General features: G+C 67.7%; 50 protein-coding genes and 1 pseudogene (1 of these 51 cut by a window edge). 23 read left to right on the top strand and 28 right to left on the bottom strand.

From position 1 onward, the window contains the following. The 3 genes in view from E3D03_RS10120 to E3D03_RS10110 are tightly spaced (at most 11 nt apart) and all read right to left on the bottom strand, a layout consistent with a single transcriptional unit that may run on beyond the window. A protein-coding gene (locus E3D03_RS10120; protein WP_263566857.1) for an FMN-binding glutamate synthase family protein crosses the window boundary here: on the bottom strand, positions 1-540 show its start. 786 nt of this gene lie to the left of the window's left edge; the window shows 540 of its 1,326 coding nt (coding positions 1-540); its start codon is at positions 538-540; its stop codon lies off the left edge, out of view. Positions 541-551: 11 nt separating this feature from the next. After that, the gene (locus E3D03_RS10115) at positions 552-1,235 is read right to left on the bottom strand and encodes a GXGXG domain-containing protein (RefSeq protein ID WP_263566856.1); all 684 of its coding nucleotides are present in this window, start codon (positions 1,233-1,235) and stop codon (positions 552-554) included. A gap of 1 nt (position 1,236) precedes the next feature. Next, positions 1,237-2,124: a class II glutamine amidotransferase gene (locus E3D03_RS10110; RefSeq protein WP_263566855.1), complete on the bottom strand. Its 888-nt coding sequence runs from the start codon at positions 2,122-2,124 to the stop codon at positions 1,237-1,239. A 415-nt stretch (positions 2,125-2,539) separates the two neighbouring features. On the opposite strand from E3D03_RS10110, the gene E3D03_RS10105 reads away from it, so the two are divergent. Both E3D03_RS10105 and preA read left to right on the top strand, forming a co-directional pair. Then, positions 2,540-3,877, top strand: coding sequence for an NAD(P)-dependent oxidoreductase (locus E3D03_RS10105; protein WP_263566854.1), 1,338 nt, complete (start codon positions 2,540-2,542; stop codon positions 3,875-3,877). Between the two features lie 3 nt (positions 3,878-3,880). After that, positions 3,881-5,179, top strand: a complete 1,299-nt coding sequence (preA, locus tag E3D03_RS10100; protein ID WP_263566853.1) for an NAD-dependent dihydropyrimidine dehydrogenase subunit PreA — start codon at positions 3,881-3,883, stop codon at positions 5,177-5,179. 99 nt (positions 5,180-5,278) lie between these two features. Here preA and E3D03_RS10095 read toward each other — a convergent pair whose 3' ends face one another. Both E3D03_RS10095 and E3D03_RS10090 read right to left on the bottom strand, forming a co-directional pair. Next, positions 5,279-5,890, bottom strand: a complete 612-nt coding sequence (locus E3D03_RS10095) for a TetR family transcriptional regulator C-terminal domain-containing protein (protein ID WP_263566852.1) — start codon at positions 5,888-5,890, stop codon at positions 5,279-5,281. Between the two features lie 15 nt (positions 5,891-5,905). Further along, on the bottom strand, positions 5,906-6,553 hold the full coding sequence (locus E3D03_RS10090) for a TetR family transcriptional regulator C-terminal domain-containing protein (protein WP_263566851.1): 648 nt from the start codon (positions 6,551-6,553) through the stop codon (positions 5,906-5,908). A 131-nt stretch (positions 6,554-6,684) separates the two neighbouring features. Here E3D03_RS10090 and E3D03_RS10085 point away from each other — a divergent pair, with 131 nt between their 5' ends. From E3D03_RS10085 to E3D03_RS10060, 6 genes are all read left to right on the top strand, one after another. Next, positions 6,685-7,935, top strand: coding sequence for a Zn-dependent hydrolase (locus E3D03_RS10085; protein ID WP_263566850.1), 1,251 nt, complete (start codon positions 6,685-6,687; stop codon positions 7,933-7,935). Positions 7,936-8,005: 70 nt separating this feature from the next. Beyond that, a complete protein-coding gene (gene hydA, locus E3D03_RS10080; protein ID WP_263566849.1) occupies positions 8,006-9,457 on the top strand; it encodes a dihydropyrimidinase in 1,452 nt (483 codons plus the stop codon). Between the two features lies 1 nt (position 9,458). Then, positions 9,459-10,244, top strand: coding sequence for an ABC transporter ATP-binding protein (locus E3D03_RS10075; protein ID WP_263566848.1), 786 nt, complete (start codon positions 9,459-9,461; stop codon positions 10,242-10,244). Positions 10,245-10,334: 90 nt separating this feature from the next. Further along, positions 10,335-11,198 carry an ABC transporter permease gene (locus E3D03_RS10070; RefSeq protein ID WP_263566847.1) on the top strand — a complete coding sequence of 288 codons (864 nt, stop codon included), beginning with the start codon at positions 10,335-10,337 and terminating at the stop codon, positions 11,196-11,198. Continuing rightward, positions 11,195-12,043: an ABC transporter permease gene (locus E3D03_RS10065; RefSeq protein ID WP_263566846.1), complete on the top strand. Its 849-nt coding sequence runs from the start codon at positions 11,195-11,197 to the stop codon at positions 12,041-12,043. The genes E3D03_RS10070 and E3D03_RS10065 overlap by 4 nt, the downstream gene beginning before the upstream one ends. A gap of 46 nt (positions 12,044-12,089) precedes the next feature. Next, positions 12,090-13,070, top strand: coding sequence for an ABC transporter substrate-binding protein (locus E3D03_RS10060; protein WP_263566845.1), 981 nt, complete (start codon positions 12,090-12,092; stop codon positions 13,068-13,070). A gap of 2 nt (positions 13,071-13,072) precedes the next feature. Here the strand turns inward: E3D03_RS10060 and speB are convergent, their stop codons facing one another. From speB to E3D03_RS10045, 3 genes are all read right to left on the bottom strand, one after another. Then, entirely contained in the window at positions 13,073-14,017 is a 945-nt protein-coding gene (speB, locus tag E3D03_RS10055) for an agmatinase (protein WP_263566844.1), read from the bottom strand. A gap of 72 nt (positions 14,018-14,089) precedes the next feature. After that, positions 14,090-15,418, bottom strand: coding sequence for an MFS transporter (locus E3D03_RS10050; protein WP_263566843.1), 1,329 nt, complete (start codon positions 15,416-15,418; stop codon positions 14,090-14,092). A gap of 132 nt (positions 15,419-15,550) precedes the next feature. Then, a complete protein-coding gene (locus E3D03_RS10045) occupies positions 15,551-16,780 on the bottom strand; it encodes an aminopeptidase P family protein (protein ID WP_062563830.1) in 1,230 nt (409 codons plus the stop codon). Positions 16,781-16,891: 111 nt separating this feature from the next. Between E3D03_RS10045 and E3D03_RS10040 the strand changes: the two genes are divergently transcribed. Then, positions 16,892-17,776 (top strand): LysR substrate-binding domain-containing protein, encoded by an 885-nt coding sequence (locus E3D03_RS10040; RefSeq protein ID WP_263566842.1) that lies wholly within the window; start codon positions 16,892-16,894, stop codon positions 17,774-17,776. On the opposite strand, the gene E3D03_RS10035 is transcribed toward E3D03_RS10040, so the two are convergent. The 5 genes from E3D03_RS10035 to E3D03_RS10015 form a co-directional block, all read right to left on the bottom strand. Continuing rightward, complete coding sequence (locus E3D03_RS10035) at positions 17,773-19,293, bottom strand: phospholipase D-like domain-containing protein (protein ID WP_263566841.1); 1,521 nt, start codon at positions 19,291-19,293, stop codon at positions 17,773-17,775. The genes E3D03_RS10040 and E3D03_RS10035 overlap by 4 nt on opposite strands. Positions 19,294-19,366: 73 nt before the next feature. Further along, complete coding sequence (gene lpdA / locus E3D03_RS10030) at positions 19,367-20,755, bottom strand: dihydrolipoyl dehydrogenase (protein ID WP_263566840.1); 1,389 nt, start codon at positions 20,753-20,755, stop codon at positions 19,367-19,369. 3 nt (positions 20,756-20,758) lie between these two features. After that, the gene (locus E3D03_RS10025) at positions 20,759-22,057 is read right to left on the bottom strand and encodes a dihydrolipoamide acetyltransferase family protein (RefSeq protein ID WP_263566839.1); all 1,299 of its coding nucleotides are present in this window, start codon (positions 22,055-22,057) and stop codon (positions 20,759-20,761) included. A gap of 1 nt (position 22,058) precedes the next feature. After that, a complete protein-coding gene (locus E3D03_RS10020) occupies positions 22,059-23,075 on the bottom strand; it encodes an alpha-ketoacid dehydrogenase subunit beta (RefSeq protein ID WP_263566838.1) in 1,017 nt (338 codons plus the stop codon). Position 23,076: 1 nt separating this feature from the next. Next, positions 23,077-24,321: a 3-methyl-2-oxobutanoate dehydrogenase (2-methylpropanoyl-transferring) subunit alpha gene (locus E3D03_RS10015; protein WP_263566837.1), complete on the bottom strand. Its 1,245-nt coding sequence runs from the start codon at positions 24,319-24,321 to the stop codon at positions 23,077-23,079. A gap of 162 nt (positions 24,322-24,483) precedes the next feature. Here E3D03_RS10015 and E3D03_RS10010 point away from each other — a divergent pair, with 162 nt between their 5' ends. From E3D03_RS10010 to E3D03_RS10000, 3 genes are all read left to right on the top strand, one after another. Further along, positions 24,484-24,966 (top strand): Lrp/AsnC family transcriptional regulator, encoded by a 483-nt coding sequence (locus E3D03_RS10010; protein ID WP_062563837.1) that lies wholly within the window; start codon positions 24,484-24,486, stop codon positions 24,964-24,966. 74 nt (positions 24,967-25,040) lie between these two features. Further along, positions 25,041-26,507: an APC family permease gene (locus E3D03_RS10005; RefSeq protein WP_062563838.1), complete on the top strand. Its 1,467-nt coding sequence runs from the start codon at positions 25,041-25,043 to the stop codon at positions 26,505-26,507. 40 nt (positions 26,508-26,547) lie between these two features. Beyond that, on the top strand, positions 26,548-27,870 hold the full coding sequence (locus tag E3D03_RS10000; protein ID WP_263566836.1) for a uracil-xanthine permease family protein: 1,323 nt from the start codon (positions 26,548-26,550) through the stop codon (positions 27,868-27,870). A 139-nt stretch (positions 27,871-28,009) separates the two neighbouring features. Here E3D03_RS10000 and E3D03_RS09995 read toward each other — a convergent pair whose 3' ends face one another. Genes E3D03_RS09995 through E3D03_RS09970 form a run of 6 tightly spaced genes read right to left on the bottom strand, consistent with a single transcriptional unit; the run spans position 28,010 to position 34,199 of the window. Next, positions 28,010-29,608 carry a GMC family oxidoreductase gene (locus E3D03_RS09995; protein ID WP_263566835.1) on the bottom strand — a complete coding sequence of 533 codons (1,599 nt, stop codon included), beginning with the start codon at positions 29,606-29,608 and terminating at the stop codon, positions 28,010-28,012. 37 nt (positions 29,609-29,645) lie between these two features. Next, the gene (locus tag E3D03_RS09990) at positions 29,646-30,638 is read right to left on the bottom strand and encodes a branched-chain amino acid ABC transporter permease (RefSeq protein ID WP_263566834.1); all 993 of its coding nucleotides are present in this window, start codon (positions 30,636-30,638) and stop codon (positions 29,646-29,648) included. Position 30,639: 1 nt separating this feature from the next. Next, positions 30,640-31,527, bottom strand: coding sequence for a branched-chain amino acid ABC transporter permease (locus E3D03_RS09985; protein WP_062563841.1), 888 nt, complete (start codon positions 31,525-31,527; stop codon positions 30,640-30,642). A 1-nt stretch (position 31,528) separates the two neighbouring features. Beyond that, the gene (locus tag E3D03_RS09980; protein ID WP_263566833.1) at positions 31,529-32,230 is read right to left on the bottom strand and encodes an ABC transporter ATP-binding protein; all 702 of its coding nucleotides are present in this window, start codon (positions 32,228-32,230) and stop codon (positions 31,529-31,531) included. Continuing rightward, entirely contained in the window at positions 32,227-33,000 is a 774-nt protein-coding gene (locus E3D03_RS09975) for an ABC transporter ATP-binding protein (protein WP_263566832.1), read from the bottom strand. Before E3D03_RS09975 ends, E3D03_RS09980 begins: the two co-directional genes overlap by 4 nt. After that, positions 33,000-34,199 carry an ABC transporter substrate-binding protein gene (locus tag E3D03_RS09970; protein WP_263566831.1) on the bottom strand — a complete coding sequence of 400 codons (1,200 nt, stop codon included), beginning with the start codon at positions 34,197-34,199 and terminating at the stop codon, positions 33,000-33,002. Before E3D03_RS09970 ends, E3D03_RS09975 begins: the two co-directional genes overlap by 1 nt. A 180-nt stretch (positions 34,200-34,379) precedes the next feature. On the opposite strand from E3D03_RS09970, the gene E3D03_RS09965 reads away from it, so the two are divergent. Then, positions 34,380-35,285, top strand: coding sequence for a LysR family transcriptional regulator (locus E3D03_RS09965; protein ID WP_263566830.1), 906 nt, complete (start codon positions 34,380-34,382; stop codon positions 35,283-35,285). A 22-nt stretch (positions 35,286-35,307) separates the two neighbouring features. On the opposite strand, the gene E3D03_RS09960 is transcribed toward E3D03_RS09965, so the two are convergent. Beyond that, positions 35,308-36,375, bottom strand: a complete 1,068-nt coding sequence (locus E3D03_RS09960) for an FUSC family protein (protein ID WP_263566829.1) — start codon at positions 36,373-36,375, stop codon at positions 35,308-35,310. Beyond that, positions 36,372-36,824, bottom strand: a complete 453-nt coding sequence (locus E3D03_RS09955; RefSeq protein ID WP_263566828.1) for a MarR family winged helix-turn-helix transcriptional regulator — start codon at positions 36,822-36,824, stop codon at positions 36,372-36,374. Before E3D03_RS09955 ends, E3D03_RS09960 begins: the two co-directional genes overlap by 4 nt. A gap of 369 nt (positions 36,825-37,193) precedes the next feature. Between E3D03_RS09955 and E3D03_RS09950 the strand changes: the two genes are divergently transcribed. After that, positions 37,194-37,316: a hypothetical protein gene (locus tag E3D03_RS09950; RefSeq protein ID WP_263566827.1), complete on the top strand. Its 123-nt coding sequence runs from the start codon at positions 37,194-37,196 to the stop codon at positions 37,314-37,316. Positions 37,317-37,350: 34 nt separating this feature from the next. Here E3D03_RS09950 and E3D03_RS09945 read toward each other — a convergent pair whose 3' ends face one another. From E3D03_RS09945 to E3D03_RS09915, 7 genes are read right to left on the bottom strand one after another with little or no spacing between them, the layout of a single operon-like run. Continuing rightward, positions 37,351-38,112 (bottom strand): SDR family NAD(P)-dependent oxidoreductase, encoded by a 762-nt coding sequence (locus E3D03_RS09945; RefSeq protein WP_263566826.1) that lies wholly within the window; start codon positions 38,110-38,112, stop codon positions 37,351-37,353. After that, a complete protein-coding gene (locus E3D03_RS09940) occupies positions 38,109-38,924 on the bottom strand; it encodes a PCC domain-containing protein (protein WP_263566825.1) in 816 nt (271 codons plus the stop codon). Before E3D03_RS09940 ends, E3D03_RS09945 begins: the two co-directional genes overlap by 4 nt. Continuing rightward, positions 38,921-40,504 (bottom strand): acyl-CoA synthetase, encoded by a 1,584-nt coding sequence (locus E3D03_RS09935; RefSeq protein ID WP_263566824.1) that lies wholly within the window; start codon positions 40,502-40,504, stop codon positions 38,921-38,923. Before E3D03_RS09935 ends, E3D03_RS09940 begins: the two co-directional genes overlap by 4 nt. Beyond that, positions 40,501-41,670 (bottom strand): acetyl-CoA acetyltransferase, encoded by a 1,170-nt coding sequence (locus E3D03_RS09930; RefSeq protein ID WP_263566823.1) that lies wholly within the window; start codon positions 41,668-41,670, stop codon positions 40,501-40,503. Before E3D03_RS09930 ends, E3D03_RS09935 begins: the two co-directional genes overlap by 4 nt. Next, positions 41,667-42,452, bottom strand: a complete 786-nt coding sequence (locus tag E3D03_RS09925) for an IclR family transcriptional regulator (protein ID WP_263566822.1) — start codon at positions 42,450-42,452, stop codon at positions 41,667-41,669. Before E3D03_RS09925 ends, E3D03_RS09930 begins: the two co-directional genes overlap by 4 nt. After that, a complete protein-coding gene (locus E3D03_RS09920; protein WP_263566821.1) occupies positions 42,452-43,468 on the bottom strand; it encodes a TRAP transporter substrate-binding protein in 1,017 nt (338 codons plus the stop codon). Before E3D03_RS09920 ends, E3D03_RS09925 begins: the two co-directional genes overlap by 1 nt. A 26-nt stretch (positions 43,469-43,494) precedes the next feature. Next, on the bottom strand, positions 43,495-45,372 hold the full coding sequence (locus E3D03_RS09915; RefSeq protein ID WP_263566820.1) for a TRAP transporter large permease subunit: 1,878 nt from the start codon (positions 45,370-45,372) through the stop codon (positions 43,495-43,497). Positions 45,373-45,683: 311 nt separating this feature from the next. Between E3D03_RS09915 and E3D03_RS09910 the strand changes: the two genes are divergently transcribed. The 9 genes and pseudogenes from E3D03_RS09910 to E3D03_RS09875 all read left to right on the top strand — a co-directional run bounded on the left by E3D03_RS09910 (position 45,684) and on the right by E3D03_RS09875 (position 55,998). Further along, positions 45,684-47,639 carry a type VI secretion system Vgr family protein gene (locus E3D03_RS09910; protein WP_263566819.1) on the top strand — a complete coding sequence of 652 codons (1,956 nt, stop codon included), beginning with the start codon at positions 45,684-45,686 and terminating at the stop codon, positions 47,637-47,639. Continuing rightward, positions 47,639-48,064, top strand: coding sequence for a DcrB-related protein (locus E3D03_RS09905; protein WP_062563857.1), 426 nt, complete (start codon positions 47,639-47,641; stop codon positions 48,062-48,064). Before E3D03_RS09910 ends, E3D03_RS09905 begins: the two co-directional genes overlap by 1 nt. 3 nt (positions 48,065-48,067) lie before the next feature. Further along, positions 48,068-52,627 (top strand): RHS repeat-associated core domain-containing protein, encoded by a 4,560-nt coding sequence (locus E3D03_RS09900; RefSeq protein WP_263566818.1) that lies wholly within the window; start codon positions 48,068-48,070, stop codon positions 52,625-52,627. Continuing rightward, the gene (locus tag E3D03_RS09895) at positions 52,627-53,163 is read left to right on the top strand and encodes a DUF4303 domain-containing protein (RefSeq protein ID WP_263566817.1); all 537 of its coding nucleotides are present in this window, start codon (positions 52,627-52,629) and stop codon (positions 53,161-53,163) included. Before E3D03_RS09900 ends, E3D03_RS09895 begins: the two co-directional genes overlap by 1 nt. Further along, positions 53,141-54,043, top strand: a complete 903-nt coding sequence (locus E3D03_RS09890) for a hypothetical protein (protein ID WP_263566816.1) — start codon at positions 53,141-53,143, stop codon at positions 54,041-54,043. Before E3D03_RS09895 ends, E3D03_RS09890 begins: the two co-directional genes overlap by 23 nt. 265 nt (positions 54,044-54,308) lie before the next feature. Further along, a pseudogene (locus E3D03_RS21395) lies at positions 54,309-54,599 on the top strand (hypothetical protein); the annotation flags it as partial. Positions 54,600-54,674: 75 nt separating this feature from the next. Beyond that, on the top strand, positions 54,675-54,968 hold the full coding sequence (locus tag E3D03_RS09885) for a hypothetical protein (RefSeq protein WP_263566815.1): 294 nt from the start codon (positions 54,675-54,677) through the stop codon (positions 54,966-54,968). 14 nt (positions 54,969-54,982) lie between these two features. After that, positions 54,983-55,447 (top strand): hypothetical protein, encoded by a 465-nt coding sequence (locus E3D03_RS09880; RefSeq protein WP_263566814.1) that lies wholly within the window; start codon positions 54,983-54,985, stop codon positions 55,445-55,447. A 20-nt stretch (positions 55,448-55,467) separates the two neighbouring features. After that, complete coding sequence (locus E3D03_RS09875) at positions 55,468-55,998, top strand: hypothetical protein (RefSeq protein ID WP_263566813.1); 531 nt, start codon at positions 55,468-55,470, stop codon at positions 55,996-55,998. The last annotated feature ends 172 nt before the right edge of the window (positions 55,999-56,170 follow it).

The following is a 56,170-nucleotide window of genomic DNA, read 5'->3' as shown; positions in this document are numbered from 1 at the left end:
GGTGATCTTCTGGCCCAGCAGCATGCCGCCGCCGCCCGGCTTCGCGCCCTGGCCGACCACGATCTCGATGGCATCGGCGCGGCGCAGGTCGTTCGGGTTCATGCCATAGCGCGAGGGCAGGTACTGATAGACCAGCTTTTCGGAATGGCCGCGTTCCTCGTTGGTCATGCCGCCGTCGCCGGTGGTGGTCGAGGTGCCGGCCAGGGTGGCGCCGCGGCCCAGGGCCTCTTTCGCCGGGCCCGACAGTGCGCCGAAGCTCATGCCGGCGATGGTCACCGGGATCTTCAGCTCGATCGGCTTCTTGGCAAAGCGCGTGCCCAGCGTCACCGAGGTGTCGCAGCGCTCGCGATAGCCTTCCAGCGGATAGCGGCTGATCGAGGCGCCCAGGAACAGCAGGTCGTCGAAGCTCGGCACCTTGCGCTTGGCGCCGCCGCCGCGGATGTCGTAGATCCCGGTGTCTGCGGCGCGGCGGATTTCCGAGTTGATGCTGGCCGAGTAGGTGTAGCTTTCGCGGGGCAGCGTTTGCGGGGTCTTGTCCATGATGTCCCTCATCAGTAGGCGCCAGCGTGATCGACGTGGAAGTTGTAGAGTTTGCGGGCCGAGCCGTAGCGCTTGAACTCGGACGGGTCCGCGTCGGCGCCGGCCCGTTCCAGCAGGTCCTTCAGGATCTCGACATGCTCGGGCCGCATCTCCTTCTCGATGCAGTCGGCGCCCAGCGACTTGACCTTGCCGCGCACGAACAGCCGCGCCTCATAGAGCGAGTCGCCAAGCGCGTCGCCGGCATCGCCCAGCACCACCAGGTTGCCGGACTGCGCCATGAAGGCCGACATGTGGCCGATGTTGCCATGCACCACGATGTCGATGCCCTTCATCGAGATGCCGCAGCGCGACGAGGCATTGCCCTTGATGACCAGCAACCCGCCCTGGCCGGTGGCGCCGGCATATTGGCTGGCGTCGCCGTCGATGATGACGGTCCCGGACATCATGTTCTCGGCCACGCCCGGCCCGGCCGAGCCGGTGACCTTGATCGTCGCCTGCTGGTTCATCCCGGCGCAGTAATAGCCGGTCGAGCCGTTCACGGTGACCTCGATCGGCGCATCCAGACCCACGGCGATGGCATGGCCACCCTTGGGGTTCTCGATCACCCATTCGGTCTGGTTGGTCTGTTCGGCCTGCGCTTGCAGGGCCTGGTTCAGTTCGCGCAGCGGCGTTTTGGCAAGGTCGATAGTCTGCATGTCAGCGTTCCCAGAAATAGACGGTGGCAGGCTCGGGCTCCCAGACGCGGGCGGTTTCGATGCCCGGCAGGTTGGCCAATGCGCGGTATTCGCTGCCAAAGGCGACGTAGTCGTCGGTTTCGGCCATGACGGCGGGCTTGCAGGCGATCGGGTCGCGCACGACGCCGAAGCCGTTCTTGGTGCCGACGACGAAGGTGAAGAACCCGTCCAGGTCGTCCAGCGTGCCTTCCAGCGCCTCGCCCAGGTTGGCGCCTTCGGCCAGCCGCGACGAGATATAGCAGGCGGCGACCTCGGTGTCGTTCTGGGTCTGCGGCTTGAAGCCCTTCTCGGTCAGGATGCGGCGCATCTGGTTGTGGTTCGAGAGCGAGCCGTTATGCACCAGGCACTGGTCGTCGCCGGTCGAGAACGGGTGCGCCCCCAGCGTGGTCACGGCGCTTTCGGTCGCCATGCGGGTGTGGCCGATGCCGTGGCTGCCGGCCATGTCGCGCAGGTGGAAACGCTCGGCCACGTCCTTGGGCAGGCCGACTTCCTTGTAGATCTCCATCGAATGGCCGGCGCCCATGACGCGGATGCCCTTCTCGGCCATGAAGGCGCGGGCCTGGGCCTCGGTGCCCTCGGGCAGGGTCAGCACGGCGTGGGTATCGACGACGCGCATCGTCACCGGCCCGTCCAGCGCCAGCGACAGCGCCGTGTCCAGCCCGTGGAAGGTTTCGTCGGGCGTGTCCGACTGCACGGTGATCTTCAGCTTGTTGCTGTCATCGCCATAGATCGCGATCCCGGCGCTGTCCGGGCCGCGGTCGGTCATGGTGATCAGCATATCGGTCAACAGGTCACCCAGCTTGGGGTGCAAGGCGTCGTTCTTGAGGAACAGGCCAACAATGCCGCACATGTTTTTCTTCTCCATCATGTTCAGGGAAGGCTCTGAGAAAATTTATTCACCGGAATTCGTTTTTCTTCAAGAGAAACTTTCTCTCAGGGAGAAATGCTTTCCTCCGGGGAATTACAGCCGAAAAAATCAGCAGAATCCAGTGTTTTTCCCAGGCACCCTGCCGCGACCGGCGACAGGTCCTGCCGTAGTCCGGCGGCGGGCCTTGCGATTTTCCGCCGTTCCGAAGCCAAGCACTGAGTCGCTGCATCGCAGCAGCGATTCATGTGCATATGCCGCATTCTGTCGCAGCCTGCGCAGGCGTCTGCCTCGGCGCGCGGTTTTCGCGCTCCGGCGGCGGCGGTTCTGGATTTTACCACTTGATAAAAAATCAGCCTGTGAGACGCTCGCAGACAATAACAAGCCAGGGAGGTCCATCGTGACCAACAGCCAGTTCACGCCGGGGGTGGTGCCCGGCCGGCTGTCGCATGACAGCTATTGCACCAATTTCAGCGACGTGGCGCCGCCGCTGGATGCGCATCAGGCCCGGGTGGAATCGGACCGCTGCTATTTCTGCCACGACGCGCCCTGCACCGAGGCCTGCCCGACCTCGATCGACATCCCGCTGTTCATCCGCCAGATCGCGACCGGCACGCCCGAGGCGGCGGCGCTGACCATCCTGTCGCAGAACATCCTGGGCGGCATGTGCGCCCGCGTCTGCCCGACCGAGAACCTGTGCGAAGGTTCCTGCGTGCGCCAGACGGCCGAGGGCAAGCCGGTCGAGATCGGCGCGCTGCAACGCCACGCCACCGACACAATCATGGCGCGGCAAAGCCATCCCTTCCTGCGCGCCGCCCCGACCGGCAGGACGGTCGCCGTGGTCGGCGCCGGCCCGGCGGGCCTGGCCTGCGCACACCGGCTGGCGATGCACGGCCATGACGTGGTGCTGCACGAGGCGCGGGCCAAGCCCGGCGGGCTGAACGAATACGGCATCGCCTCCTACAAGGCCGTGGACGGCTTCGCCGCGCGCGAGGTGGCCTGGCTGATGCAGATCGGCGGCATCCGCCTGATCGACGACTGGCAGCTGGGCCGCGACGGCGTGCTTGCGGATCTGGCCGGCGATTACGACGCGGTCTTCCTGGGCATGGGGCTGTCCGGCGTCAACGCCCTGCGTCTTGTGGGCGAGGACAAGCGCGGCATCGAGCCCGCGACCGGCTTCATCGCCGAACTGCGCCAGGCCCGCGACCTCGCGGCGCTACCCATCGGCCGCGACGTGGTGGTGATCGGCGGCGGCATGACCGCGGTCGATGCCGCGGTGCAGGCGCGGCTTTTGGGGGCGCTGAACGTCTCGATCGTCTATCGCCGCGCCCGGGCCGAGATGCCGGCCTCGGCCCATGAACAGGAGCACGCCCTGGCCAATGGCGTGCGCATCATCGAGAACGCCGCCCCGGTGGCGATCCATGGCAATGGCGCGGTGCGCGAGGTCGAATTCGCCTATACCCGCCGCGGCGCGCAGGGGCTCGAGCTGACCGACCAGACCTTCCGCCTGTCGGCCGACCAGGTCTTCAAGGCCATCGGCCAGACCCTCGGCCCGATGCCGGCCGAGATCGCGCTGGAATCCGGCAAGATCCGCACCGATGCCCTGGGCCGCACCTCGGCCGCCGGGGTCTGGGCCGGCGGCGACTGCGCGCTTGGCGGCGACGACCTGACCGTGACGGCGGTGGCCCAGGGCCGCGACGCCGCCGAGGACATCCACAATTTCCTGATGGGGGCCTGAGCCATGGCGAACCTCGCGACCGACTTCATCGGCATCAAGTCGCCGAACCCGTTCTGGCTGGCCTCGGCCCCGCCCACGGACAAGGAATACAACGTCCGCCGCGCCTATGAGGCCGGCTGGGGCGGCGTGGTCTGGAAGACGCTCGGCGCCGAAGGCCCGCCGATCGTCAACGTGAACGGCCCGCGCTACGGCGTCATCCACGGCCCCGACCGCCGCGTCATGGGGCTGAACAACATCGAACTGATCACCGACCGCCCGCTGGAGGTGAACCTGCGCGAGATCAAGTCGGTCAAGCGCGACTACCCCGACCGCGCGTTGGTCATCAGCCTGATGGTGCCTTGCGACGAGGAAAGCTGGAAGGATATCCTGCACCGGATCGAGGACACCGGCGCCGACGGGGTCGAGCTGAACTTCGGCTGCCCGCATGGCATGGCCGAACGCGGCATGGGCTCGGCCGTGGGCCAGGTGCCGGAATACATCGAGATGGTCACGCGCTGGGTCAAGACCCACTCCCGCATGCCCTGCATCGTCAAGCTGACCCCGAACATCACCGACGTCAGGAAACCCGCCGAGGCGGCGAAGCGCGGCGGCGCCGATGCGGTCAGCCTGATCAACACCATCAACTCGATCACCTCGGTCAACCTCGACGCCTTCTGCCCCGAGCCGATGATCGACGGCATGGGCACGCATGGCGGCTATTGCGGCCCGGCGGTCAAGCCCATCGCGCTGAACATGGTGGCGGAAATCGCCCGCAACCCGGCCACCCGGGGCCTGCCGATCTCGGGCATCGGCGGCGTCACCACCTGGCGCGACGCGGCCGAGTTCATGGCGCTTGGCGCCGGTTCGGTCCAGGTCTGCACCGCGGCCATGACCTATGGCTTCAAGGTGGTGCAGGAGATGATCTCGGGCCTGTCGGATTACATGGACCACAAGGGCTTCACCTCGGTCGCGGATCTGGTCGGCCGCGCGGTCCCCAAGGTCACCGACTGGCAGTATCTGAACCTGAACTACACCACCAAGGCGGTGATCGACCAGGGCGCCTGCATCAAATGCGGCCGCTGCTTCGCCGCCTGCGAGGACACCTCGCACCAGGCTATCGCCGTCGAGCCCGGCCGCACCTATGTCGTCAAGGACGAGGAATGCGTCGCCTGCAACCTCTGCATCGATGTCTGCCCGGTCGATTGCATCACCATGAAGGAGCTGCCGCAGGGCGCCATCGATCCGCGCACCGGCCGCCCGGTCGCGAGCTATGCCAACTGGACCACGCATCCCAACAACCCGATGAGCCGCGCCGCCGAATGATCGCCTTCTTTGCTCTGCAAATACCCCACGGGGGTCCGGGGGTGTGAAACCCCCGGTATCGAGCGGGTCCGGGGGTGTGAAACCCCCGGCTGCCGCGCGTCAGACCCGCAGCAACCGCGCGAACAGCAGGTCCAGGAATGCGCCGGCCTCGTCATAGGGATCGTGGCCGGGGCCGAGCACGGCGCGCACCTGCACCTCGAAATCGGCGTAATGCTGGGTCAGCGCCCAGATGGCGAAGATCAGGTGATGCGGATCGCCCGGCGCCAGCTTTCCCGCCTCGCTCCAGGCGCGGATGACGCCGGCCTTTTCGTCGACCAGCGCCTTCAGCCCGGGCAGCGCCTCGGCCAGGCGCGGCGCGCCCTGCAGCATCTCATTGGCGAACAGCCGGCTTTCGCGCGGCATCGCCCGGCTCATTTCCAGCTTGCGGCGGACATAGCGCAAGATCTCGGCCTGCGGCGCGCCGGCCGGGTCCAACTCGCGCAGCGGCGCCAGCCAGATATCCAGCAGGCCGGCCAGCAACTCGGCATGGATCGCCTCCTTCGAGGCGAAATAATACAGCAGGTTCGGCTTCGACAGCCCGGCCTCGGCGGCGATCTGGTCCAGCGTCGCGCCGCGAAAGCCCTGGGCGGAAAACACCTCCAGCGCGGCCTCCAGGATGGCCTTGCGGTTGCGGCGCTGGATGCGCGTCCGTGCCGGATTGCCGTCGTCCAATGTCGCCCTTTCCCGTCAGACCGCCACGCCGATGCCGCGCAGGATGACCCGTTTGACCGATTCCCGCGCCGCGCGCCAGTCCGCATCGCCCAGCGGGCCGCCGTTCAGCACCTCGATCTGGTGACCGAAATCGGCGTAATGCTGCGTCGCGGCCCAGAGCATGTAAAGCAGGTGCTGCGGATCGGTCGGCGCCATCTTGCCGGCGTCGATCCAGCCCTGGATCACCGCGGCCCGCCCGGCGGTCCAGTCGCGCAGCGTGGTCTCCAGATAGTCCTGGATTACCGGCGCGCCATGCATCACCTCGCTGGCCCAGACCTTCGAGCCGTTCGGATGCCGGCGCGAGATCTCCATCTTGGCGTCGATATAGGCAGCGATGCCCTCGGCGGGGCCGGGGGCGTCGTCCATGGCCCGCGCGGCCTCCAGCCAGATCTGGAAGATGCGCTCGACCACGCGGCGGTAAAGCTCTTCCTTGCTGGCGAAATAATAGTGCAGGTTGGCTTTCGGCAGGCCGGCAAGGCCCGCGATCAGCTGCATGGTGGCGCCGCCGAAGCCGGCTTCGGCAAAGACCGTCTCGGCCGCGTTCAGGATCGCCTCCTCGGTGGCGCGGCGGTTTGCCTCGCGTCGCCCGATTCTTGGGCCTTCTGCATCGGAACTGGCACTCATCCGGGCCTCTGCGGCTGAATTTTTATTGACCGAATGGTCAGAACGTGGCCTCCTGCAATCTGACCATACGGTCAGAAAAGGATTCGTCGCAAGAGGGCCGAAGCCCCGAAGCCGACAGGGAGATCAAGGACATGCCAGCACCCGGAGAGAATCTCCGCATCAATTCCGCGCGGCTGTGGGACAGCCTGATGCAGATGGCCAGGATCGGTCCCGGCGTGGCTGGGGGCAACAATCGCCAGACCCTGACCGACGCCGATGCCGAGGGCCGCGCCCTGTTCCAGCGCTGGTGCGAGGAGGCGGGCCTGAGCCTGGGCGTGGACCGCATGGGCACCATGTTCGCCACCCGGCCGGGCGAGGACCCGGACGCGCTGCCGGTCTATGTCGGCTCGCATCTGGATACCCAGCCGACCGGCGGGAAATACGACGGCGTGCTGGGCGTGCTGGCCGGGCTGGAGCTGGTCAGGACGATGAACGACCTCGGCATCCGCACCCGGCATCCGATCGTGGTGACGAACTGGACCAATGAGGAGGGCGCGCGCTTCGCGCCGGCCATGCTGGCCTCGGGCGTCTTCGCCGGGGTGCTGGACCTGGACTATGCCTATGCCCGCGAGGATCAGCAGGGTCTGCGCTTCGGCGACGAGTTGAAGCGCATCGGCTGGCTGGGCGAGGAAGAGGTCGGCGCCCGCAAGATGCATGCCTATTTCGAATATCACATCGAGCAGGGCCCGATCCTGGAGGCCGAGCAGAAGACCATCGGCGTGGTGACGCATTGCCAGGGGCTGTGGTGGCTGGAATTCACCCTGACCGGGCGCGAGGCGCATACCGGCTCGACGCCCATGGACATGCGGGTGAACGCCGGGTTGGCCATGGCGCGGATTTTCGAGATGGTTCAGGAGGTTGCAATGGCCGCCCAGCCCGGCGCCGTGGGCGGTGTCGGACAGGTGAAGTTCAGCCCGAATTCGCGCAACGTGCTGCCGGGGACGGCGGTGTTCACGGTCGACATCCGCAGCCCCGACCAGGCCAAGCTGGACGGGATGCGGGCCGAGATCGAGAGGCGCGCGCAGGAGATTTGTGGTGCGTTGTCAGTGGGTTGTTCGGTCGAGGCGGTCGGCCATTTCGACCCGGTGACCTTCGACCCGGTGCTGGTCGGCCGGGTGCGCGAGGCGGCCGAGCGGCTGGGATTGGATCATTGCGACATCATCTCGGGCGCGGGGCACGATGCCTGCTGGGCGGCGAAGGTGGCTCCGGCGACCATGGTCATGTGTCCCTGCGTGGGTGGGCTCTCGCATAACGAGGCCGAGGAGATCAGCCCGGAATGGGCCGCGGCCGGGGCCGACGTGCTGCTGCATGCGGTGCTGGAGACGGCCGAGGTGGTCGCGTGATGGCGCGGCCGGGCCGGGGGCGCTGCCCCCGGACCCCCGGGGTATTTTCGCAACAAAGAAGGGCTGAGGCATGAGCACGGTCATCAAGGGCGGCACCATCGTCACGGCGGATCTGAGCTATCCGGCCGATGTGCTGATCGAGGGCGGGCGGATCGCCGGGATCGGCGAAGGGCTGGCGGGCGATACGGTGCTGGATGCGACGGGCTGCTATGTCATGCCGGGCGGGATCGACCCGCATACGCATCTGGAGATGCCGTTCATGGGCACCTATTCCAGCGACGATTTCGAGAGCGGGACACGCGGAGCGCTGGCCGGTGGCACCACGATGGTGGTGGATTTCGCCCTGCCCGCCCCGGGCGAGGGGCTGCTGGATGCCTTGAAGAAATGGGACAACAAGGCCGGGCGCGCCTGCTGCGATTATTCCTTTCACATGGCGGTGACCTGGTGGGGCGAGCAGGTCTTTGACGAGATGCAGGCCGTGACCGAGCGCGGCATCAACACCTTCAAGCATTTCATGGCCTACAAGGGCAGCCTGATGGTGAATGACGAGGAGCTTTTCGCCAGTTTCCGGCGCTGCGCCGAGCTGGGGGCGATCCCGCTGGTCCATGCCGAGAACGGCGATATCGTCGCCAGCATGTCGGCCAGGCTGCTGGCCGAGGGCAATACCGGGCCCGAGGCGCATGCCTATTCCCGACCGAGCCAGGTCGAGGGCGAGGCGACGAACCGCGCCATCATGATCGCCGACATGGCCGGGGTGCCGCTTTATGTCGTGCATACCTCTTGCGAGGAAAGCCATGAGGCGATCCGGCGGGCGCGGAGCTTGGGCAAGCGGGTCTGGGGCGAGCCGCTGATCCAGCACCTGGTGCTGGACGAGAGCGAATATGCCAACCCGGATTGGGACCATGCGGCGCGGCGGGTGATGTCGCCGCCGTTCCGCGACAAGCGGCACCAGGACAGCCTGTGGGCCGGGCTGGCCTCGGGCAGCCTGAGCTGCGTGGCGACGGATCACTGCGCCTTTACCACCGCGCAGAAACGCTTTGGCATCGGCGATTTCACCAAGATCCCGAACGGCACCGGCGGTCTTGAGGAGCGGATGCCGATGCTGTGGACCATGGGCGTCAGGACCGGGCGGCTGACGCCGAACGAGTTCGTGGCGGTGACCTCGACCAATATCGCCAAGATCCTGAACATCTATCCCAGGAAGGGCGCGGTGCTGGTCGGCGCCGATGCCGATCTGGTGGTCTGGGATCCGGAGGCGAAAAAGACCATCACCGCCGGCGCGCAACAATCCGCCATTGATTACAATGTCTTCGAGGGGCGCGAGGTGGTGGGGCTGCCGCGCTTTACCCTGACCCGCGGCGTGGTCGCGGTGACCGAGGGCAAGGTCGATACGCATGAGGGCCATGGCCAGTTCGTGGCGCGCGAGCCCCGGGGCGCGGTCGGCCGGGCGCTGTCGACCTGGAAGGCGCTGAGCGAGCCCAGGCCGGTGTCGCGCGCCGGCATTCCGGCCAGCGGGGTGTGAGGTGGAGGCGGCACCGGCGGTCATCGAGGCCCGGCACCTGAACCTGACCTTTCCCACCGACGACGGCCCGGTCCATGCGCTGAAGGACGTGGACCTGACCGTGGCGCCCGGCGATTTCGTCAGCTTCATCGGCCCCTCGGGCTGCGGCAAGACCACGCTGCTGCGCTGCATCGCCGCGCTGGAGACGCCGACCGGCGGCAGTCTGACCGTACGCGGCATGACGGCGGACGCAGCGCGGCGGGCCAGAAGCTACGGCTATGTCTTTCAGGCGGCTGGACTTTATCCCTGGCGCACCATCGCCGGGAACATCCGCCTGCCGCTGGAGATCATGGGCTATCCCAAGGCCGAGCAGGCCGAGCGGGTCCAGGCGGTGCTGGACCTGGTCGAGCTGGGGCAGTTCGGCCGCAAGTTCCCCTGGCAGCTGTCGGGCGGCATGCAGCAGCGCGCCAGCATCGCCCGCGCGCTGGCCTTCGACGCCGAGATCCTGCTGATGGACGAGCCCTTCGGCGCGCTGGACGAGATCGTGCGCGACCGGCTGAACGAGGAGCTGTTGCGGTTGTGGCAGCGGACCGGCAAGACCATCGCCTTCGTCACCCATTCCATCCCCGAGGCGGTTTACCTGTCCACCCGGATCGTGGTCATGTCGCCGCGCCCGGGGCGCATCACCAAGGTGATCGAAAGCCCGCTGCCGCGGGTCCGGCCATTGGATATTCGCGACACGCCCGAGTTCATCCGCATCGCCCATGAGGTGCGCGAGGGTTTGCACGAAGGACACGGCCATGATTGAGGCTGCGGCCCGCGCCGGGGATGCACGGGGCGTACACCGCGCGTACACCGGGCGTACGCCGTTTGGCGCCGTTCGCGGAAGGATTGCGACATGAGCCGCGTCCTGCCGGTCCTGACCGTGCTGCTGGCGATCCTGGTGATCTGGTATGCTGCGGCGGTCATGCTGAACCGGGCCTGGGTGCTGGACCAGGCGGCGCGGGCGGGCAGCGAGGTCGGCTTCGGCCAAATGCTGCGCGAGACCATGGCGCAGGACCGGCCGGTGCTGCCGGCGCCGCATCAGGTCGCCAAGGGGCTGTGGGACGGCGTGGCCGGGCAGAAGATCACCTCGAAGCGCAGCTTGGTCTGGCATGCCGGGGTGACGCTGTCGGCGACGCTGGCCGGGTTCGCGCTGGGGACGGCGGCGGGGCTTTTGCTCGCCATCGGCATCGTGCACAGCCGGGCGATGGACATGAGCGTGATGCCCTGGGCCATCGCCTCGCAGACCATCCCGATCCTGGCGATCGCGCCGATGGTGATCGTGGTGCTGGCCTCGCTGGGGATCAAGGGCTTGCTGCCCAAGGCGCTGATCGCCGCCTATCTGAGCTTCTTCCCGGTGCTGGTCGGCATGGTCAAGGGCTTGCGGGCGCCGGACGGGATGCAGCTGGACCTGCTGCGGACCTATAGTGCCTCGCAGGGGCAGACCTTGCGGATGCTGCGGCTGCCGTCCTCGGTGCCCTATCTGTTCGCCTCGCTGAAGGTCGGGATCGCGGCGGCGCTGGTCGGGACCATCGTCGCGGAACTGCCGGCGGGGGCGACGGCGGGGCTGGGCGCGCGGCTGCTGTCGGGCAGCTATTACGGCCAGACCGTGCAGATCTGGGCGGCGCTGTTCGCCGCCGCCATCCTGGCCGCAGTGCTGGTCATGCTGATCGGCGCGGTCGAGCGGGTGACCCTGAAACGCATGGGGTTCGCGCCATGAGCTGGCAGGGCTGGGCCGCCATCGGCTTCTGGATCGCGGCCATGGCGCTGAACGTGCAGGTCGCGAACCGGCATGGTGCGGCGCGATGGGCGCGGGTCTTTGTGCCGACGCTGTTCGGCGTCACGCTGCTGGTGCTGTGGCAGGGGCTGGTGCGCGGGCTGGCGGTCAGCCCGGTGATCCTGCCGGCGCCGACCGACATCGCGGCGCGCCTTGCCGGCAGCCTGCCGCTGCTTTGGGGCGATTTCACCCAGACCATCCTGAAGGGGGCGCTGTCGGGCTATGTCATCGGCTGCGGCGCCGCCGTGCTGACCGCCATCGCGGTGGACCGCTTTCCCTTCCTGCAAAGGGGGCTGCTGCCGGTCGGCAATTTCGTCGCCGCCCTGCCCATCGTCGGCATTGCGCCGATCCTGGTGATGTGGTTCGGCTTCGACTGGCAGTCCAAGGCCGCCGTGGTCGTGGTCATGGTGTTCTTCCCGGTGCTGGTGAACATGGTCGCGGGGCTGGCGGCCACCGATCCGCTGCAACGCGACCTGATGCGGACCTATTCCGCGAGCTATCGCGACACGCTGCTGAAGCTGCGCCTGCCGGCGGCGATGCCGTTCCTGTTCAACGGGCTGAAGATCGCCACCACCCTGGCGCTGATCGGCGCCATCGTGGCCGAGTTCTTCGGCTCGCCCACGCGGGGCATGGGGTTTCGGATCGCGACCGCCGTGGGGCAGCTGGACCTGCCGCTGGTCTGGGCCGAGATCGCGGTGGCGGCGCTGGCCGGCAGCGGCTTCTTCGGCCTGATGACGCTGGCCGAAAAGGCGGTCACCTTCTGGCACCCCTCGCAGCGGGGGCGATGATTTCAACCGGCCCGGGACAAACCGGCAACCAACAGTGGAGACGGGAATGAACAGATTTCTGATCGGAGCCGCTCTGGCAGCCCTCGCGGTGGGGGCGGCGCAGGCGGAAGAGGTGAAGCTGCAGCTGAAATGGGTCACGCAAGCCCAGTTCGCCGGCTATTACGTCGCCAAGGACAAGGGTTTCTATGAGGAGGAAGGACTGGAGGTCGACGTCATGCCCGGCGGGCCCGACATCTCGCCCACCCAGGTCATGGCCGGGGGCGGTGCGGATGTGACGGTGGACTGGATGCCCTCGGCGCTGGCGGCGCGGGAAAAGGGGCTGGCGCTGGTCAATATCGCCCAGCCGTTCAAGAGCTCGGGGATGATGCTGACCTGCCTGAAGGAAAGCGGCATCAAGGGCCCCGAGGATTTCCGCGGCAAGACGCTGGGGGTCTGGTTCGGCGGCAACGAATATCCCTTCCTCAGCTGGATGGCGACGCTGAAGATCCCGACCGACGGCTCGCCCGAGGGGGTGACGGTGCTGAAGCAGGGCTTCAACGTCGATCCGCTGCTGCAAAAGCAGGCGGCCTGCATTTCGACCATGACCTATAACGAATATTGGCAGGTGATCGACGCCGGGCTGAAGCCCGAGGACCTGGTGACCTTCAAGTATGAGGATGAGGGTGTCGCCACGCTGGAGGACGGGCTGTATGTCATGGAGGACAAGCTGAAGGACCCGGCTTTCGTCGCCAAGATGGAGAAATTCGTCCGCGCCTCGATGAAGGGCTGGAAATATGCCGAGGCGCATCCCGACGAGGCGGCGCAGATCGTCATCGACAATGACGAGACCGGCGCGCAGACGCTGGAGGTGCAGGCCCGCATGATGGGCGAGATCGCCAAGCTGACGGCCGGCTCCAATGGCGCGCTGGATCCGGCGGATTACGACCGCACGGTCAAGGTGCTGCTGGGCGGCGGCTCGGACCCGGTGATCTCGAAGGCGCCCGAGGGGGCCTATGTGCTGGAGATCACCGACAAGGCCTTGCAGTAAGGCTAGCGGGTCTCGGCTAGCACGCAGAGCAGCTCGAACAGCATCGTCGCGCCGGTCAGCGCGGTGATGCCGCCGATGTCGAAGGGCGGCGAGACCTCGACCACGTCGGCGCCGGCGATATTGAGCCCAGAGAGGCCGCGCACCAGCGCCTGCGCCTCGCGCGTGGTCAACCCGCCGATCTCGGGCGTGCCGGTGCCGGGGGCCATGGCGGGGTCGATGCTGTCGATGTCGAAGGTGACGTAGCAGGGCGCATCGCCCATCAGCATGCGAATCTCGGCGCTGATCTGGTCGGCGCCACGGCGGGCGAATTCCTCGATATAGATGATGCGGATGCCCTGGTCCTGCGCCCATTGGTGTTCGTCCGCGGCATAGATCGAGCCGCGGATGCCGATCTGCACCATGCGGCGCGGGTCGAGGATGCCTTCCTCGATCGCGCGGCGGAAGGGGGTGCCGTGGGTATAGCGGTTGCCGCCGAAATAGCTGTCGTTGGTGTCGGAATGGGCGTCGAACTGCACCAGCCCCAGCGGGCCGCGCCCGGCCTTGTGGATGGCGCGCAGCACCGGCAGCGTGGTCAGGTGGTCGCCGCCGACCGAGAGCGGCCGCGCGCCGGCCGCGCAAATGGCGGCGATGCCGGATTCGATCTGCGCCAGCGCCGCCATCAGGTCGATGGGCTGCACGGCCAGGTCGCCCAGATCGGCCACCCGTAGCCGTTCATAGGGCGCGATCCCGGTGACGTGATGCACGCGGCGCATCAGGCTGGACTGGTTCCTGACCTCGCGCGGGCCGTGGCGGGCGCCGGGGCGGTTGGTGGTGCCGCCGTCCCAGGGAATGCCAAGGATCGCCACGTCGAGCCCGCTTGGGTCGCTGAGCGCGGGCAGGCGCATGAAGGTCGAATGTCCCGCGAAACGCGGGACAAGAGCGGCATCGACGGGTTCGTGGAAGGGCATCGGGGGCCTCGGCTGTGGCTGCGGGCCCAGCCTAGGACGCCTGCCCGCGTCGGGGCAAGCGTCCGTGCTGCGTCAGTCGCGCAGCGGCTTGCCGGCGGTTTCGCGCGCGGCCAGCATGGCGACCAGGGCCACGACGGCGGCTGCGACCAGATACCAGGCCGGGGCGGTCTTGCTGCCGGTGGCGCCGATCAGCCAGGTGGCGACGAAGGGCGCCGTGCCGCCGAACAGCGCATTGGCGGTGTTGAAGCTGAAGGCAAAGCCGGAATAGCGCACCCGGGTCGGAAAGATCTCGGTCAGGAAGCAGGGCAGCGTGCCGTCGTTCACGGTCAGCAGCGCCCCGAAAATCACCTGGATCAGCACGATCATCGCGAAGCTGGCGCCGTCCAGCATGCCGAACAGCGGCACGGTCAGGACGATGAACAGCACCGAGGCCGCGATCAGCGCCGTCTTGCGCCCGAAGCGATCCGACAGCAGGCCCATCAGGAAGATCAGGAAGATATAGGCAAAAAGCGCGATGCTGTTGGCCAGAAACGAGGCGCTTTCCTCCATGCCCATTTCGGTGATGAGATAGGTCGGCATGTAGCTGAGGATCAGATAGAAGCCGACGGCGTTCAGGCAGGTGACGGCAAAGGCGCGGATGATCGGCTTGCGATAGGTGGTGAACAACTCCTTGATCGGCGTCGCTTCGACATGGTGCTTTGCTTCCAGCTCGCGGAACTTCGGCGTGTCCTCGAGCTTCAGCCGGATATAGAGCCCGACCAGGCCCAGCGGAAAGGCCAGCAGGAACGGCAGCCGCCAGCCCCAGCCATGCAGTTGCGCGGTCTCGAGCTGCGAAAACAGCAGCGCCGACATCAGCGAGCCGGCCAGAAGACCGGCGGCCGTGCTGGCGGGGACCATGCTGGTGTAGAAGCCGCGTTTTGCGGGCGGCGCATATTCGGCCAGGAAGGACGTCGCCCCGGCATATTCGCCCGAGGCGGAAAAGCCCTGCACCATGCGGACCAGCAGCAGCAGCACCGGCGCCAGCATGCCGATCTGGTGATAGGACGGCAAAAGCGCGATGACGGTCGTTGCCCCGGACATGATGAGGATCGACCAGGACAACGCGGTCTTGCGGCCGATGCGGTCGCCGATGCTGCCCCAGACGATGCCGCCGATCGGGCGGATGACGAAGGAGATCGCAAAGACCGCGAAGGTCGCGAGCAGCGCGGCCTGCGGCGCGATCTCGGGAAAGAAGACCGCGGCGATCACGGTGGCGAAATAGCCATAGGAGGCATAGTCGAACCATTCGACGAAATTGCCGATGAAGCTGGCGGTCAGAACCTTGCGCAGGACGGCCGGGCTGGCCTGGGCGTCGGACACGCCGTTCGGGCCCGCAGCGGCGGGGATGGTCATAGCGGTCATGGTCTCCTCCCATGGGAACCGATGATGGTGACGATCATCGTCGACGGCGCGACCCTCCCGGTCGGCCGGACGGCTTTTGCGTGCTGGCAAAAGCGAAAACCGGCGGGGCTTCTGGCCCCGCCGGTTCCTGGATCAGGCGGCCTTGGCCTTGCCCCGGACGATCAGGTGTTCGGGGCCGTAGGGGAAGCCGGTGATGTTGCGGTTGCCGGTCTCCTCGATCACCAGGATGTCGTGTTCGCGATAGCCGCCGGCGCCGGGCAGGTGGTCGGGGATGGTGATCATCGGCTCCATCGAGACGACCATGCCGGGTTCCAGCACGGTGTCGCAATCCTCGCGCAGTTCCAGCCCGGCCTCGCGGCCGTAATAGTGGCAGAGCACGCCGAAGCTGTGGCCATAGCCGAAGCTGCGGTATTGCAGCAGGTTTTCGGCGGCATAGATCTCGTTCAGCTCGGCGGCGATGTCGGCGCATTTCGCGCCGGGCACGAGCAGCTCCTTGCCGCGGTCGTGGACCTTGCAGTTGATTTCCCACAGCCGCAGGTGTTCGTCGCTGGCATGTTCGGCAAAGAGCGTGCGCTCCAGCGCGACGTAATAGCCGGCGACCATCGGGAAGCAGTTCAGGGACAGGATGTCGCCGGCCTCGATCTTGCGCGAGGTGACCGGGTTGTGGGCGCCGTCGGTGTTGATGCCGGACTGGAACCAGGTCCAGGTGTCCAGAAGCTCGGCCTCGGGCCAGGTTTTGGCGATCTCGCGCACCATGGTGGCGGTGGAGTGCAGCGCGACCTCGTGTTCGGGCGTGCCGACGGCGGTGGCCTCGACGCAGGCGGCGCCGCCGATGTCGGCGATGCGGGTCATCTGGGTGATATGGGCGATTTCTTCGGGCGATTTCACCATGCGCAGCCGCATCGCCGGGGCGGCGATGTCGACGAATTCGACGCCGGGGAATTCCGATTTCAGCAGTGCCAGCAGGTCGAGCGTGACATGGTCGAATTCGATGCCGATGCGTTTCGCGGCGCCCACGATCTGGCGGATGGCGTGGAAATAGTTGTCCTTTTGCCAGTCGGTATAGGTCAGGTTGTTGCCGAAGGTGCGGCGCCAGGGCTGGCCGCCGTCGATGCCGGCGCTGATCGAGGTGGCGTGGTCGTGGTCGATCAGGAAGCCGTAGCGCCGGCCGAACTGGCAATACAGGAAATCGGCGTAGTAGTTGATGTTGTGGTAGCTGGTGAACAGCGCCGCATCGACGCCGGCCTGGGCCATATGGGCGCGGATGGCATCGTGGCGGCGCTGCATCTCGGCGGCCGAGAAGGTCGGCTGCGCCTTGCTGCCGTTGCCGACATAGTTCTGCAGCCGTTCGCGGGTGGTCATGGGGCTCTCCTGTCCTTGGGGATGGCAGCAGGATCGGGTTGCAGGCCGGTCTTGTCAAAGGACGGTTTCTCATGCTTTCTGTGAGGAAATCTCAAGCTGGAAGGGGCCGGGATGCCGCTGCCTCCGCTGAATGCGCTGCGGGCCTTCGAGGCTGCGGCGCGGTTGAAAAGCTTCAAGGCGGCGGCGGATGCGCTGTTCGTCACCCAGTCGGCCGTCAGCCACCAGATCCGGCACCTGGAGGATTTCCTGCGGGTGCCGCTGTTCGACCGCTCCGGCGCACGGCCGCGAATTCTGCCGGCAGGGCAGGAGCTTGCGCGGACGCTGAGCCTGTCCTTCGCCGAGATCGACGCCGCCTGCCGGCGCATCGCCCAAGCCCGCCAGGACCGGGTTCTGGTGATCGCGGCCATCCCCTCGGTCGCGATCTGCTGGCTGATCCCGCGGCTGGCGCGGTTCCGCGAAAGCCATCCCGAGGTGGCGCTGCGCGTGGTCTATGCCATGCACGGGCATGAGATCGACTTCAGCGCGACTCACCTGGCCTTCGTCTATGCCGACCGGCTGCCGCGCCTGCCGGGGGTCGAGGCGCTGGCCTTTCTGTCGGGGGCCTGCGTGCCGGTGTGCAGCCCGCAGCGGTTGCCGGCGACGGCGACGGTGGCCGAGATCAAGGCGGCGGGGCTGTTGCATGACACCGACCGCTCGGGCTGGGCGGAATGGTTGGCGCAGGCGGGATCGGGGCTGGACCCGCAGGATCCCGGGCCGCTGTTCGAGGATTTCAACCTGCTGCGCGCCGCCGCGCTGGCCGGGCAGGGGGTGGCGCTGTGCCCGCTGGCGATGATCCGCGACGACCTCGACTCGGGCCGGCTGGTGCAGCTGTCGGCCGAGGCGGTGCTGGACCAGTTCGACTATTATCTGCTTTGCACCGAGGCGCTGCCGCCGGCGCTGGCCGAGGATGCGGCGGCGTTCCGCGCCTGGGCCTTTGCCGAGCGCGACGCCGGCTAGTCCTGGCGCGGCCTGCCCGGCCGGGTCCTGGACCACAGCAACAGCCCGGCCGCCAGTGCCGCCCCGCCCAGCATGACATGGCGCGAGGTGATGCCCAGCCGGGCCTGGGCGCTGCGGCGATAGCGCGGGTCGAAGAAGCGGGTGTCGGCCAGCAGGCTGCCGAGCAGGGTTTCCTTGCGCGGGCGGATGGGGCGCAGACGGCGGCCGGTGGCGCGGTTCAGTTGCGCGATGGCGGCGATCACGCTGCCGGTGTCGTCGATGCGGCGCGCCACCTCGGCCGGGTCGCGGCCCAGGTGCTCGGCGATCAGCCCGTCGCGCAGCGCGCGGACGGCGCGGCGGTCGGCGGCGTCCTTGGCCAGCAACGCCACGTCGCATTCGGTGTCGAAGCCCATCGAGCGGCGGTCGATGTTGCCGGAGCCGACGCGCAACAGCCGGTCGTCCACGATCGAGACCTTGGCATGGACATAGATGTCCTCGCCCGCCGCATTCACCGGGTAGAGGATGCGGAAGCGGTCGTGCCGGTCCAGCGCCCGCAGCTGGCGGATCATGCGGCTGCGGGTGACGTGCATCGCCTCGTCCTCGACCATGCCCTGGGCGGCGCGGGGGTTGACGATGATCACCTCGGGGCCGTCCGGCTCGGCCAGGCGGCGGGCGATCGCGGCGGTGATGCTGTCGGCGGCGAAATACTGCGATTCCAGATAGATGCAATCGCGGGCCGCGGCGATGCTGTCCAGATAGAGATGCTCGATCTCGGCGATGCTGGGCTTGTCGGATTCCGGCGGCTGGGTGCGGGCGATGGCGATGGGCACGTCGTGGAAGCCGACCGGGATGCTGTCGGGCCACAGGTCGGCGCCGGGGCGGAAATCCTCGTCCATCTCGGCATCGTTGGCGCGGGCCCAGCGGGCGCGGCCGAGCCGGCTGAGCGCGGCGGCGGCGGGACCGGAGATCACCGTGGTGGCGTCGTGCCAGGGCTGGGCCACCGCGCCGTCGCGCAGCCGGCGGCAGGGGTCGCCGGGCGTATGGCCGCGGCTGTCCCAGCGCCCGTCGGTCACGTCGATGCCGCCGCAGAAGGCCAGCGAATCGTCGATGGCGACGATCTTCTGGTGGTGGCAGGCGCCGATCGGGTGGCGGCCGTCGAAGGCCAGGTGGATCTGTTCGGGCGACAGGAACTTGATTCGCGCCGCCGGCAACAGCCCGCCCGGCGCGATCAGCGCCCCGCCGCTCCATTTCAGCAGGTAGATGTCGAGCCCGGGGCGGCGGTCCACCAGCGCGTCGAGGAAGGGGCCGATCTGGTTCGGCATGCCGTCGGGCGCGTCGCCGTCGGCGTCGCTTTCGCCGGGCAGCATCTCGATCTCGAAGTCGAAGTCCCAGCCGATCAGGATCACCAGCCGCCGGGCCTTGAGCAACGATTCGCGCAGGGCGCGGAAATAATCGGCGCCGTCGACGATGACCGAAAAGCAGCGCGCCGTGGCGACCCGCCAGCAGTTGCGGCCGGGGGTGAATTGCAGGTCCTGCATCGTGCTGTCCTTCGCGTGATCGGTGATGCCGAACCGCCAAGGCGGGCGCCCGGTTCCGCGGGCGCGCCGGCCTTCAGATGTGCAGCGCGTGGCCCAAGGCGCGCAGGCAGGCCTCGTGCAGCGCCTCGCCCCGGGTCGGGTGGGCGTGGATGCTGCCGGCGATGTCTTCGAGCCGCGCGCCCATCTCCAGCGCCAGCGCGAAGCCGCCGGCCATTTCCGCGACGCCGGCGCCGACCGCCTGGATGCCCAGCACCTCATGCGTGTCGGGCCGCGCGGTGACGCGGATGAAGCCGGTCTCGTCATCCGCCGTCATCGCCCGGCCGTTGGCGGCGAAGGGGAACAGGCCGGTCAGCGGCTCATGGCCCTGGCTGCGCAGCTCGTCGGGGCCGAGGCCCACGCTGACGATTTCCGGGTCGGTGAAGCAGACCGCCGGGATCGCGCGCTTGTCCCAGGCGCGCGGCTGGCCCGCGACCAGCTCCGCGACCATCTCGCCCTGGGCCATGGCGCGATGCGCCAGCATCGGCTCGCCCGTCACGTCGCCGATGGCCAGAACGCCGGTCATCGAGGTGCGGCAGCGCTCGTCGATCTTCAGGAACGGGCCGGCCATGGCCAGGCGCAGCCCGTCGATGCCGGCGCCGGTGGCGCGGGGGCGGCGGCCGACCGTGACCAGCACCTTGTCGGCGGCGATCTCCTCGGCCCCGTCGGCGGCGGCGACGCGCAGGGCGCCGCTGTCCGACAGGCCGCCGGCGCGGGCGCCGGTCAGGACGCGGATGCCAAGCGCCGTCAGCCGCTGCGCGACCGGCCGGGTCAGCTCGGCGTCATATTGCGGCAGGATGCGCGGCCCGGCCTCGACCACGGTGACCGCGGCGCCGAGCTTGGCGAAGGCGATGCCCAGTTCCAGCCCGATATAGCCGCCGCCGACCACGGCGAGCCGTTCCGGCACCTCGGTCAGGGCCAGCGCCCCGGTCGAGGAGATCACCTTGCCGCCGAAGGGCAGGGACGGGATCTCGATCGGTTCCGAGCCGGTGGCGATGACCAGCACCTCGGTGCGGATGCGGACCGGGCCTTCGGGGGTCGCCACCTCGACGGTCTTGCCGTCGCGGATGGTGGCCATGCCCGTCACCAGCCGCACCTTGGCCTTGCGCAACAGCGTTGCCACGCCGCCGGTCAGGCGGCTGACGATGCCGTCCTTCCAGGCCATGGTGGCGGCAAGGTCGAGGGTCGGCGGGCCGGCCGAAATGCCCATCGCGGCAGTCGAGGACAGCGCCGCGATGCGGTGGAATTCCTCGGCCGCGTGGATCAGCGCCTTCGAGGGGATGCAGCCGACGTTGAGGCAGGTGCCGCCCGGCGGCTCGGCATCGACGATGACGGTATCGACGCCCAGTTGCCCGGCGCGGATGGCGCAGACATAGCCGCCGGGGCCGGCGCCGAGGATCAGCAGCCTGCATTGGATCTCGCGCATCGCTCAGCCCTCCACGAAGATCAGCGCCGGGGTCTCCAGCAGCTCTTTCAGCCGCGCCACGAAGGTGGCGGCGTCCCAGCCGTCGACGACGCGATGGTCGAAGCTGCAGGACAGGTTCATCATCTTGCGCGGCTCGAAGGCGGCGCCGTTCCAATGCGGCCGCACCGCCAGCCGGTTGATGCCGACGATGGCGACCTCGGGCACGTTCAGGATCGGGGTCGAGGCGATGGCGCCCAAGGGGCCCAGCGAGGTGATGGTGATGGTCGAGCCGGAAAGCTCGTCGCGTTTCGCCGTGCCCTCCTTGGCGGCGGCGCCGATGCGGGCGATTTCCGCGGCGGTGGTGCGCAGGTCCAGCGCCTCGGCATGGCGCAGGACCGGGACCATCAGGCCCGAGGGCGTCTGCGCGGCGATGCCCAGGTGCACGGCGCCGAAGCGGCGGATCAGCCCGGCCTCGGCGTCGTAATGCGCGTTCAGGATCGGCTGTTCATGCACGGCGCGCACGACGCTGCGGGCGATGAAAGCCAGGGGGTTCAGCTTGGGGCCCCTGCCGTGGGCGTTCATGCGGGCGCGCAGATCCTCCAGCGCGGTCGCGTCCACCTCCTCGACGATGGTGATCTGGGGGACGCGGTTGGCGGCCTCCATGCGCTCGGCGATCTTGCGGCGCAGGCCGATGACGCGGATCTCCTCGACCGAGGTGTCGGGTTGCGGGCCCGAGGGTGCCGGAATGCCGCCCGAGGCGATGAAGGCGTCGAGATCCTCGTGCCCGATGCGGCCCGCCGGTCCCGAGCCGCGCACCAGGCGCAGATCCACGCCCGCCTCGCGCGCCCGCGCCCGGACCGAGGGCGAGGCGATGGGCTTTTCGCCCTCGGCGCGCAGCGGTGCGGTGGTGGTGGTGGCGGGTGGCACGGGCCTGGCGGGTGGCGGCTCGGGTTCCGGTTCGGCCTTGGGCTGGGCCGCAGCCGGTTCGTGGGGGGGCGGTTCGTGGGCGGGTTCGGGGGCCGGCGCGGTTTCGGCCTGGCGCGATGGTGCGGCCGGGGCGTCGCCGGCGACATTGCCCGGCCCGTCCACCTCCAGCCGGATCAGCTCGGCGCCGACGGCGATGATCTCGCCCGGCGCGCCGGCCTGCCAGACCACGGTGCCGGTGACGGGCGAGGGGATTTCCACCGTGGCCTTGTCGGTCATCACCGCGACCATCGGGTCGTCCTCGCGCAGGACGTCGCCGGGCTTGACCAGCCATTCGGCGATCTCGGCCTCGGCGATGCCTTCGCCGATGTCGGGCATGCGGATTGCGTGGATACCCATGTCAGGCCACCTCGACCAGTTGACGCAGCGCCTCGGCCACCCGTGCGGGGCCGGGGAAATAGCTCCATTCATGCGTATGCGGATAGGGCGTGTCCCAGCCCGCCACCCGCCGGATCGGCGCCTCGAGATGCCAGAAGCATTCCGCCTGCACCAGCGCCGCCAGCTCGGCGCCAAAGCCCGAGGTCAGCGTCGCCTCGTGCAGCACCAGGCAGCGGCCGGTCTTGTTGACCGAGGCCGTGATGGTTTCCATGTCCAGCGGCAGCAGGGTGCGCAGGTCGATCACCTCGGCATCGACGCCCGACTCGGCCGCTGCCGCCAGCGCGACATGGACCATGGTGCCATAGGTCAGGATCGTCGCGGCCTGGCCCGGACGGCGCACGACGGCCTTGCCCAGCGGCACGGTATAATGCCCCTCGGGCACCTCGCCCAGCTCGTGCGTCTTCCAGGCGGTGACCGGGCGGTCGTGATGGCCGTCGAAGGGGCCGTTATAGAGCCGCTTCGGCTCGAGGAAGATCACCGGGTCCGGGTCCTCGATGGCCGACATCAGCAGCCCCTTGGCGTCCTGCGGGTTCGAGGGCACCACGGTCTTGAGCCCCGTGACATGGGTGAACAGCGCCTCGGGCGACTGGCTGTGGGTCTGGCCGCCGAAGATGCCGCCGCCGGTGGGCATGCGCACCACCATCGGGCAGGTGAACTGCCCGGCCGAGCGATAGCGCAGCCGCGCCGCCTCGGACACGATCTGGTCATAGGCCGGATAGACGTAGTCGGCGAACTGGATCTCGACCACCGGCTTCAGCCCATAGGCGGCCATGCCGATGCCGGCGCCGACGATGCCGGATTCGTTGATCGGCGTGTCGAAGCAGCGGGTCTTGCCGTATTTCGCCTGCAAGCCGGCGGTGCAGCGGAAGACGCCGCCGAAATAGCCCACGTCCTCGCCGAAGACGACCACGGTCGGGTCGGCGCCCATGGCCACGTCCAGCGCGTCGCGGATGGCCTCGATCATCGTCATGCGTGCCATGTCAGAACCCCGCCTCGTGACGTTGCTTCAGAAGATGCGGCGGCATTTCGGCATAGACGTCCTCGAACATGTCGGCCTTGCTGGGGTGCTGGCCCTGGTGCAGCGTGCCGATCGCCTCGGCCTGCTTCTGCTCGGTGCTGATGGTGGCCAGGATCTCGGCCTCGGCCTGGGCGTGGCGTTCCTCGGACCAGGCGCCAAGCGCGATCAGGTGGTTCTTCAACCGCAGGATCGGGTCGCCCAAGGGCCAGGCATTGCTTTCTTCGGCCGGGCGATAGGCAGAAGGATCGTCCGAGGTGGAATGCCCCCCGGCGCGATAGGTGACATATTCGATCATCGTCGGGCCGAGGTTGCGCCGGGCGCGCTCTGCCGCCCATTTCGCCACCGCCATCACCGCGAGATAGTCGTTGCCGTCCACCCGCAGCGAGGGGATGCCGAAGCCCAGGCCGCGCGCCGCGAAGGTGCCCGAGCCGCCGCGCGCGATGCCCTGGAAGGTCGAGATCGCCCACTGGTTGTTGACCACGTTCAGCACCACCGGCGCCTTGTAGGTCGAGGCGAAGACCAGCGCGGCGTGAAAGTCGCTTTCCGCCGTCGAGCCGTCGCCGATCCAGGCCGCCGAGATCTGGCGGTCGCCCGAGATCGCCGAGGCCATGGCCCAGCCCACCGCCTGGATATATTGCGTCGCCAGGTTGCCCGAGATGGTGAAGAAACCATGCTCGCGCGAGGAATAGCAGACCGGCAATTGCCGGCCGCGCATCGGGTCGTCGGCGTTGGAGAACACCTGGTTCATCATGGAACTCAGCGGATAGCCGGCCGCGATCAACAGGCCGGCCTGGCGATAGGTCGGGAAGTTCATGTCGCCCGGCGCAAGCGCACGCTGGAAGCCGCAGGAAATGGCTTCCTCGCCCAGGTGCTGCATGTAGAAGCTGGTCTTTTGCTGGCGTTGCGCGTTCAGCATGCGCGCGTCATAGATGCGCAGTGTCATCATGTGGCGCAGGCCGGCAAGCAGGTCCTCGGGCGTCAGGTCCAGCGCCTCGGCCCAGGGGCCGACGGCCTCGCCCTCGCGGTTCAGCACGCGGATGATGGTGAAGGCGAGGTCGCGGATCGATTCGGGATCGGCGTCCACGTCCGGGCGGCGCACGGTGCCAGCGCGCGGGATCGCGACATGCGAGAAATCGGGCTGGCCGCCGGGGCGCACCTCGGGCTCCGGCACGGTCAGGCTGAGCGGGGGCAGGCCGTCGTCGCTCATGGCCGGTCCTTTCCCGCGTGGGTTGCGCTGGTGGATTCTCTCTGCCGCATTTGCCCCTCCCTGGCCCATACAGGAACAGGATAGCCCGAGGATTCAAAAATTTCCTTTCCAATTTTTTCCCTATAGGCGATAGTTGAAAAGGAAATTCTGCGATTGGTGAAAATGACGGACGTTTCTGCCGAGCTTGACCTGGATGCCATCGACCGCCGAATCCTGCGCGAGCTCAGCCGCGACGGCCGGCTGTCGAACACCCAGCTGGCCGAGCGGGTCGGATTGTCGCCCAGCCCCTGCTGGCAGCGCACGCGGCGGCTGGAATCCGAGGGCTATATCAAGGGCTATGCCGCCATCCTGGACCGCGACCGGCTGCGCGTGCCCGAAACCGTGCTGGTCGAGGTGGTGCTGGACCGCCATGACGAGCACGTGCTGGAAAACTTCGGCCGCCAGATCGTCGAGCTGTCCGAGGTGATCGAGGTCTGGCTGGTCTCGGGCGAATACGACTATATCCTGAAGGTGGCGGTGAACGGCACGCGCGGCTACGAGGATTTCCTGCGCAAGCGGCTGTTCCGCATCCCCGGCATCCGCAACTCGCGGTCCTGTTTCGCGCTGCGCTGCCTGAAGGAAACCGGCATTCCCGTGCCCGAATAGCACGCGGCGCTTGCCCTGTGGCCGCAACCGGCCCACCCTGACCCCATAGTCAAAACATGTTCAGGGAGACGATAATGAGCGCAGGTGCGAGTTCCGCGGCAGCATCGCCGCACCAGACCGAATTGAAACGGGTCATGGGCCCGAAGCTGTTGTTGCTGTTCATCGTCGGCGACATCCTGGGCACCGGGGTCTATGCCTTGACCGGCACCGTCGCGGGCGAGGTGGGGGGCGCCGCCTGGGCGCCTTTCCTGGTGGCCTTCGCCGTCGCCACCATCACCGCCATGTCCTATATGGAGCTGGTGACGCGCTATCCCCAGGCCGCCGGCGCGGCGCTTTACACGCATCGCGCCTTCGGCATCCATTTCCTGACCTTCCTGGTGGCCTTCACCGTCATGTGCTCGGGGATCACCTCGGCCTCGACGGCCTCGAACGCCTTCGCGGGCTTTCTGAACGACGGCTTCGGCCTGGGCTTCCAGAAGGGCAGCGCGGGCATCCTGGTGTTGGCGCTGGGGTTCATGGCGCTGGTCGCGGCGATCAACTTCCGCGGCGTCGGCGAAAGCGTCAAGGCCAATGTGGTGCTGACCTGCGTCGAGCTGTCGGGCCTTTTGATGGTGATCTTCATCGGCTTTTACGCCATGGCGCAGGGCAGGGCGGATTTCACCGAGGTGATGATCTTCCAGTCCTCGGCCGAGAAGGGCTGGTTCCTGTCGCTGACCGCGGCGACGGCGCTGGCGTTCTTCGCCATGGTCGGCTTCGAGGATTCGGTGAACATGGCCGAAGAGGTCAAGGACCCGGTGCGGATCTTTCCGCGCATCATGCTGACCGGGCTTGCCATCACCGGGGTGATCTATGTGCTGGTGGCGATCTGCGCCGTGGCGCTGGTGCCGGTCGGCAACCTGTCGGACCCGGACAAGGGCTCGGCCCTGACCCAGGTGGTGCGGGCGGGGGCGCCGAATTTCCCCTTTGACAAGATCTTTCCCTTCATCGGCATGTTCGCGGTGGCGAACTCGGCGCTGATCAACATGCTGATGGCGAGCCGGCTGCTTTACGGGCTGGCGCGGCAGGGCGTGCTGCCGCATGCGCTGGGGCTGGTGCACCGCCAACGCCGGACGCCCTGGGTCGCGATCATCTTCACCACGGCCCTGGCCTTCGGGCTGATCTGGTTCGTGGTCACGCGCTCGGACCTGCCGGCGGTCAGCCTTCTGGGCGGGACCACGGCGCTGCTGCTGCTCTGCGTCTTTACCGTGGTCAATATCGCGCTGCTGGTCCTGCGGCGGCAGCAGGTCGGGCACGCGCATTTCCGTGCGCCGCGCGCCCTGCCCTGGATCGGCGCCGCGACCTGCGCCTTCCTGGCCGGGCCCTGGGCGCGCAGCGCGGCGCAGATGGACCAGTACAAGGTCGCGGGCTGGCTTCTGGGCATCGGCGTGGTGCTGTGGGCGGCGACCTATGTCTGGAACCGCAGCACGCGCCACCACGTCCCGGGCGACATGAGCCATATCGAGGACCTGGCCGAACATCACGGCGATTCCACCCGGAACTGAAGCGGCTGCGCGGCTCTGGCGTTTTCCGGCAAAGCCGCGCATGAGGGGGGCGACGCAACCCCTGACCCCGAGAGACGAGATGGGCTATTTCCCGCAATGGCGCCGCGCGACCGGCGCCACCGTCCTGCCGGACGAGAAACTGCCGCTGGCCGCGGCCCTGCCGATGAGCCTGCAGCACCTGCTGGCCATGTCCGGCTCGACCATCCTGGCGCCGCTGATCATGGGCTTCGACCCGAACGTGGCGGTGTTCTTTTCCGGCATCGGCACGCTTCTGTTCTTCGTCATCACCGGCGGGCGGGTGCCAAGCTATCTCGGCAGCTCCTTCGCCTTCATCGCCGTCATCATGGCGGCGACCGGTTTTGCCGGCGGCGGGCCGAACCCGAACGTGGCCACGGCGCTTGGCGGCATCATCGCCGCCGGCGCGCTCTATGCGCTGATCGGGCTCCTGGTCATGGCCATCGGCGCCGCTTGGGTCGAGAAGCTGATGCCGCCCGCCGTCACCGGCGCCATCGGCATGGCGATCGGGCTGAACCTGGCGCCGGTCGCGGTCAAGCAGCTGGCCGGCAGCTTCGCGCATCTGGGCATCGCGCTGGCGACGGTGCTGTGCATGGCGCTGGTCTCGGTCTATGGCGGACGGGCGCTTCGCCGGGTCGCGGTGCTGGTGGCGCTGGTCTTCGGCTATCTCATGGTGCTCATCTGCGGCAACGGGCTGGGGCTGGTGCCGGGCATCGACTTCGCCGCCGTGGCCGCCGCGTCCTGGTTCGGCGTGCCGCATTTCACCGCGCCGCGCTTCGACTGGGGCGCCGTCGGGCTGATCGCCCCGGTCGCCGTGGTGCTGGTGGCCGAGAACCTTGGCCATATCAAGGCCTTGGGCTCGATTACCGGGCAGAACATGGACCGCTATATCGGCCGGGGCTTCCTGGGCGACGGGCTGGCCACCATGCTGGCGGGCATGGGCGGCGGCACCGGCGTCACCACCTATGCCGAGAATATCGGCGTCATGGCGATGACACGGGTCTATTCGACGCTGATCTTTCCGCTGGCGGCGGTGATCGCCATCCTGCTGGGCCTGTCGCCCAAGTTCGGCGCCATCCTGCAGACCATCCCGGCGCCGGTCCTGGCGGGGCTTGCCGTGTCGGTCTTTGGCCTGATCGCCTCGGCCATGGCGCGGATCTGGGTCGACAACCGGGTGGATTTCTCGGACCCGAGGAACCTCTTCACCGTCGGCGTGGCGCTGATCTTCGGCGGCGGCGACTTCACCGTGAATTTCGGCGGTTTCGCGCTTGGCGGCATCGGCACCTCGACCGCCGCGGCGCTGCTGCTCTATCAGCTGCTGGGCTTGCGGCGCCATCCGGCCGAGTGACCGGCCCTTCACTGTTTCGGAAATACTCCGGGGGCCGCTTTCCGGGCCCCGTCGAGGGGCCCGGAAAGCGCGAGGGGGGCAGCGCCCCCCTCGGGGCCCAACGGCGCGGCGGCGTCCCGGCGATCGCGCGCGTCCCGGCTCAGCCCCGCGCGTCCTCGCGCATCATCCGCGCGGCCTTTTCGGCGATCATCATCACCGGCGCATTGGTGTTGCCGCTGGTGATGGTCGGCATGATCGAGGCATCCGCCACCCGCAGCCGCCCCAATGCCCGGAAGCGCAGCCGCGCATCGACCGGCGCCGCATCGTCGGCGCCCATGCGGCAGGTGCCGACCGGGTGGAAGATCGTGGTGCCGATGGCGCCGGCGGCCTTGACCAGGTCCTCCTCGGTCTGGAAGGCGCTGCCGGGCAGGTATTCCTCGGGGTTGAAGCGATTGAAGGCCGGTTGCGCGGCGATCTTGCGGGTCAGCCGGATCGCGCGGGCCGCGACCTCGCGGTCGGCGGGCGTCGACAGGTAATTCGGCCGGATCGCCGGATGGGCGCGGAAATCCGGGCCGGTGACATGGACCGAGCCGCGGCTTTCCGGCCGCAGGTTGCAGACGCTGGCGGTCATGGCCGGGAAGGGGTGCACCGGGTCGCCGAACTTGTCCAGGCTGACCGGCTGGACGTGGTATTCCAGATCCGCCGTCGCCTTGTCCGGCCCCGAGCGGGTGAAGATGCCCAGCTGGCTGGGCGCCATCGACATCGGCCCCGAGCGTTTCAGCGCGTATTCCAGCCCGATCGCCGCCTTGCCCATCAGGCGCGAGGCCTTTTCGTTCAGCGTCGGCACGCCCGAGACCTTGTAGACCATGCGCAGTTGCAGGTGGTCCTGCAGGTTCTCGCCCAGGGCGTCGACCTCGGCCAGGGGCGTGATGCCGGCGGCTTGCAGCACGTCGCCGCGCCCGACCCCGGAATGTTCGAGGATCTGCACCGAGCCGATGGCACCGGCCGCCAGCACGGTTTCGCGCGTGGCCCGCGCCTCGATGCGCTGGCCCTGGTGGTGGTAGAGCACGCCCTGGACCTCGCCCGCCTCGATCACCAGCCGCTCGACCTCGGCGCCGGTCAGGATGCGCAGGTTCGGGCGATGGGCGACCGGGCGCAGGAAGGCCTTGGCGGCGCTCCAGCGCCAGCCGCGGCGCTGGGTGACGTCGAAATAGCCGCCGCCCTCGTTGTCGCCGCGGTTGAAATCGGGCGTGCGCGGGATGCCGGCCTGCTCCGCCGCAGCCATGAAGGCATCCAGCACGGCCCAGCGGACGCGGGCGGTTTCCACCCGCAGCTCGCCGCCGGCGCCATGCATGTCGTCGGCGCCGCGATAGAAATCCTCTTGCGCGCGGAACAGCGGCAGCACGTCGTCCCAGCCCCAGCCGGTGCAGCCCAGCTGCCGCCAATGGTCGTAATCCGCCGCCTGGCCGCGCATGTAGATCATGCCGTTGATCGAGGAACAGCCGCCCAGCACCCGGCCGCGCGGATACATCAGCGCGCGGCCGTTCAGCCCGGGTTCCTCGGCGGTGCGAAAGCCCCAGTCGGTGCGCGGGTTGCCGATGCAATAGAGATAGCCGACCGGGATATGGATCCAGTGGTAGTTGTCGCGGCCCCCGGCCTCGAGCAGCAGCACCCGGGCGCCGGGGTCGGCGCTGAGGCGATTGGCCAGCACGCATCCGGCGCTGCCCGCGCCGATGACGATATAGTCGTAGCTTTCCATGTCAGGCTCCTTGTGCGGCCCCCTCGGGGCCGCTGGATCAGGACTGCGCGCGGAACCCCAGTTTCCGGCCGATTTTCGTTGCGAAGAACTCGCCCACCAGGCCGCGGCGGAACAGCAGCACGCAGATCATGAAGACGACGCCGGTGATGATGGTGACCGGGAAGTCGGAGGTGGCGAGGTAGTTCTGCAGGCTGACCACCAGGCCGGCGCCGACGATGGGGCCGAAGAGCGTGCCGATGCCGCCCAGAAGCGTCATCAGGATGACCTCGCCCGACATCTGCCAGGCCACGTCGGTCAGGGTGGCGAACTGGAAGACCAGCGCCTTGACGCCGCCGGCAAGCCCGGCCAGCGCCGCCGACATCACGAAGGCGCCCAGCTTGTAGCGCGCCACCGAATAGCCCAGCGAGATCGCGCGCTGCTCGTTTTCCCGGATCGACTTCAGGATCATGCCGAAGGGAGAGTTCACGAAGCGCCAGATCACCAGCAGCCCGATCACGAAGACCGCCAGCACGAAGTAATACATGTTCATGGTCTGGCTCAGGTCGATCACCCCGAACAGATGCCCGCGCGGCACGGACTGGATGCCGTCCTCGCCATGGGTGAAGCGGGCCTGCAGGCAGAAGAAGAAGAACATCTGCGCCAGCGCCAGCGTGATCATGGCGAAATAGATGCCCTGGCGGCGGATGGCGATGGCGCCCATCACCAGGCCCAGAAGCGCGGCGCCGGCGACGCCCAGAGCCACGCCGGCCTCGGGCGGCCAGCCCCATTCCTTCACCGCATGGGCGGTGAAATAGGCCGCCCCGCCGAAAAAGGCGGCATGGCCGAAGCTCAGCAGCCCAGTATAGCCCAAGAGCAGGTTGAAGGCCGAGGCAAACAGCGCAAAGCACAGGAGCTTCATCAGGAAGATCGGATAAAGCACATGCGGCACGATCAGCAGCGCGACCAGCGCAAGGGCGACCAGCGCCAGCTGGATGCGGCCGGCCTGCGGATGGGCGGCGACGGTCTCGGTCGGGACGGGATTGCCGGCCATGTCAGGCCTCCTTTCCGAAAAGGCCCGCGGGCCGCAGGATCAGGACGATCGCCATGATGACGAAGATCACGATGTTCGAGGCCTCGGGATAGAAGACTTTGGTCAGCCCCTCGACCACGCCCAGCAGATAGCCGGTGACGATGGCGCCGAGGATCGAGCCCATGCCGCCGACCACCACCACGGCGAAGACGATGATGATCAGGTTCGTGCCCATCAGGGGCGAGACCTGATAGACCGGCGCCGCCAGCACGCCCGCGAAACCGGCAAGGCCGGCGCCAAGCGCATAGGTCAGCGTCAAGAGCAGGGGCACGTTGACGCCGAAGGCCTGCACCAGCGTCGGGTTCTCGGTCGCGGCGCGCAGATAGGCACCGAGCTTGGTCTTCTCGATCAGGAGCCAGACCGCGATGCAGACCGCGAGCGAGGCGATGACCACCCAGCCGCGATAGATCGGCAGGAACATGAAGCCCAGGTTCACCGCCCCGGTCAGCTGCGACGGCGCGGCATAGGGCTTGCCCGAGGCGCCGAAGAAATAGCGGAAGGTGCCCTCGATCGCCAGCGCCAGGCCGAAGGTGAACAAGAGGCCATAGAGGTGGTCGAGCTTGTAGAGCCGCGACAGCATGGTCTTTTCCACCAGCGCCGCGAGCAGCCCGACGATCAGCGGCGCCAGGATCAGCGCCAGCCAGTAGTTGATGCCGCCCCAGTTCAGAAGCAGCAGCGCCGCGAAGGCGCCCAGCATGTATTGCGCGCCATGCGCGAAGTTGATGACGCGCAGCAGGCCGAAGATGATGGCGAGGCCCAGGGACAAGAGCGCGTAGAACGAGCCGTTGATGAGCCCGACCAGCAATTGCCCCATCAGGGCCTGGAGCGGCACGCCGAAGATCATGGTCATGTCACACCCCCAGTTCGCGATGCAGCAGGTCCATCTGCTGCGGCAGATCGGCCACGGGGAATTCCGCCGTCATGCGGCCGTGGTCCATCAGATAGAAGCGGTCGGCGACCTTGGCGGCGAAGCGGAAGTTCTGCTCGACCAGCACCACGGTCATGCCGCGGGCCTTGAGCTTGACCAGCACCTCGCCGATGGCCTGGATGATGACCGGGGCCAGACCCTCGGTCGGCTCGTCCAGCAGAAGGCAGCGCGCCCCGGTGCGCAGGATGCGGGCCAGCGCCAGCATCTGCTGCTCGCCGCCCGAGAGCTTGGTGCCGGGGCTCGAGCGGCGTTCCTTCAGGTTCGGGAACAGCGCATAGATCTCCTCGACCGACATGCCGCCCTCGGCGACCTTGGGCGGCAGCATCAGGTTCTCCTCGACCGAGAGGCTGGCGAAGATGCCCCGCTCCTCGGGGATGAAGCCCAGCCCGGCGCGGGCGGTCCTGTGCAGGGGCACGCCCATCATGTCCTGGCCGGCGAATTCGATCCGGCCGGTGCGCTTGCGCAGGATGCCCATGATCGTGCGCAGGGTGGTGGTCTTGCCCATGCCGTTGCGGCCCAGGATGCAGATCATCTCGCCCTGGTTCACATGCATGGTGACGCCATGCAGGACGTGGCTTTCGCCATACCAGGCCTGCAGGTTCTCGACGGACAGAAGCGCGCTCATGCCTCGGACCCCATATAGGCGGTGCGCACGCGCGGATCGGCCGAGACGGTGGCATAGTCGCCCCGCGCGATGATCTCGCCGCGTTGCAGCACGGTGACGTGGTCGCAGATGTCGGCGACGACATTGAGGTTGTGTTCCACCATCAGCACGGCGCGCGAGCGGGCGACGTCGCGGATGATCTCGGCCACCATGCGCACGTCCTCCTGGCCCATGCCGGCCATCGGCTCGTCCAGAAGCAGCACCTCGGGGTCCAGGGCCAGCGTGGTGGCGATCTCCAGGACGCGCTTCCTGCCATAGGACAGGTCGGCGGCGCGGTGGTCGCGATAGGGCGCCAGGCCCAGCTGCTCGATCAGCGCATCGGCGCGGGCGTCCAGCCGGTCGAGCGACGAGAGCGGCAGCCAGAACTGCGTGGCGAGGCCGGCCGGGCGCTGCAGCGCCACCTTGACGTTCTCGCGCACGGTCAGGTGCGGGAAGACGGCCGAGATCTGGAAGCTGCGCACCAGCCCCAGCCGCGCCACCTTGTCGGGCGGCGTGCGCGTGATGTCCTGGCCCAGCAGCGTGATCCGGCCCCGCGTCGGTTGCAGGAACTTGGTTAGCAGGTTGAAGACCGTGGTCTTGCCGGCGCCGTTCGGCCCGATCAGGGCGTGGATGCGCGCATGCTCCACGTCCAGATCCACGTTGTTCACCGCCGTGAAACCCGCGAAATCCCGGCCCAGGCCGCGGGCGGAAAGGACCACCCGCGGCTCGGCCTGCGTTGCAGCAGACGCCATCACTGGACCAGCGGGCAGCCGCTCTTGGCCGGATCGAGGAAGGCCTGGTCGCCGGGGATGGTGGCCAGGACGGTGTAATAGTCCCAGTCCTCCTTGATGTCGGCCGGGGCCTTGACCTCCATCAGATAGGCGTCCTTGATCAGCCGGCCGTTGGCGCCGACCTTGCCGCCCTGGGCAAAGATGTCGTCGACCGGCATCTCGTGCAGCTTCTTGGCGACGGCCTCGGTCTCGTCGGTGCCGGCCTCCTGGATCGCCTTCAGGTATTGCGTCACCGCCGAATAGGTGCCGGCATGGACCATGTTCGGCATGACGCCGGTGCGTTCCTTGAAGCGCTTGCCGAACTCGGCCGATTGCGCGTCGCGGTTCCAGTAGAAGCTTTCGGTCAGGGTCAGGCCCTGCGCCGCCTCGGCGCCGAGGCCGTGCACCTCGGCGATCGAGAACAGCAGCGCCGCCAGCTTCTGCCCGCCCTGGGTGATGCCGAATTCGGCCGCCTGCTTGATGGCGTTCTGCGTGTCGAGACCGGCGTTCGCCAGGCCGATCACCTTGGCGCCCGAGGACTGCGCCTGCAGCAGGAAGGACGAGAAATCGGTCGTCGCCAGCGGGTGGCGCACGGCGCCGACCACGTTGCCGCCATGTTCCTTGACCACGTTCGAGGTCTGCTCTTCCAGCGAATAGCCGAAGGCATAGTCAGCGGTCAGGAAGAACCAGCTGTCGCCGCCCTCCTTGACCAGCGCGCCGCCGGTGCCGACGGCCAGCATATGCGTGTCATAGGCCCAGTGGAAGCCGTAGGGCGTGCAGGCCTTGCCGGTCAGTTCGGTCGTGGCGGCGCCGGTGTTGATGGTGATCTTCTTCTTTTCCTGCGACAGCGCCTGCACGGCCAGGCCGACCGAGGAGGTGGTCAGCTCCATGATGCTGTCCACCTGTTCGGTGTCATACCATTGCCGGGCGATGTTCGAGGCGATGTCGGGCTTGTTCTGGTGGTCGGCGCTGACGATCTCGACCGGCGCGTCCAGAACCTTGCCGCCGAAATCCTCGACCGCCATCTTCGCCGCCTCGACCGAGTTCTTGCCGCCGAAATCGGCATAGACCCCGGACTGGTCGTTCAGGATGCCGATCTTGACCTTGCCGTCGGAAACCTCGGCCAGCGCGGGTGTCGCGGCCAGGCCGGCGGCGGCGGTCGTCAGCAGAATCTTGCGCATTTTTTTCCTCCCTGGGTGGTCCTTGGCAACGGCGGGACCTGCCTGCCGTTGCGGCCTTTTTCGGGGGCGGCGCCCTGCTGTGCCCTCCCCGGCCGTGGTTGAACGATGCCGGGAAATCCGCTTTGACACAAGCGTTCAGACAGGTTTTATTTCTTACATATCCTGTGCATTCTTGAACAGATGACGACGCTCAGCTGGGACGACCTGCAATTCTTTCTCGCCGTGGTGCGCGAGCGGCAGCTGTCGCGCGCGGCGCGGGTGCTGGGCACCTCGCATGTCACGGTCTCGCGCCGCATCGATCGGCTGGAACAGGCGCTGGACACGAGGCTGTTCGAGCGCAACCCGCGCGGCTATGAGCCGACGCCGGCCAGCCTGCGCCTGATCGAGACCGCCGAGCGGATGGAGGAGGCGGCGCTGCAGCTGCCCTTGGACCGCGGCGCCGGCCCGGGCCAGCTGCGGCCCTTGCGGCTGGCCATGCCCGAGGGCTTTGCCAGCCTGTTCTCGACCCATCTGCTGCCGGCGTTCATCGCCCGCTTTCCCCAAGTCATGCCCGAGATGATCACCATGCCGCAGGTGCTGTCGCTGTCGCGGCGCGAGGCCGACATCTGGATCACCCTCGATCCGGTGACCAGCGGGCCCTATCGCTCGCAGCGGCTGGCGGATTACACGCTGCATCTTTACGCGACGGCGGATTACCTGCGCAGCCGCCCGGCCGTGACGGTGCCCGCCGACCTGGGCCGGCACCGCGTCATCGGCTATATCGAGGAGATGATCTTCGCCCCCGGCCTCGACTATCTGCGCGAGGTGCATCCCTCGCTGCGCGCGACGATCCGGGGGTCGAGCATCTTCAACCAGCTCGCGGCGGTGCGCGCCGGGCTGGGCGTGGGCGTGCTGCCCTATTACATGGCGGCGAAATACCCCGAGCTGCATATCGTGCTGCCGGAGGCGGTGCGGCTGACCCGCACCTATTGGCTGACCTGCCACCGCGACATGCGGATGATGCGCTGGGTCGAGGCGGTGATCGATTTCCTGGCCGGCGCGCTGCATGATCGCGGTCGAGAGCTGGAACGTCCCTTGGGTATTTGAGGAGCAAAGAAGCTCCTGCGGGTCATCCCTGGGCGAGGCGCCGGCGGTCGTCGAGCGTCGAGAACACCAGCGCCGCCAGCATGCCGAGGCTGACGCCCAGGAGCGTGTCCAGCACCCGCTCGGGCGCCATGGCGGCGGCGTCGGCCTGCGGCGCGGCCAGGTGGCTCATCAGCAGCGCCATGGGCGTGACCAGCGCCTGACCCAGCGCGTAATTGGTGCCGATCACCGTCTCGGTCAGGAATTGCAGCGCCACCAGCGCCGCAATCATTTCCCAGGGGCCGGGGGCCTGGTTCAGGATCGCCCAGGCGAGGGCCGCGCCGATGGCGGTGCCGGTCATGCGCTGCACGGCGCGCTGCATGTTGATGTGCAGGTGCGCACCCTGCATCACCGCCAATGCCCCCATCGCCGCCCAGGCCGGATGCGCGGCCCCCAGCGCGTGGCAGGCGAAGGCGGCGCCGCCGCAGCCGATGATGATGCGCAGCGCCGCGACCAGGCGTTCGGGCAGGGGGCGGCGCGGCTCGGCCGGGAAGGGGCGGTCCTCGGGCTCGGGCGGGCGCAGGTGCTCGGTCAGGACGCAGATCGCCCAGGCCAGCAGCGCGGCGGCGCCGGTGGCGGCGGCGCGGCCGGCGATCTCGGCCAGCCCGGCCTGATGCCCCATGGCGGCGCTGGCGGCAAAGACGAAGATCAGCGCCCCCGGCGCGCCGAAGCCGGCGCTGACCGTGACGAAGAAGAAGACGCCGCAGGACAGCGCCAGCAAGGCGAGCTGCACCGCGGCCGGGGCGCCGGCCCAGACCGTCAGCGACATGGCCGTCACGGCGGCGACCTGGCACAGACCGCAGGCCAGCACCACCGGCCCGCGCCGCGGCGCGAAGCGGCCAAAGAGCGCGACCAGTGCCCCCAGCGCGGCAAATCCGGTCAGCTCGGGCCAGGGCGAGAGCAGCGCCAGCGGCAGGGCGATGGCGACCGCCAGCCCGGCCTGGGCGCCGGCCAGCAGCGAATTGCGCAGGAAGGGCTGGCGGTTCAGCGCCATGCTGCCCAGCAGGTTTCGCCGGCCCAGCACATGGCGCGCGGCGTCGATGCGCCGGGTCATGGCCTGCCCTCGCCGTCCTGCATCTGCCGCTCGATCCGGTCGAAGCCGTCGAGCATCGCGGCCAGTTCGGCGTCGCCGAGCCCGGCCAGCAGCGGCGCTTCCGCCGCGGAAAGTTCGCGCAGGATCTCGGCCACGCACGCCTGGCCGGTCTCGGTCAGGTGGATCAGCCGGGCGCGGCCGTCGCTCGCGTCGGCGCGGCGCTCGACCAGGTTCTGCCGGCACAGGATGTCCAGCACGCGCACCAGGCTGGAGCCGTCGACGCCGACGCGCTGCGCCAGCGCCTTCTGGGTGATGCCGCCGCCGGTCTCGTGCAGATGCACCAGCGGCACCCAGGTCGCATCGGTCAGGCCGGCGGCGGCCAGGCGGCTGTCGATGGCGCGGCGCCAGCGCCGCGCGAGCAGGGAAAAGCGCATGCCGAAGCGGGCGCGGGGATCGGGAATCGGGGTCATGCGATAGATATAGCGCAGTTGGTTTGATTTGCAATGCAAATTAATTAGGCGGTGCCTTGCGCTGGCCATGATCTCTTGCAAATCCCACCGCGAACACGCCCTCTCTGGCCGAGCGGCAGGCCGAGCTGATCGAGCTGGCGATGCTGAAGCCGGTGACCGAGCGCATGCATGTCGAGGCGTTCCACGCCGGGCTGCCTTGGGTCGCGGACAATCTGACGGCGGCGGTGGCGCTGTCCACCTGCTGATGGCGCTGTCGAAATATCTGGGCCTGCACCTGGAGCCTGCCGCTCGACAGCGCGCATCATCCTCAAGGCGCTGGATCACCTGGCGCGCAACGGCAACCTGCGCGCGCTTTGCATGCAGCCGGGCGTGATCAACCCGCGCGCCGCCATGACCGCGGCCGGCGTGGCGCCACCCTTGTGCCTGACCCGCGCCGCGGCCGACGCCATCGCCGGCGCCACCGCCAAGGCGGTGCGCGAGGTGCTGGGCTGAAGCAGCGGCCCGGGTTGGCTCCGGCCCCGCTCTCTCAGGCGGTCTCGGCGGCGCGGCGCAGCGCCGGCAGGCCGACGCCGGTGGCGTCAAACCCGCCGTCCACCGCCAGCACCTGCCCCGAAACGAAACTGGCCTTGTCCGAGCACAGGAAGACGATGGCCTCGGCGATCTCGCGCGCCTCGCCATAGCGGTTCAGCGGGATGGCGTCGTAATAGGCGCTGATGATCTCGGGCGCATGCACCGCCATGGCCAGCTTGGTCTTGACCGGGCCGGGGGCGACGCAGTTCACCCGGATGCCCTTTTCGCCCAACTCGGCGGCGAATTGCTTGGTCAGGTGGATCACCGCCGCCTTCGAGGTGCCATAGGCCACCCGCAGCGTCGAGGCGCGCAGCCCGGAAATCGAGGCGATGTTGACGATGGCGCCGCGGGTCTTGGCCAGTTCCTCGGTCGCGGCCTGGGTGCACAGGAACACGCCGTCGAGGTTCGTCGCCATCACCTCGCGCCATTGCTCGAAGCTGGTCTGCCCGACCTGCGAGAACAGCGCCACGCCGGCGTTGTTCACCAGCGCATCGACGCGGCCGAAGCGCGCCACGACCTGCCGGATCACCCCGTCCACCGCCTGAGGGTCGGAAATATCCGCCTCGACCGTCATCACGTTGTCGATGTGGTCGCAGGCGCGGTGCAGTTCCTCGGTGTCGCGGTCCACCACGGCGACCTGCCAGCCCTGCTCCAGGAAAATCTCGGTGGCGGCAAGCCCGATGCCGCGGCAACCCCCGGTGACGATGGCGGTTTTCATGTCTTGTCCTCTGTCGGCTCGATGATCAGCTCCAGCGTGACGCCGACCGGGTTTCCGCCCCGGGTCAGGCTGCCGCGCGCGATATTTCCGTGGATGTCCACGACCTCGATGGGGATATGCGCCCGGCCGGCGGCCAGATGCGCGCCCGCCAGCCGCAATTCGGTGGCGTGGCAATCCATGCGATGCCCCTCGGCAAAGCGGATGTGGTCGATGCTGCCGACGCCATGCAGCCGGGCGTTTTCGATGCCATGGCGGGCGGCCAGCGCCTCGACGGCCGTCACCACATCCTCGCCGGGCAGGATGCGGGCCAGGAGGCCTCGGCCGTCCTCGTCACCCGCGGGGGTGAAGAGCGTGAAGGCGGTCTCGGGGTCGGGCAGGGCCTCGAACCAGGTCTCGGCCGCGCCCAGGCCCGCGACCTCGGCATCCGCGGCGATCACCGAATCGAAGGGCAGCAGATGCCCCATCGCGCCGCCCCAGATGCCATGGCAATGCAGGAAGGGCGCGCCGTCCTTCCAGCCCACGGTCGCGGTGGCGCTGTCGATCCGCACCGGGCCCTCGGGCGCGTGCGTCGCGGAATACCAGGCCGCATGCAGCCCGCCGGTCGCCGGCGCCGGCAGGACATAGCGCATCGGTGCGCAGGTCACGCCCGCCAGGTCCAGCACGCCGCCCTTGCAGCCATGGGCCGCGAAAAGGTCGCCCACCGCCTGCATGACGGTCGCGCCCTTCGGCAGCACGCCCCGCAGCGGGCGCAGCCGCGCGCGCCGCGCCGTCGCGCGTTCGGCGGCGCGCGGGCCGGGATGGACCATCCTCATGCCGGCTCCACCAGGCCGCGCGCGGCGATCTCGTCGCGGATCAGCGTCTTGGTGATCTTGCCATAGGCCGATTTCGGCAGGCTGTCCCAGAACAGCACGCGCTTCGGCAGCTTGTAGCGCGAGATCTTCGGTTCCAGGAAAGCCGCAATCTCGGCCTCGGTCACCGGCGCGGTGGCGACGCAGACCGCCCAGCCGACCTCGCCCCACAGCGGGTCGGGCATGCCGACCACCGCGACCTCGGCGATGGCGGGATGGGTCAGCAGCTTTTCCTCGATCTCGCGCGGGTAGACGTTCGAGCCGCCCGAGATGAACATGTCGCTTTCGCGCCCGGTGATATAAAGGAAGCCGGCCTCGTCCACATGGCCCAGGTCGCCGGTGCGGAACCAGCCGTCGCGAAAGGCTTTCCGGTTCGCCTCGGGGTTCTGGTAGTAGCCGGCAAAGACGGCGGGGCCGATGACGCAGATCTCGCCGGTCTGGCCCGGGGGCAGTTCGCGGCCGTGATCGTCCTGGATCTGGATCTCGATGCCGGTGCGGGGATGGCCGCAGGTGCCGATGCGGGTGGCCGGGCCGTCCTCGGCCTCGTGCAGATGCGCGGGCAGCACGGTGATATTGCCGGTGACCTCACCCAGGCCGAAATATTGCACCAGAACCTTGCCCAGCGTTTTCAAGGCCTTCTGCTGATCGACGCGATACATCGGCGCGCCGGCATAGATGACATAGCGCAGGGACGTGGTATCTGCCGCGGCGGTCGCGGGATGCTCGACCAGCAGCTTCAGGATCGTCGGCACCGTGAACATGGTCGAGACGCGCCATTCGCGCACCAGATCCCAGACCTGGGCCACGTCGAACCGCTCGCTGGGCAGCAGCACGGTTTTCACGCCGCGCGCCACCTGCACCAGCTGATGCACCCCTGCGCCATGCGACAAGGGCGCCACGACCAGCGAGGCGTCCTGACCCGTCAGCCCCGGCATCAGGTCGGCCAGGTGGTTCGTGATCACAAAGGCCATCTGGCCATGGGTCAGGACACTGGCCTTGGGCCGGCCGGTGGTGCCCGAGGTGAAGAAGAACCAGCAGGGATCGTCGCGATCCACCACGGCGACCTGCGGTCGGCGGCCCATCGCGTCGGCTGTGATCACATCCACCGAAGACCCGAAATCCGCCGCGCCAAACACCAGCGTCTCCACGCCGCAGGCCGCCGCGTGCTCGGGGAAGGCGGCGTTGCAGAACATCAGCGTCGCGCCCGCGGCCTGGGTCAGCCAGGCGACCTCCTCGGGCGTCTGGCGAAAGTTCGCCGGCACCCAGACGCCGCCGGCGCGCCAGACCGCGAACATGGCCTGCATCATCTGCATGCAGTTCTGCGACTGGCACATGACCCGGTCGCCCTTTTGCAAGCCGAAGCGGCTTTGCAAGGCATGGGCCAGCGCGTCGGTGCGCGCCTCGAACTCGGCCCAGCTCCAGCGCGCCTCGCCCATGACCAGCGCCACGCCGTCCGGGTCGCGTCGCGCCGCCTGCGTCAGCAGCGTGGCGAGGTTCATCACCCGGGTCGAGACCGGGGCCAGACCGCCTGCCGGACCCGTCATTTCTGCCTCTCGAGGATCGAGCAATACGAGGCGACCGCCGCGCCGCCCATGTTGAAGACACCGGCCAGCCGCGCATCGGCCACCTGCATGGCGCCGGCATCGCCCGCCAGCTGCATCGCCGCCATGACATGCTGCGAGACGCCGGTGGCGCCGATCGGATGGCCGCGCGACTTCAGCCCGCCCGAGGGGTTGACCGGCAGCGCGCCGTCGAAACGGGTCGTGCCCTCGCGGATCACCCGCCAGCCCTGGCCGGGCTCGGCCAGGCCCATCGCCTCGTATTCGATCATCTCGGCGGTGGTGAAGCAGTCATGCGTCTCGACCAGCGACAGGTCGGTGACGGCAAGGCCGGCCTGGTCCAGCGCCGCGCGCCACGCCCGGCGCGGCCCGTCGAAGGCGATGGGGTCGCGCCGCGACAGCGCCAGATAGTCGCCGGCCTGCGCCCGCGCGCGGAAGCGGATGCCACGCGCCAGCCCCTCGGCCACCTCGGGCGCGGCCAGCACCAAGGCCGCCGCCCCGTCCGAGACCAGCGAGCAGTCGGTGCGCCGCAAGGGCCCCGCGACCAGCGGGTTCTTCTCGGACGGCGTGTTGCAGAAACCCACGTCGAAGGCTTTCTGCATATGCGCATAGGGGTTGCGCATGCCGTTTTCGTGGTTCTTGGCGGCGATCATCGCCAGTTCCTCGGAACGGTCGCCGTGGCGCTGGAAATAATGCTCGGTGATGCGGCCGAAGACGCCGGCGAAGCCGCCGGGAATCTCGCCCTCTTCCGGGACGAAGCTGGCCGACAGCAGGATGTCGCCGATGCGGTCATTGGGCGTCGCGGTCATCTTCTCGGCGCCGATCACCAACGCGACCTTGCCGCGTCCCGAGGCGATGAAATCCGCCGCCGCATAGATCGCGGCCGAGCCGGTGGCGCAGGCGTTTTCGGTGCGCAGGAAGGGCACGCCCGCCAGTTCCGGCGTGCCCATGGCGACCAGCGCGCCCTGGAAATCCTGATGCGAGAAGCCGTTGTTGAAGACGCCGGTAAAGATGCCGTCCACGGCCTCGGGCGCGATGCCGGCATGGTCCAGCGCCGGGCGGGCGACCTCGGCCATCAGGGCCAGGGTGTCGGGCGCCTCGGACTTGCCGAATTTCGTATGCGCCCAGCCGACGATCAGCGGATCGGTCATGAGAGGTTCCTTTGCGGTTCAAGGGCGGCCAGCCGCTGCCCGATCAGATGCGCCTCGCGCTGCAAGGCGGCGACAAGTTCGGCTTGCCGGAGGAAGCCCATGCGGTTCTCGATGGCGGCGACGGACAGCGCCCCGGCGGGGCGGCCGTCCGGCCACAGGATCGCGACGCCCAGGCCCCAGGATCCGGAGACGATCCGGCCCGGGTTCAGCGCATGGCCCGCCGCGCGCGCGGCCGCCAGATCCTCGGCCAGGACCGGGGCCAGATCGCCGACCAGCGGCCGGACCTGCGCCAGCAGGGCCTCGGCCTCGGCCGGGGGCAGGGCGGCCAGGATCGCCATGGCGCCGGCGCCGACCCCCGCCGGCTTGCGGTCGCCCTTCATCAGCGCATGGGTGCGGACCGGGAAATCGCCCTCGATCCGCTCCAGGCACAGGGTATGGTCGCCCTGCGGCACGGTCAGCAGCACCGTGTCGCCGGTGTCGCGCGCCAGCCGCAGCATCGAGTCGCGCGCGTGGTGCAGGATGCCGTGGCGCTCCTCGGCAAAGCGCGCCAGCAGATAGGCCTCGGGGCCCAGGTGATAGCGGCGCGTGGCCCGGTCCTGCTCGACCATCCGCGCCGAGGCCAGCGCCAAGAGCAGCCGCCGCGCGGTCGGCGGCGGCAGATGCGTGGCCTGGGCCAGCTCGGCCAGCCCCAGCCCCTGCGCGGCGCCGCGCCCGACCAGCGACAACAGCGACAGCGCGCGCGCCACCGCCTGCGTGCCGCCGGTATCGGGCGCATCCCGCATCAGGCCAGCTGCCGCCCGACGGCGGCTTCCAGGATCGCCCAGGCCTCGTCGCCATAGGTCTTCTTCCACTCGGCATAGAAGCCGGCCTCGCGCAGCTTCTCCTCGAAGGGTTTCGGGTCCACGTCGTTGAAGGTGAAGCCGTTGCTTTCCAGGTCGCCGCGCAGGCTGGCGTTCAGCTCCATCACGTCGGCGCGCTGTTTCATGGCGCCTTCGTTGAAATGCTTGGCGACCACGGCCTGATGCGCCTCGCCCAGGGCGGCCCAGGCGCGGCGGTTGCCCAGAAGCCAGAAGCCGTCCCACATGTGGTTGGTCATCGAGAGATACTTCTGCACCTCCCACAGCTTGGCGACCTTCATGATCGCCAGCGGGTTTTCCTGGCCGTCGACGATGCCGGTCTGCAGCGCGGTATAGACCTCGGCGAAGTTGATCGAGGCCGGCGCCGCACCGAAGGCCGAATAGAGCGAGGTCCAGAGCGGGCTGACCGGCACGCGGATCTTGAAGCCTTCCAGATCGGCCGGCGCCACGATGGGCTTGGTCGAGCTGGTGGTCTGGCGGAAGCCGTTGTCCCAGATCTTTTCCATCACCACCAGGCCCGCACCCTCGATCTGGCCGCGCTCATAGGCACCCAGCTCGCCGTCCATCGCCTTCCAGACGGTGTCGTAATCCGGGAAGGCGAAGCCCACGCCGTTGATCGAGGCGTTCGGCACCAGCGTCGACAGGATGATCGGCGACAGCTGGAAGAACTCGACCCCGCCCGAGCGCAGCTGGCCCAGCACGTCGGTATCGGCGCCCAGCTGGTTCGACGGGAAGATCTGGATGTCCACCGCGCCCGAGGTTTCTTCCAGGATCGCCTTCACCGCCTCGCCCAGCCGGACGTTGCTGGGATGCTCCAGCGGCTGGTTGTTCGCGATCTTGTAGCTGAACTCGGCGGCCATGGCCCGGCCGGGCCGGATGAAGGGCGCGGCCAGCGCGCCCGCGGCGGCGCCCAGCAGGATGGTGCGGCGGTTGGTGATCATCGGGTTTCCTCCTCCCAGTTGTCTTGTCAAAGCAGTGCGGTCGAGAACCACGGCACGGCGGCGATGGCCAGAAGCCCCACCAGCAGCGCGGCGAGATAGGGCCAGATCTTGCGCATGACCTGGTCGGCCGGGACATTGGCGATCTTGCAGGCGATGTAGAAGCCGATGCCGATGGGCGGCGCCATCAGCCCGATGTTCATCGCCGTGACGATGACCATGGCGTAATGGATGTCGTGGATGCCCAGCCCGCGCGAGATCGGGAACATGATCGGCGCCAGCAGCACGATGGCCGGCAGCCCTTCCAGGAAGCAGCCCAGCACCAGGAAGATCACGATGCTGGCCAGCATGAACACGACCCAGCCGCCGGGCAGGCCGGTGACGATGGTCATCAGGTCGCGGGCAAAGCCCGATTGCGTCAGCGCCCAAGCCATGGCGCTGGCCGCGCCCAGGATCAGCAGGATCGCGCCCGACATGGCGGCGGTCTCGACCAGCATGGTGCCCATCTTGCGCAGCGGGATGCCGCCATAGAGCACGATGCCGATGATGAAGGCATAGACCACGGCGATGGTCGAGACCTCGGTCGCGGTGGCGACGCCGCCGGCGACCAGGCTGCGGATCATGAAGGGCAAGACCAGCGCCGGCACCGCGACGATCGCGGTCTTGCCGATCACGCCCAGGCCGGCGCGGCGGACTCCCGCCATGTCCTCGGTCCGGGCCTTCCAGCGCGCCAGGACCGCCAGCATGACGAGCAGCACCATGGCGATGGCAAAGCCGCTGGTGAAAAGCCCGGCGATGGAAACGCCCGCGACCGAGCCCAGCACGATCAGCACGATGGAGGGCGGCACGGTGTCGGCCATGGCGGCGCCGGTCGCCAGCAGCGCCGTCATCTCGGACGGCGAGTGGCCGCGCCGGCGCATTTCCGGGAACAGCGCCGGGGCGACCGTCGCCATGTCCGAGACCTTGGAGCCCGAAATCCCCGAGACCAGGAACATCGAGCCCAGCAGAACATAGCTCATCCCCGCCTTGACGTGGCCCAGAAGCGAGGCGAGGAAATTCACGATGGCCTTGCCCATGCCGGTGGCGTCGAGGATGCAGCCCAAGAGGACGAAGACCGGCACCGACAGCAGGATCAGCGCCGACATACCCTCGTCGATGCGGCCCAGCATGACGAAGACGGGCGCGTGGCTGGCGAAGGTCAGATAGGCCAGCGTTCCCAGCGCGAAGCAGAAGGCGATGGGCACGCCGATGCACAAGAGCGCCGCCACCAGCAGCCCCAGCCAGATCGGCAGGTTCCAGTTGCCGATGGACAGCAGCGACGGCTTCAGCCACCAGCACAGCGCGACCAGCGCGCCGGTCACGATCAGCGTGCCGGCAATCGCCCGCCACTCGCGCGAGCGCAGGACCGAGATCACCATCAGCACCGCCATCAGCCCGATCCCGGCCGGAATCGCCGAGGCGCGCCAGGACATCGGGATCTGCAAGGCGGGCGAGGTGACGAAACTTTCCTCATAGGCGTATTCGACCGCGACCGGCAGCAGCCGCAGCAGCAGCACGCAGACCAGCACCTGCCCGGCGATCTCGGCCACGCGAGCGACGCGCTCGGGCAGCAGCGGCAGGAAGACGGTCAGCCGCATGTGTTCATGCCGGTCGACGGCCAGCGCCGCGCCCAGCATCGCCATCCAGATGAAGCTGAGCGAGGCGACCTCGTCGCCCCAGATCAGCGGCTTGTGCAGGACATAGCGGAAAAACACGTTGGCGAGCACGGTGACGATCATCACCAGCAACAGGCCGGCGGCGGCGATCTCGATGGGCCGCATCCAGGGCTCGGCGCGTTTCGGCTCGGCCAGGGCCTCGATGCCGCCCAGGGCCAGCTCACCCTCGGGGGCGGTGTCGGTCAGTTGCATATCGTCCCTCCGTCGGCAGTCGGGATCTCCCCTTCCCGGTTCGCGTTCCACGATGTGGAGCGCAGAAAAGCCGCTTCTGCCCGTTTGTCGCGGAAGCGCACGCAGATGTGCAAGCGGAAATTCATTCCCCGCCGAAAAAATCGCCCCATGCCGCCAGTCGCAGGACATAGGAATTCCACGATATGGAATTGGCCCGACCTAGGCAGATTTACCGTCCAGGGCGCTCACGGTTTGACCCGACCGGAAATCCGGCTAACATGCCGCTGCATTCGATCCGAGCCTTCCGTGTTCACTTTGGTCAGGAGGCATTTGTGAATATTCCTTTCAAGCAGGCGGGCCGGCTGGGCCGGCTGACCACCGCGCTTGGCGCTGATGAGCTGGTGCTGCTGCGGCTGGACGGCTCGGACCATGTGAACGAGCTGTTCGAATATCGCGTCGAGGCGCTGGCCAGCCACGGCAAGGTCGATTTCGACGCGTTGATCGGCACCCATGCCACGGTCGAGATCGAATCGCGCGACGGACCCCGGGCCTTCGACGGCATGGTCACGCAAGCGCGCTGGTCCGGGGTGGGCGAGAACGGCCACCGCTACGACCTGGTGCTGCGGCCCTGGCTGTGGCTGGCGAGCCGGCGGCAGAACCAGCGCATCTTTCACAACAAGACCGTGGTCCAGATCCTGACCGAGCTTTTCGCCGAATACGCGGGCCTGGGCGATCCGGCCTATGAGTTCCAGCTGTCCGAGGATTACCCGGTGCTGGAATATACCGTGCAATACCGCGAATCCGACATGGATTTCGCCCGCCGCCAGCTGGAGCGGCACGGCATCAGCTTCCATTTCCGCCACGCGCCGGGCAGCCACAGCATGGTGATGACCGACGACGTGCTGGCGCATGACAGCATCGGCACAAGGCCCTATAAATCCTACGACGGCCACCACCAGGCCGAGGGCGAGCATTTCTGGGACTGGTCGGCCGAGCGCAACCTGACCACCGGCGCGACGCGGCTGATCGACTATAACTTCAAGACCCCGACGGCGGCGATGGAGGTCGACCAGATGGGCGACGCCGCCCATGCGCTCGGCCAGCTGGAAAGCTATGAATATCCGGGCGATTTCGCCGACCAAGGCGCCGGCCGGCTGATCGCGCAGCGCCGCACCCGGCAGCATCGCGGCGGCGACCGGCGGGTGCGGGCCATGGGCGACTGCCTGTCGCTGGGCGCCGGCAAGACCGTGACGCTGGGCGGCGACGAGGTGCCGGGCACCGGCGAGCGTTTCCTGTGCCTGTCCGCCAGCCACCATTTCGTCAGCGAGGCCTATGGCTCGGGCGCGGCGGGCAGCGACGGCTATGCCTTTTCCGGCGCCTATGTGCTGATGCCCGACACCGCGCCGATGGCGCCGCCGCGCCGCACGCCGGTGCCGGTGATGCAGGGCCCGCAGACCGCCGTGGTCGTGGGCGAGGGCGAGATCGACTGCGACGAATTCGGCCGCATCCTGGTGCGGTTTCACTGGGACCTTCAGGGCGCGATCTCGATGCGCTGCCGGGTGGCGCAGAACTGGGCCGGCAACGGGCTGGGCGGCGTCGTCATCCCGCGCATCGGCATGGAGGTGGTGGTCGACTATATCGACGGCGACCCCGACAAGCCCATCGTCACCGGCTGCGTGGTGAACGGCCAGAACGGCAATATCTACGGCCTGCCGGCCAGCAAGACGAAAAGCGGCTTCAAGACCAAGACGCACCAGGGCTCGGGCTTCAACGAGTTGAGCTTCGAGGACGCGAACGGCGCCGAGAAGATCTTCCTGCACGCGCAGAAGGACATGGAGCGCGTCATCAAGGACAACGAATCGACGCTGGTGGAAAACGGCAACCGCGCGATCACCGTGCAGACCGGGGACGAGACCAAATCCGTCGCCAGCGGCAACCTGACCGAGACCGTGGCGCTGACCCGCGCCAGCCAGGCCACCAAGATCACCGCGACGGCGCTGGCCGGCAAGGCGGGCCCCGGCGTCATCGCCTATGCCGCCGATGACGACATCACCGCCCAGGCCAAGAAGCTAGTCTCGCTGCATTCCGACCTGAAGATGCAGCAGACCGCCAAGACCATCAGCGCCGAGGCCACCGAAAGCCTGGTGCTGAAGGTCGGCGCCGGCACCATCACCATGACGACCGAGGGCATCGTGCTGCAATTCGGCTCGACCCGGGTGACGCTGGCCGAGGGCGTCCTGGACCAGATCGGCGGCATGATTCATCTCAACAAGGACTCGGCGAGCTGATGTATCGCATCAACGAGGGCAGCATCGACCTGCCGCGCGACTGGCAGGACCGGACGATCAACGTGGTGTCGTCGAACCCGGCGGGGCCGGGCGTGTCGCTGACCATCACCCGCGACGACATGCCCTGGGGCATGGCCTTCGCCGAATATGTCGAGGACCAGGCCAAGCAGGCCGCGCAGGCGCTGAAGGATTTCCGCATCGACGCCCGGCGCGAGCTGTCGGTGAACGGCGCCCCGGCGATCGAGATCGAATGCCGCTGGACCGCCAAGCAGGGCGCCATCCATCAGCTGATTACCACGGTCGGCGCGGCGGGCGGCAAGGTCCTGGTGCTGACCGCCTCGGTCGGGGGCGAGATGAGCGCGGCGCAGCAGGCCGAGATGCGGCGCATCGTCTCGACCCTGCGGCTGGAGCGGGCGGAGGGCTAGGCGATGGGGGCGTTGCTCGATGGTGCGACGGCGGGGGGCGCGCGGGTCGCCAGCCGGCGCGCGACCGGCAACGGCGCGGACGCCGGGCCGGGAAGCACGCCGCAGTTCAGCGACTATCACCAAAGCCGCATCGACGCAGCCAATGCCCAGACCGGGCCGAACGGTTTCGAGCAGGGCGTCGATTCCGCCATCGCCACCTATAATTCGGACGCGGTGCAGAACACGCTGACCGTGGCGCCGGTCGCCATGGCGGCGGCCTATGGCGCGGGCACGGCCATGGGCGCGGGACTGACCGGCACCGCCGTGCTGACCGCCGCGGCGACGGCCGCCGCGCCGGCGGCGGCGGCGGTGGTGGCGGGCATGGCCGCGGGCTATGTCGGCTTCAAGGCCGGCGAGGCTCTGGGTGGCTGGGCGATGGAGGCCATGGGCTTTCAGCGCATCGCCGAGGACGGCGAGATGCCGGCGACGGTCGGCCATCCCATCGCCCATGTCAGCGGCTGGTCCTTGGGCGCCATGGTGCTGGGCGCGGTGGCGGCGGTCGCGGTGGGCGTCCTGGTGGTGGCGACGGCCGGCGCGGCGCTGGGGCCGATCATGCTGGCGGTGGCGGCGGCCAGCGCGGCGGGGCTCGTCGGCGGCATCGGCTTCGGCTTCGCCTCGGTCGCCGGGCAATACGGCACCAACAAGGGCGTGATCAAGACCGGCTCGCCCGACGTGTATTTCCAGAACAAGCCGGTGGCGCGGGTCACCGATGTGGTCGATTGTTCGGACCATGCCGTGTCCAAGGTCGCCGAGGGCGCCGAGACGGTATTCGCCAACAACTGGCCCATCGCCCGCATCGGCCACAAGACCACCTGCGACGGCACCATCAACGACGGCGTGCCGACCATCGCCATCGACATCGACACCAGCGCCATCGCGTTGGCCATCGACGTGGGCTGGCAAAGCCGGCTGGCCAATATCGCGGTGATCGCCGCCGACCTGCTGCCCATCGGCGGGCGCAAGCCCAAGGGCGGCGACCCGTCCTATGCCCACCACGGCGAGGCGCCGAACAGCTGCCGCGCCGGCTTTGGCTGCCCGGTGGACGTGGCGACCGGCCGCTTCATGGAGACGCGCACCGATATCGCCATTCCCGGCACCATCCCGCTGGTCCTGACCCGCACCCATGCGGTCGACTCGACCGGCATCCAGGGTGCAAGCTGGGCCGGCACCTGGGCGCAGCACCTGCGCCTGGACGCCGAGACGGTGACCTTCCAGAACGACGAAGGCACGCAGATCGTCTTCCACACGCCCGGCGACGAGGTTCTCAGCCACAACCTGCGCTTTCCGCATCTGGAGCTGCTGGGCCGCCGCTCGGCCGAGTTCTTTGTCCATGACCGCCGCAGCCAGCTGTTCTGGGTCTTTGCCGACGGGGGCGCCGCCACCCGCCGCCTGTCCCGGATCGAGGACCGCAACGGCAACCGCATCGCCTTCCTCTATGGCCCCGAGGGGTTGCAGCGGGTCGAGCATTCCGACGGTTTCGCGCTGGCCGTCCACAGCCGGGGCGGGCTGATCCGCCATGCCGTGCTGGATGCGCCGGACGCGCAGGATTGCACCTTTGCCTGGGACTACAACCGCGCCGGCCAGCTGGTGCAGGTGCAATCGGCGCAGACCGGCACGCTGCGCTATGACTACGACGAATTCGGCCGGCTGACCGGCTGGCACGACGCCAAGGACACGCATGTCCATTACGAATATGGCGAGGGCGACCGCATCCGGCGGCTGTGGTCCGACAGCGGCCATGCCGGCGGCACGCTGGACTATGACCTCGCCCGCCGCCGCACCGTCACCCGCAGCGACGAGGGCGCCGTCACCGTCTGGGACTGGACCGAGGACGGCGTGGTCTGGCGCGAGACCGACCCGACCGGCCAGGTCTGGCTGACCGAATGGGACCAGGCCTTCCACGTCACCGCCCGGATCGATCCGCTGGGCGGGCGCAGCAGCTTCGCCTATGACGCGCAGGGCAACCTGATCCGCGCCACCGACCCCGAGGGCGCGGTCACGCAATGGGAATACGGCCCGGACGGGCTGCTGCTGGCCGCGACCGACCCGGCGGGCAACCGCACCAGCTTCCGCCATGATGCCCAGGGCAACCTGGTCGGCGTGACCGATGCGCTTGGCCGGGTGGCCTCGCTGGGCCTCGGGCCCAAGGGCGAGGTGCTGCGCGTCGACCGCCCCGGCGACGTGCAGGAGCGGTTCTTCTACGACCCGCTCATGCGGCTGAACCGCTGGCGCGACCCGGATGGCAACGAGATCCGCAGCCTGACCGACACCGAGGGCCGGCTGATCTGGGTGACCGACCAGATCGGCGCCGCGACCCGCTATGACGTCAGCCGCGGCCCGGACAATCCGCGCGGCAATATCCGCGCCGTCGAGCGCCCGGACGGCGCCGTGACGCGGCTGGCATGGGACGTCGAGGGCCAGCTTGCCGCCATCACCGACCCGGACGGCAACACCCGCCGCTATCGCTTCGGCGCCTTCGACCTGCCGGTCGAGACCGTGGACCCCAAGGGCCACCGGCTGCAGCTGGAGCATGACCGCGAGATGCGGCTGACCGCCGTCATCAACGAATTGGGCGAGCGCTACGAGTACCGCTATGACGCCGCCGGCCGCGTGGTGGCGGAACGCGACTATTCCGGCCGGATCATCCGCTATGACCTGGACGCGGCGGGCCGGGTGGTGACGGCGACCGCGCCCGACGGGTCCGCGCGGCATTACGCCTGGTCGCCCGCGGGCCGGCTGCTGGCGCTGCGGGTCGAGGATGCCACGGGCCAGGCCGAGAAGCGCTTTGCCTATGACCCGCGCGGCCTGCTGATCCGGGCCGAGAATGACGCGGCCACGGTGGAATATGCCTATGATGCGCTTGGCCGCGTGGTCAGCGAACGGCTGAACGGGCGCGAGATCGTCTCGGACTATGACCTGGCCGGGCAGCGGGTGGCGCGCTCGGGCGATGTGCTGCACCTGGCGGCGGCCTATAGCCGGGCCGGGCTGCCGGTCTCGCTGGCGGTGGGCGGGCACCAGCCGCTGGACTTCCGCCACGACCCGCGCGGGCTGGAGCAGTTGCGCCATTCCGGCGCCGGCTTCGCGCTGGCGCAGGGCCATACGATTACCGGCATGCTGGCCGAGCAGATCGCCGGCCCCTTCGCCCGCCTGCCCGAGGCGGCGCGGGCCGGTCTGGGCGCCGCCAGCGGCTTCGGCGACGCGACGCGCATGGGCGCGCGGCTGCATCGCAGCTATCTGTGGGACCGGCTGGACCGCGCGACGCAGATCCACGACCGCACGGCCGGCCTGACCGAGAACCGCTATGATGCGCGCGGCCAGGTGGTGGCGCAGATCCGCGATGCGGGGCCCTTGCGGCAGTTCGAATACGACCCGGCCCGCAACCTCGCGGCCGTGATCGAGGCCGGCATCGCCGAACCCGTCGAGAGTGCCGCCGGCCGTGTCCGCCGCCGGGGCCGGGTCGCCTATCGCCACGACGCCTGCGGCCGGGTGATCGAGAAGCGTATCGAGGAGCCGGGCTTCCGCCCGCGGGTCTGGCGCATGTCCTGGGACGGGCTGGGCCAGATGGTCGGGCTGGAGACGCCGGACGGCCGGCACTGGCGCTATCGCTACGACGGGCTGGGCCGGCGGGTGGCGCGGCTCTCGGGCCAGGAGGGCGCGGCCTATCAATGGGAAGGCGACCGCCTGATCGCCGAGGCGCCGCTGGCCGAGGGCACTGCCGCCTGGGACCGCGCCCGGCACTGGGTCTATGAGCCGGGCAGCTTCCGCCCGCTGGCACAGCTGCAGGACGGCGCGCTGCATTACATCGTCACCGACCATATCGGCACCCCGCGCGAGATGTTTTCCGAAGACGGCGCCACCGTGGTCTGGCGGGCCGAGCTGTCGCTATGGGGCGAACTGGCCGAGCTGCGCCGCCGCGCCGCCAATGACGATGCGGCGCCCGATTGCCCGATCCGCTTCCAGGGCCAGTTCCAGGACCCCGAAAGCGGGCTGCATTACAACCGCTTCCGCTATTACGACCCGGATGCGACGCAATATCTCTCGCCCGACCCGATCGGTCTGGAGGGCGGGCTCAGGCCGCAGGGCTATGTCGCCGATCCGAATGGCTGGGTCGATCCACTGGGGTTGGCATCCTGCGGTGAAAACTCTCGCATTCTTGGTGCGAATATGGCCCGAGAAGGGCGGCCCGTGCAATCCGGTCAGGCGGCGGGGCATATCGTCGCATCGGGCGGCAGCAAGGGCCGCTGGGCGCCCGCGGCTGATGCGCGGAATCTGTTGGACAAATACAATATAGGCATCAATGATGCGGCGAACGGCATTCCCATCGGCCACCCCAATCCGCATGGCTATATGCACACCACGGATTATCATCAGACGGTTCGCGATCGGTTGTATGGCGTCGAATCCCGCATGAAGCAACAAGGCTATGGCGATCGCGCGATCAGAAGTGCTCTGCGCCGCGAACTTCGTGCCATCGGCCGCGAAACCCTGAATGCCACCGCTGCCAATGATGCCACGAGGCCCTGATGTCGCAAGATCTTGCTCAGATTATCGCCGCCGCCGCCCGGAATGCCTTTTCAAGGTTGTTTCAGGAAACGTCCGAGGATTTCTATTACTGCACGCTTGTCAGCACCGGTGAGGGCCTTGCACCCTATCCATCGGCATGGTCATGGCAGGCATTGGATCGGGAGACTGCGGACGCAACCAATCCGGAGGCGCGGAAGGCTCTGCTGAAATGGTCTTACTCGGACAGTCCCTATTGGCTGTTCGGTCAAGAATATTTTGATGACGTGGCCAAGGCATTTTCGGAAATGCCCAACCTTCACGAATTGAAGAACGCAGATGAATATCGCTGGGAATTGGAGCGTCGCTTGTTCGTGACCGAGGCAGCGATGGCCTTGCTGGATGCCGAGGGGCTTTTTGGCACCGGAGAAAAGCGGGCCGGGACCATCATTCTTGCCGAGGTCATGCCGCCCGACCGCGGTAACACGGAGCGGGCGTTGCGGTTAAATCCCCGCGGTCCGGCCCTGGATGCCTGGCTTGAGGAGGCTGCAGAAGAGTGACTGGGGGATTGCGGGACTCGGTGATGCAAGCCTGCCAAGGGATTTGGCTGTCTCTGACGTTAATGTAGCATATTCTCCTGATGAATTTCCGAAACATCTTATGATCTTTGAGGCTACCTTCTATATCGACCACACGGTGTCTTCCGAGGTCATCATGGCTTTCGCCCAGACCTTCGGCGGCCGTCTGGACCGGATGACAATCACCGATGCCAATCTGAAATCGAAAAGTGGCAAGCCGGATGCGGAAAAGATTGCCCAGGCGCCAAAGGCGAAATACCCGCCGGCGCATATCCAGCTGTTTGAAAAGGGCAAGGACGGGAACAACAACTTTCCCCTGCGCAGCCTGATGCTGGCGCGGCTGTCGGCGGCAGACGACAAGGACAGCATGTTTTCGCTGATCGCCCAGATCCCGGCCGAGGACGAGTCGCTGGTCGCCGCCGATTGGTGGCGGCTTGCGGCCGGTGCCGGGCTGAATGCCGGCCATGCCTATCTGATGCAATGGCCGGTGCGCGAGATAAACTATGGCATGTTTGCCGCGCTGACGCCGGATCGACCGACGCAAACCTGGACGGATTTCGATGCCTCGTGCCAAAGGCTGATGCTTGAGCCGGACAGGTTTCGCCCGGTGCTTGAAGGCAAGATGTTGCGCAATGTCTTGCCGCAGAATTTCATGACCGATTCTCTGGCCGAAACGATAAAGGAAAAGCTGCGAGTGACGGGATTGGCGACGGACGGATTTGACAGCCTCCCGCAAAACCGGGCTGTCTGGACGCTGCCGGGCCCCGAGGTGCAGCGAATGGCCCATCGCATACTTTATCGCGAGGGGTTGGTTTGGGAGATTGACTGGATCGACTTGGCCGGCTATCTCCCGAACCGATGATAGCCCGACATGGCGACCGCATCGCCGCTGCAATATTTCTGGCCAGAACCCATGTGACGAGCGACTTTCAGCGGCAGAGCTGTGTCACCGATCCGAATTTCTGGGTCGATCCGCTAGAGTTGGCGGGGTGTCGCAACAGGCCAGGCGGCAATGTTGCGCCTGATGCTGACGCGCATGGTTTGCTAAGCCCGCAGCAGAACCGTGCGCCGGGCCACGGCAACAATCGGACGGACAGACGCGTCCAGTCACACCATCCGTCCAGGATGCCTGGGCAAGACGGAACGTACCGGGTTATGATTCGAACCAGGCGCCCGCCATCCTTCTGCCGTCATCGTCTGGCATGTCACATGCCCAGATTTCGGCGGCGCAGCGGGCATATCGCAGGCAGTATGGTTTTGGAACCGATATCCGCACCGAGTTCAACGAAGCGGTGCGGCAGATGCGGGCGGCTGGAGTTCCCGAAGCCAGGATCCGTTATCAACCGCGCCTACTCGTATTTCGACAGTCTTGGAGCATTCTAGATGATGGATGTCACGCTGCTTCGCCAAGTGTATGAGCTGCATCCCCCGGCCGATCCCGCTGACATCGCTGCGGCGCAAGAGGATCTGGGAAAAGCAATCCGCCAGCTTACGTGAAGCTTTTGACGATATCAAACGGCCTTTCGGCTATGGGCGGGCTTACGCTTCTTGAGGCGGAGGATATCGCTCAGCGCAACCGAGACTATGAGGTTGCGGAATATCTTCCAGACTATGTGATGATCGGTGATGACAGCGGCGGCGTAGCGATCCTGATGAAGCAAGGCGCCGAGACCATCTTCGAGGTCGATATGGGAGTCATGGATGAAAGTGATATTGAGGTAAGCGCCAAGTCTCTGGAGGAATTGCTGGTGGATTTCGCCGGAAAAACGCTCAGAGAACGGCGCTAGCAGCGCATTATCGCATGGGTACCAAGAGGATAGAAGTGAAAACGGGCGATATTCTGCGAATTCCAGTCGATGATTTTTTTGTTGCCGCAAAGATCATCTGGATCTCGCAATGGAATAAAGACACGATGGGAATCGTGATATATCCTGGCTGGTTCGAAGACGCCGAACAGGTCCGACCTGTTGAAGGGGAATATCTGGCAATGAAAATGGGCAATGCTGATGTCAGGGTCCTTTATCCAAGCATCAAGAATGTCACGAGCAAGAAAATCTGGACTGTTATCGGACATTCGCCGCTGAACGAGCGGGACAGGGAGCTTTGTTTCCATCTTATCGGCGGTACGCTTTATGATGGCGATGACAGCGTAAGAAACGCTACTTCGGATGACTACGCTCGTTTCTCTCCGGTTCTGGCCGCAGGGCCAGTCGTCGTGCAGAATCTGATCCGACAAGCTCGATCCGCGATACCGCGCATCGACTAGCCGTACGGGATGCTTTCGCCATGAACACCGATTTTGTGCTTGAGCCGGTTCGGTTTTTCGGCAGCGAATACCTTTTTTCCGGCGCCAAACCGGAGTTGCTGCCCGCCGGCTCGGCGGTCATTCGCGATCTTGCCGAGGCCATGACTTTGGAAAACGATCAGAATCCGCCGCCTGGCTATCGGATCTGGCATGATGTCGTCGAACAGACGCTCGCCGAGTTCTGGTCGACCCCCGAAGCCCGGGGAGGCCGGAACCTTGTCGACGCCGCTGCCGATGAGCAATGGAATGCCATGGCGGATTTCGAACGCGAGTTGCGCAAGAAAAGGATTCGCAAGACAATCACCGCGAAGGAAGAGTTCTGGCTGACGGTTGCCTATGATAGCCTGGAGATGCTCAAGGGGATTGCTGTCGGCAGATATGTCCGTGACGGAGTCCCGCTGCTTGAGGATATATTTTCTGTGTACAAGGCGGGCTTCTATCCCTGCGGTGTCGCGCATGAGATGCGATTGGCAGTATTTGATCCAGCGACCCTTGGTGCCGACGCGGTCTGACAAAGCCAAATGCGATTGATGGAAGGAGACCGCGACATGCGGATATGGTCGGTGAATTTGCAGGCCTCGCGCAAAACCGTACCATCTGGACGTCGACAGATCCAGAGGAGCAGCGGATGGCTCATGGCCTCCTTTTCGCTAGGTCATGTTGACAAAACGGGATTCCACTGGC

This window comes from Paracoccus sp. DMF, from assembly GCF_004407025.1.
Taxonomy (GTDB): domain Bacteria; phylum Pseudomonadota; class Alphaproteobacteria; order Rhodobacterales; family Rhodobacteraceae; genus Paracoccus; species Paracoccus aminovorans_B.
Note: the sequence above shows the minus strand (reverse complement) of the source record. Positions and strands in the feature narration are given on the sequence as shown.

What these genes read in the sequence shown, in the direction of transcription:
- E3D03_RS10115 (WP_263566856.1), bottom strand. Translation starts at nt 1,235, where the DNA reads ATGCAGACTATCGACCTTGCCAAAACGCCGCTGCGCGAACTGAACCAG.
- E3D03_RS10110 (WP_263566855.1), bottom strand. Translation starts at nt 2,124, where the DNA reads ATGTGCGGCATTGTTGGCCTGTTCCTCAAGAACGACGCCTTGCACCCC.
- preA (WP_263566853.1), top strand. Translation starts at nt 3,881, where the DNA reads ATGGCGAACCTCGCGACCGACTTCATCGGCATCAAGTCGCCGAACCCG.
- E3D03_RS10090 (WP_263566851.1), bottom strand. Translation starts at nt 6,553, where the DNA reads ATGAGTGCCAGTTCCGATGCAGAAGGCCCAAGAATCGGGCGACGCGAG.
- E3D03_RS10085 (WP_263566850.1), top strand. Translation starts at nt 6,685, where the DNA reads ATGCCAGCACCCGGAGAGAATCTCCGCATCAATTCCGCGCGGCTGTGG.
- hydA (WP_263566849.1), top strand. Translation starts at nt 8,006, where the DNA reads ATGAGCACGGTCATCAAGGGCGGCACCATCGTCACGGCGGATCTGAGC.
- E3D03_RS10070 (WP_263566847.1), top strand. Translation starts at nt 10,335, where the DNA reads ATGAGCCGCGTCCTGCCGGTCCTGACCGTGCTGCTGGCGATCCTGGTG.
- E3D03_RS10065 (WP_263566846.1), top strand. Translation starts at nt 11,195, where the DNA reads ATGAGCTGGCAGGGCTGGGCCGCCATCGGCTTCTGGATCGCGGCCATG.
- E3D03_RS10060 (WP_263566845.1), top strand. Translation starts at nt 12,090, where the DNA reads ATGAACAGATTTCTGATCGGAGCCGCTCTGGCAGCCCTCGCGGTGGGG.
- speB (WP_263566844.1), bottom strand. Translation starts at nt 14,017, where the DNA reads ATGCCCTTCCACGAACCCGTCGATGCCGCTCTTGTCCCGCGTTTCGCG.
- E3D03_RS10050 (WP_263566843.1), bottom strand. Translation starts at nt 15,418, where the DNA reads ATGACCGCTATGACCATCCCCGCCGCTGCGGGCCCGAACGGCGTGTCC.
- E3D03_RS10045 (WP_062563830.1), bottom strand. Translation starts at nt 16,780, where the DNA reads ATGACCACCCGCGAACGGCTGCAGAACTATGTCGGCAACGGCAGCAAG.
- E3D03_RS10040 (WP_263566842.1), top strand. Translation starts at nt 16,892, where the DNA reads ATGCCGCTGCCTCCGCTGAATGCGCTGCGGGCCTTCGAGGCTGCGGCG.
- E3D03_RS10035 (WP_263566841.1), bottom strand. Translation starts at nt 19,293, where the DNA reads ATGCAGGACCTGCAATTCACCCCCGGCCGCAACTGCTGGCGGGTCGCC.
- lpdA (WP_263566840.1), bottom strand. Translation starts at nt 20,755, where the DNA reads ATGCGCGAGATCCAATGCAGGCTGCTGATCCTCGGCGCCGGCCCCGGC.
- E3D03_RS10025 (WP_263566839.1), bottom strand. Translation starts at nt 22,057, where the DNA reads ATGGGTATCCACGCAATCCGCATGCCCGACATCGGCGAAGGCATCGCC.
- E3D03_RS10020 (WP_263566838.1), bottom strand. Translation starts at nt 23,075, where the DNA reads ATGGCACGCATGACGATGATCGAGGCCATCCGCGACGCGCTGGACGTG.
- E3D03_RS10015 (WP_263566837.1), bottom strand. Translation starts at nt 24,321, where the DNA reads ATGAGCGACGACGGCCTGCCCCCGCTCAGCCTGACCGTGCCGGAGCCC.
- E3D03_RS10010 (WP_062563837.1), top strand. Translation starts at nt 24,484, where the DNA reads ATGACGGACGTTTCTGCCGAGCTTGACCTGGATGCCATCGACCGCCGA.
- E3D03_RS10005 (WP_062563838.1), top strand. Translation starts at nt 25,041, where the DNA reads ATGAGCGCAGGTGCGAGTTCCGCGGCAGCATCGCCGCACCAGACCGAA.
- E3D03_RS10000 (WP_263566836.1), top strand. Translation starts at nt 26,548, where the DNA reads ATGAGGGGGGCGACGCAACCCCTGACCCCGAGAGACGAGATGGGCTAT.
- E3D03_RS09995 (WP_263566835.1), bottom strand. Translation starts at nt 29,608, where the DNA reads ATGGAAAGCTACGACTATATCGTCATCGGCGCGGGCAGCGCCGGATGC.
- E3D03_RS09990 (WP_263566834.1), bottom strand. Translation starts at nt 30,638, where the DNA reads ATGGCCGGCAATCCCGTCCCGACCGAGACCGTCGCCGCCCATCCGCAG.
- E3D03_RS09985 (WP_062563841.1), bottom strand. Translation starts at nt 31,527, where the DNA reads ATGACCATGATCTTCGGCGTGCCGCTCCAGGCCCTGATGGGGCAATTG.
- E3D03_RS09980 (WP_263566833.1), bottom strand. Translation starts at nt 32,230, where the DNA reads ATGAGCGCGCTTCTGTCCGTCGAGAACCTGCAGGCCTGGTATGGCGAA.
- E3D03_RS09975 (WP_263566832.1), bottom strand. Translation starts at nt 33,000, where the DNA reads ATGGCGTCTGCTGCAACGCAGGCCGAGCCGCGGGTGGTCCTTTCCGCC.
- E3D03_RS09970 (WP_263566831.1), bottom strand. Translation starts at nt 34,199, where the DNA reads ATGCGCAAGATTCTGCTGACGACCGCCGCCGCCGGCCTGGCCGCGACA.
- E3D03_RS09965 (WP_263566830.1), top strand. Translation starts at nt 34,380, where the DNA reads ATGACGACGCTCAGCTGGGACGACCTGCAATTCTTTCTCGCCGTGGTG.
- E3D03_RS09960 (WP_263566829.1), bottom strand. Translation starts at nt 36,375, where the DNA reads ATGACCCGGCGCATCGACGCCGCGCGCCATGTGCTGGGCCGGCGAAAC.
- E3D03_RS09955 (WP_263566828.1), bottom strand. Translation starts at nt 36,824, where the DNA reads ATGACCCCGATTCCCGATCCCCGCGCCCGCTTCGGCATGCGCTTTTCC.
- E3D03_RS09945 (WP_263566826.1), bottom strand. Translation starts at nt 38,112, where the DNA reads ATGAAAACCGCCATCGTCACCGGGGGTTGCCGCGGCATCGGGCTTGCC.
- E3D03_RS09940 (WP_263566825.1), bottom strand. Translation starts at nt 38,924, where the DNA reads ATGAGGATGGTCCATCCCGGCCCGCGCGCCGCCGAACGCGCGACGGCG.
- E3D03_RS09935 (WP_263566824.1), bottom strand. Translation starts at nt 40,504, where the DNA reads ATGACGGGTCCGGCAGGCGGTCTGGCCCCGGTCTCGACCCGGGTGATG.
- E3D03_RS09930 (WP_263566823.1), bottom strand. Translation starts at nt 41,670, where the DNA reads ATGACCGATCCGCTGATCGTCGGCTGGGCGCATACGAAATTCGGCAAG.
- E3D03_RS09925 (WP_263566822.1), bottom strand. Translation starts at nt 42,452, where the DNA reads ATGCGGGATGCGCCCGATACCGGCGGCACGCAGGCGGTGGCGCGCGCG.
- E3D03_RS09920 (WP_263566821.1), bottom strand. Translation starts at nt 43,468, where the DNA reads ATGATCACCAACCGCCGCACCATCCTGCTGGGCGCCGCCGCGGGCGCG.
- E3D03_RS09915 (WP_263566820.1), bottom strand. Translation starts at nt 45,372, where the DNA reads ATGCAACTGACCGACACCGCCCCCGAGGGTGAGCTGGCCCTGGGCGGC.
- E3D03_RS09905 (WP_062563857.1), top strand. Translation starts at nt 47,639, where the DNA reads ATGTATCGCATCAACGAGGGCAGCATCGACCTGCCGCGCGACTGGCAG.
- E3D03_RS09900 (WP_263566818.1), top strand. Translation starts at nt 48,068, where the DNA reads ATGGGGGCGTTGCTCGATGGTGCGACGGCGGGGGGCGCGCGGGTCGCC.
- E3D03_RS09895 (WP_263566817.1), top strand. Translation starts at nt 52,627, where the DNA reads ATGTCGCAAGATCTTGCTCAGATTATCGCCGCCGCCGCCCGGAATGCC.
- E3D03_RS09880 (WP_263566814.1), top strand. Translation starts at nt 54,983, where the DNA reads ATGGGTACCAAGAGGATAGAAGTGAAAACGGGCGATATTCTGCGAATT.
- E3D03_RS09875 (WP_263566813.1), top strand. Translation starts at nt 55,468, where the DNA reads ATGAACACCGATTTTGTGCTTGAGCCGGTTCGGTTTTTCGGCAGCGAA.